At 67.7% G+C, this 40,718-nt stretch carries 44 protein-coding genes; 17 read left to right on the top strand and 27 right to left on the bottom strand.

The features are described 5' to 3' along the window. On the top strand, nucleotides 1-336 hold a 336-nt coding region (locus tag BM199_RS31015), incomplete at its 5' end, for a transposase (RefSeq protein WP_143101967.1). An 89-nt stretch (nucleotides 337-425) separates the two neighbouring features. Here the strand turns inward: BM199_RS31015 and BM199_RS33550 are convergent. Together BM199_RS33550 and BM199_RS34070 are read right to left on the bottom strand one after the other, a co-directional pair. Then, nucleotides 426-611 (bottom strand): hypothetical protein, encoded by a 186-nt coding sequence (locus BM199_RS33550; RefSeq protein ID WP_143101968.1) that lies wholly within the window; start codon nucleotides 609-611, stop codon nucleotides 426-428. Between the two features lie 90 nt (nucleotides 612-701). Continuing rightward, the gene (locus BM199_RS34070; RefSeq protein ID WP_177242872.1) at nucleotides 702-875 is read right to left on the bottom strand and encodes a hypothetical protein; all 174 of its coding nucleotides are present in this window, start codon (nucleotides 873-875) and stop codon (nucleotides 702-704) included. Nucleotides 876-1,546: 671 nt separating this feature from the next. On the opposite strand from BM199_RS34070, the gene BM199_RS33555 reads away from it, so the two are divergent. Then, nucleotides 1,547-1,780, top strand: coding sequence for a hypothetical protein (locus BM199_RS33555; RefSeq protein WP_143101969.1), 234 nt, complete (start codon nucleotides 1,547-1,549; stop codon nucleotides 1,778-1,780). 23 nt (nucleotides 1,781-1,803) lie between these two features. Here BM199_RS33555 and BM199_RS35055 read toward each other — a convergent pair whose 3' ends face one another. Further along, on the bottom strand, nucleotides 1,804-4,824 hold the full coding sequence (locus tag BM199_RS35055; protein ID WP_091679319.1) for a BTAD domain-containing putative transcriptional regulator: 3,021 nt from the start codon (nucleotides 4,822-4,824) through the stop codon (nucleotides 1,804-1,806). After that, complete coding sequence (locus BM199_RS31025; protein ID WP_091679322.1) at nucleotides 4,821-5,258, bottom strand: hypothetical protein; 438 nt, start codon at nucleotides 5,256-5,258, stop codon at nucleotides 4,821-4,823. Before BM199_RS31025 ends, BM199_RS35055 begins: the two co-directional genes overlap by 4 nt. Nucleotides 5,259-5,773: 515 nt before the next feature. Here BM199_RS31025 and BM199_RS31030 point away from each other — a divergent pair. The 5 genes from BM199_RS31030 (at nucleotide 5,774) to BM199_RS31050 (ending at nucleotide 10,390) form a co-directional block, all read left to right on the top strand. Beyond that, nucleotides 5,774-6,538: a tyrosine-type recombinase/integrase gene (locus BM199_RS31030; RefSeq protein WP_245788951.1), complete on the top strand. Its 765-nt coding sequence runs from the start codon at nucleotides 5,774-5,776 to the stop codon at nucleotides 6,536-6,538. Between the two features lie 13 nt (nucleotides 6,539-6,551). Next, the gene (locus BM199_RS31035; RefSeq protein WP_043829901.1) at nucleotides 6,552-6,866 is read left to right on the top strand and encodes a helix-turn-helix domain-containing protein; all 315 of its coding nucleotides are present in this window, start codon (nucleotides 6,552-6,554) and stop codon (nucleotides 6,864-6,866) included. A gap of 98 nt (nucleotides 6,867-6,964) precedes the next feature. Next, the gene (locus BM199_RS31040; RefSeq protein ID WP_143101970.1) at nucleotides 6,965-9,163 is read left to right on the top strand and encodes a hypothetical protein; all 2,199 of its coding nucleotides are present in this window, start codon (nucleotides 6,965-6,967) and stop codon (nucleotides 9,161-9,163) included. 69 nt (nucleotides 9,164-9,232) lie between these two features. Then, nucleotides 9,233-10,006, top strand: coding sequence for a MerR family transcriptional regulator (locus tag BM199_RS31045; protein ID WP_091679329.1), 774 nt, complete (start codon nucleotides 9,233-9,235; stop codon nucleotides 10,004-10,006). A gap of 51 nt (nucleotides 10,007-10,057) precedes the next feature. Next, the gene (locus BM199_RS31050) at nucleotides 10,058-10,390 is read left to right on the top strand and encodes a YnfA family protein (RefSeq protein WP_043829872.1); all 333 of its coding nucleotides are present in this window, start codon (nucleotides 10,058-10,060) and stop codon (nucleotides 10,388-10,390) included. Between the two features lie 104 nt (nucleotides 10,391-10,494). Here BM199_RS31050 and BM199_RS31055 read toward each other — a convergent pair whose 3' ends face one another. The 12 genes from BM199_RS31055 to BM199_RS31110 all read right to left on the bottom strand — a co-directional run bounded on the left by BM199_RS31055 (nucleotide 10,495) and on the right by BM199_RS31110 (nucleotide 19,733). Next, on the bottom strand, nucleotides 10,495-11,001 hold the full coding sequence (locus BM199_RS31055) for a hypothetical protein (RefSeq protein WP_342741749.1): 507 nt from the start codon (nucleotides 10,999-11,001) through the stop codon (nucleotides 10,495-10,497). Further along, complete coding sequence (locus BM199_RS31060) at nucleotides 10,998-11,468, bottom strand: TadE/TadG family type IV pilus assembly protein (protein WP_091679332.1); 471 nt, start codon at nucleotides 11,466-11,468, stop codon at nucleotides 10,998-11,000. The genes BM199_RS31055 and BM199_RS31060 overlap by 4 nt, the downstream gene beginning before the upstream one ends. Then, nucleotides 11,465-12,418: a hypothetical protein gene (locus BM199_RS31065; RefSeq protein WP_091679334.1), complete on the bottom strand. Its 954-nt coding sequence runs from the start codon at nucleotides 12,416-12,418 to the stop codon at nucleotides 11,465-11,467. Before BM199_RS31065 ends, BM199_RS31060 begins: the two co-directional genes overlap by 4 nt. A gap of 49 nt (nucleotides 12,419-12,467) precedes the next feature. Continuing rightward, the gene (locus BM199_RS31070; protein ID WP_091679337.1) at nucleotides 12,468-12,908 is read right to left on the bottom strand and encodes a TadE/TadG family type IV pilus assembly protein; all 441 of its coding nucleotides are present in this window, start codon (nucleotides 12,906-12,908) and stop codon (nucleotides 12,468-12,470) included. 3 nt (nucleotides 12,909-12,911) lie between these two features. Then, nucleotides 12,912-13,112 carry a hypothetical protein gene (locus tag BM199_RS31075; RefSeq protein ID WP_091679339.1) on the bottom strand — a complete coding sequence of 67 codons (201 nt, stop codon included), beginning with the start codon at nucleotides 13,110-13,112 and terminating at the stop codon, nucleotides 12,912-12,914. A 63-nt stretch (nucleotides 13,113-13,175) separates the two neighbouring features. After that, nucleotides 13,176-14,069, bottom strand: a complete 894-nt coding sequence (locus BM199_RS31080) for a type II secretion system F family protein (RefSeq protein WP_091679342.1) — start codon at nucleotides 14,067-14,069, stop codon at nucleotides 13,176-13,178. Continuing rightward, a complete protein-coding gene (locus BM199_RS31085; RefSeq protein WP_091679400.1) occupies nucleotides 14,066-14,998 on the bottom strand; it encodes a type II secretion system F family protein in 933 nt (310 codons plus the stop codon). Before BM199_RS31085 ends, BM199_RS31080 begins: the two co-directional genes overlap by 4 nt. Beyond that, nucleotides 14,995-16,377 carry a TadA family conjugal transfer-associated ATPase gene (locus BM199_RS31090; RefSeq protein ID WP_091679345.1) on the bottom strand — a complete coding sequence of 461 codons (1,383 nt, stop codon included), beginning with the start codon at nucleotides 16,375-16,377 and terminating at the stop codon, nucleotides 14,995-14,997. Before BM199_RS31090 ends, BM199_RS31085 begins: the two co-directional genes overlap by 4 nt. Then, the gene (locus BM199_RS31095; protein WP_091679347.1) at nucleotides 16,374-17,309 is read right to left on the bottom strand and encodes a CpaE/TadZ family protein; all 936 of its coding nucleotides are present in this window, start codon (nucleotides 17,307-17,309) and stop codon (nucleotides 16,374-16,376) included. Before BM199_RS31095 ends, BM199_RS31090 begins: the two co-directional genes overlap by 4 nt. Continuing rightward, a complete protein-coding gene (locus BM199_RS31100) occupies nucleotides 17,309-18,025 on the bottom strand; it encodes an SAF domain-containing protein (protein WP_245788953.1) in 717 nt (238 codons plus the stop codon). Before BM199_RS31100 ends, BM199_RS31095 begins: the two co-directional genes overlap by 1 nt. A 119-nt stretch (nucleotides 18,026-18,144) precedes the next feature. Continuing rightward, nucleotides 18,145-18,690 carry a hypothetical protein gene (locus BM199_RS34800; RefSeq protein WP_245788955.1) on the bottom strand — a complete coding sequence of 182 codons (546 nt, stop codon included), beginning with the start codon at nucleotides 18,688-18,690 and terminating at the stop codon, nucleotides 18,145-18,147. 467 nt (nucleotides 18,691-19,157) lie between these two features. Continuing rightward, complete coding sequence (locus BM199_RS31110; RefSeq protein WP_245788957.1) at nucleotides 19,158-19,733, bottom strand: hypothetical protein; 576 nt, start codon at nucleotides 19,731-19,733, stop codon at nucleotides 19,158-19,160. Nucleotides 19,734-19,952: 219 nt separating this feature from the next. On the opposite strand from BM199_RS31110, the gene BM199_RS31115 reads away from it, so the two are divergent. Both BM199_RS31115 and BM199_RS31130 read left to right on the top strand, forming a co-directional pair. Continuing rightward, a complete protein-coding gene (locus BM199_RS31115; RefSeq protein ID WP_091679349.1) occupies nucleotides 19,953-20,600 on the top strand; it encodes a prepilin peptidase in 648 nt (215 codons plus the stop codon). 1,331 nt (nucleotides 20,601-21,931) lie between these two features. Beyond that, complete coding sequence (locus tag BM199_RS31130; RefSeq protein WP_143101971.1) at nucleotides 21,932-22,396, top strand: DUF6228 family protein; 465 nt, start codon at nucleotides 21,932-21,934, stop codon at nucleotides 22,394-22,396. Between the two features lie 18 nt (nucleotides 22,397-22,414). On the opposite strand, the gene BM199_RS34320 is transcribed toward BM199_RS31130, so the two are convergent. Further along, the gene (locus tag BM199_RS34320) at nucleotides 22,415-22,846 is read right to left on the bottom strand and encodes a hypothetical protein (protein WP_218160480.1); all 432 of its coding nucleotides are present in this window, start codon (nucleotides 22,844-22,846) and stop codon (nucleotides 22,415-22,417) included. Nucleotides 22,847-22,962: 116 nt separating this feature from the next. Next, a complete protein-coding gene (locus BM199_RS31145) occupies nucleotides 22,963-23,481 on the bottom strand; it encodes a GNAT family N-acetyltransferase (protein ID WP_245788959.1) in 519 nt (172 codons plus the stop codon). Nucleotides 23,482-24,304: 823 nt separating this feature from the next. Between BM199_RS31145 and BM199_RS31150 the strand changes: the two genes are divergently transcribed. Further along, a complete protein-coding gene (locus BM199_RS31150; protein ID WP_091679358.1) occupies nucleotides 24,305-26,566 on the top strand; it encodes a tetratricopeptide repeat protein in 2,262 nt (753 codons plus the stop codon). A gap of 29 nt (nucleotides 26,567-26,595) precedes the next feature. On the opposite strand, the gene BM199_RS31155 is transcribed toward BM199_RS31150, so the two are convergent. The 8 genes from BM199_RS31155 to BM199_RS31180 form a co-directional block, all read right to left on the bottom strand. Then, nucleotides 26,596-27,207 carry a hypothetical protein gene (locus BM199_RS31155; protein WP_091679360.1) on the bottom strand — a complete coding sequence of 204 codons (612 nt, stop codon included), beginning with the start codon at nucleotides 27,205-27,207 and terminating at the stop codon, nucleotides 26,596-26,598. Then, a complete protein-coding gene (locus BM199_RS31160) occupies nucleotides 27,204-28,490 on the bottom strand; it encodes a hypothetical protein (RefSeq protein WP_091679363.1) in 1,287 nt (428 codons plus the stop codon). Before BM199_RS31160 ends, BM199_RS31155 begins: the two co-directional genes overlap by 4 nt. After that, a complete protein-coding gene (locus BM199_RS31165) occupies nucleotides 28,487-29,194 on the bottom strand; it encodes an ATP-binding cassette domain-containing protein (protein WP_245788961.1) in 708 nt (235 codons plus the stop codon). The genes BM199_RS31160 and BM199_RS31165 overlap by 4 nt, the downstream gene beginning before the upstream one ends. 1,319 nt (nucleotides 29,195-30,513) lie before the next feature. Beyond that, the gene (locus tag BM199_RS31170) at nucleotides 30,514-30,933 is read right to left on the bottom strand and encodes an Imm1 family immunity protein (protein WP_091679367.1); all 420 of its coding nucleotides are present in this window, start codon (nucleotides 30,931-30,933) and stop codon (nucleotides 30,514-30,516) included. Nucleotides 30,934-31,036: 103 nt separating this feature from the next. Then, nucleotides 31,037-31,285, bottom strand: coding sequence for a hypothetical protein (locus tag BM199_RS33560; protein ID WP_143101972.1), 249 nt, complete (start codon nucleotides 31,283-31,285; stop codon nucleotides 31,037-31,039). Between the two features lie 334 nt (nucleotides 31,286-31,619). Next, nucleotides 31,620-31,853: a hypothetical protein gene (locus tag BM199_RS33565; protein WP_143101973.1), complete on the bottom strand. Its 234-nt coding sequence runs from the start codon at nucleotides 31,851-31,853 to the stop codon at nucleotides 31,620-31,622. Continuing rightward, on the bottom strand, nucleotides 31,850-32,401 hold the full coding sequence (locus BM199_RS31175; RefSeq protein WP_091679370.1) for a DUF6624 domain-containing protein: 552 nt from the start codon (nucleotides 32,399-32,401) through the stop codon (nucleotides 31,850-31,852). Before BM199_RS31175 ends, BM199_RS33565 begins: the two co-directional genes overlap by 4 nt. Continuing rightward, entirely contained in the window at nucleotides 32,398-32,886 is a 489-nt protein-coding gene (locus BM199_RS31180) for a hypothetical protein (RefSeq protein ID WP_091679373.1), read from the bottom strand. Before BM199_RS31180 ends, BM199_RS31175 begins: the two co-directional genes overlap by 4 nt. Nucleotides 32,887-33,080: 194 nt before the next feature. Here BM199_RS31180 and BM199_RS31185 point away from each other — a divergent pair, with 194 nt between their 5' ends. Next, nucleotides 33,081-33,344, top strand: coding sequence for a hypothetical protein (locus tag BM199_RS31185; RefSeq protein WP_091679376.1), 264 nt, complete (start codon nucleotides 33,081-33,083; stop codon nucleotides 33,342-33,344). A gap of 816 nt (nucleotides 33,345-34,160) precedes the next feature. Here the strand turns inward: BM199_RS31185 and BM199_RS33570 are convergent. Then, nucleotides 34,161-34,610 (bottom strand): hypothetical protein, encoded by a 450-nt coding sequence (locus BM199_RS33570; RefSeq protein ID WP_143101974.1) that lies wholly within the window; start codon nucleotides 34,608-34,610, stop codon nucleotides 34,161-34,163. A gap of 185 nt (nucleotides 34,611-34,795) precedes the next feature. On the opposite strand from BM199_RS33570, the gene BM199_RS31195 reads away from it, so the two are divergent. The 6 genes from BM199_RS31195 (at nucleotide 34,796) to istB (ending at nucleotide 40,643) form a co-directional block, all read left to right on the top strand. Next, on the top strand, nucleotides 34,796-35,719 hold the full coding sequence (locus BM199_RS31195; RefSeq protein WP_245788963.1) for a helix-turn-helix domain-containing protein: 924 nt from the start codon (nucleotides 34,796-34,798) through the stop codon (nucleotides 35,717-35,719). Beyond that, nucleotides 35,716-36,084, top strand: coding sequence for a DUF397 domain-containing protein (locus BM199_RS31200; protein WP_091679382.1), 369 nt, complete (start codon nucleotides 35,716-35,718; stop codon nucleotides 36,082-36,084). Before BM199_RS31195 ends, BM199_RS31200 begins: the two co-directional genes overlap by 4 nt. 211 nt (nucleotides 36,085-36,295) lie before the next feature. Next, nucleotides 36,296-37,675, top strand: a complete 1,380-nt coding sequence (locus BM199_RS35335) for an NsdA family TPR-like regulatory protein (protein WP_143101975.1) — start codon at nucleotides 36,296-36,298, stop codon at nucleotides 37,673-37,675. 1 nt (nucleotide 37,676) lies between these two features. Then, nucleotides 37,677-38,384: an SDR family NAD(P)-dependent oxidoreductase gene (locus tag BM199_RS31210; protein ID WP_091679387.1), complete on the top strand. Its 708-nt coding sequence runs from the start codon at nucleotides 37,677-37,679 to the stop codon at nucleotides 38,382-38,384. Between the two features lie 193 nt (nucleotides 38,385-38,577). Continuing rightward, on the top strand, nucleotides 38,578-39,846 hold the full coding sequence (gene istA / locus BM199_RS31215; RefSeq protein ID WP_091679389.1) for an IS21 family transposase: 1,269 nt from the start codon (nucleotides 38,578-38,580) through the stop codon (nucleotides 39,844-39,846). Continuing rightward, nucleotides 39,846-40,643, top strand: a complete 798-nt coding sequence (gene istB / locus BM199_RS31220) for an IS21-like element helper ATPase IstB (RefSeq protein WP_091679392.1) — start codon at nucleotides 39,846-39,848, stop codon at nucleotides 40,641-40,643. Before istA ends, istB begins: the two co-directional genes overlap by 1 nt. Nucleotides 40,644-40,718 lie beyond the last annotated feature (75 nt).

A 40,718-nucleotide genomic window follows, 5' to 3' on the forward strand; every position in this document is an offset into this window, starting at 1 on the left:
TCCGCCCGTTACATCAGCGCCAAGGCCCGCAAGAACTACGCCGGAACGTCCCCGATCACCCGCGCGTCGGGCAGGAAGAAGGTCGCTCTGGCCCGGTTCGTGCATAACGACCGGCTGATCGACGCGCTGATGACCCAGGCGTTCGCCGCGCTGAAAGCCTCGCCCGGAGCACGGGCCTACTACGACCGGCAGCGCGCCCGCGGGGCCGGGCACAACGCCGCCCTGCGTCAGTTGGCGAACCGGCTGGTGGGCATCCTGCACGGCTGCCTCAAAACCGGCACCCTCTACGACGAGACGACCGCCTGGTCGCATCACGCCGAGAACGTTGCGGCTTGACATTTCAGCTCCTGGGATGTCTTTCACGAAAACGGGTAGACGTTCGGCGGGTACGTTGAGTGCGGTGTCGATGGTTCGGCGTGGGGGTTTCAGAGCCCGCGCGCTCGCTGGTTGATCAGCTCACAGCTAGCGCTGAACGCTTCGGCGCCCAGTGATCGGGCAAGCCCGCCCAGCGTGAACGGATCAACGCGGACCGGGTTGTCGTGGACTTTTCCGCACCATTCGCATGATTCGTTGGGGGCGGCGGTCGGTTGCGGGGTGTCGGTGTCGTTCACGTCGGCCCTTTCCTCACGGGTTGTTTTCTTGGTGGTGCACGGTGTGCCCGTTAGTGGCGCGCGGTCGGCGTTTGTCCCGCTCCGGTGCGGTCAGTGGTGGGCGTATTCGCGTTCGGCGTCGTCGGTGGCCCGTTGGTGGGATTCGGCGGCGGTGTCGGCGGCGGCGGGGGTGGCGTACGTGTTTTGCCACCCGCAATAACAAGACGCGTCGGCGGTTCCGTCGGGGTTGGTGGCGGTGTCGGCGTAGCACATAGCGGTCCCCATTCCTGAATTGGTGGTTTTCCGGCTTCCCGGGGTAGTGTTCCGATTCCGGGGCGGGTGTTCGTTGTGTTTTCCGGTTGTCCCGGTGACACAACAAACGTAACTCGACCCCAACCGCCGCGCAATAGTTTTCCCGGGTCAATTTCGGGGAATTTCCATCACTTTTCGACGTGAATCGCACGCATTTTCCGGACACGTTTGCGCAGGTCACGCCATTCCGGGTAGGTTCGGAATGGGTACGCCGGCCATGAATAAGACCGCGGATAAATACGGATTCCTTCAAGAAACAAGGAAAGGGAAATGAGGGGCGGATACGGTGAGCGAAATGCACTGGCGAGCACGGGCGCAGGATGACGAGGTTGCGGGACACCGCCGCCGGGCCTGATGTGCTTTCCTGCTTGGTGTCAAGCGAGTCTGGGACACCGGTGGATCCCCCTGCAAGGCGCGTGAGCTGCGAGAACGCCTGACACGGGGGGATCCACCTTAGCCGGATACCGGAGAACGAGGCTGATAGGCCGGGTCGGCGGCCCCCCGGTTGGCGATCACCCTCCGCGTCGCCCCTGTCCATGACGGTGGCAGCAGGTAGCCGCAAGCGGGCATGACGTCCGGCGCGAGAGGGGCTGACGTCTCGCTGAACGTCGCAGCCATAAATGTTACGCAGGGACGTCTTCACGGTGCGCGACAGCGGCACACGACACTCGATAACCAATGGTGTCAGTGATGGTGCGGAATACAAGCGCGTGCCCACGGGATTCTTTATCTTCGCCCTCGACGGTTGTGCTAGTGCGGTCGACGCTAGCATCGGCGCCGACGGGATTGGGACGGGAAAACGAGGTATTTCGCTGTTCCGCACAATTGCCTTTACCGCTCCGGATTCACGTCTCGGTTGCCATCTCGTCGAGGCGTGATCGAGAACGGTCGACGAGTACATTTATGGCGCCGCGGAGGGGGCGGCGTCGTCGTTGACGGGGATTCCGGTGTGGTGGGCGCGGAGCCGCGCGGCGAGGTCCACGGTGTCGGTGGTGGGGGTGGTGTCGAGTTCGGCGAGGCGGGTGCGCAGGAGGGTCAGGGTGCGCGAGATGGCCTCGTGCCGGCCGAGTGCGTGCTGCAGGCGCATGATGTCGCGGTAGAGCAGTTCGTTGTGCGGATCGAATGCCCGTGCGGTCTCCAGCAGATCCAGGGTGTAGTCCGGGTCGGTGTCCACTCGGGCGCGGGCGAGCGCGGCCACCGCGTCGAGCGCGGGGCGGCGGGTGGATTCCCGCGCGGCGACCAGCCATTCCCCGTCCACGCCCTCGGCCAACAGCCCGCCGTAGTGCGCCACGATTACCTCGCACGCGTCGATACGCCGTGCCGGTGTGGTGGCGGTGCGGCGGGCGGTGACCGCGTCGGCGAAGCCCCAGTAGTCCACCTCCACCACGGCCGGATCGAGCCGGTACTGGCCGTGCTCGACCAGGACCAGCTCGCCGATCGTGCCGCGGGTGGCGGTGTCGAGGGCGCGGCGGATCCGGGAGAGCACGGTGCGCAGCACACTGGCGGGGTTGCGGGGCGGCGCATCGGGCCACAGGGCATCGACGATTCCGTTTCGGGAGACCCCGGCGGGATGCACGGCGAGATACACCAGCAGCTCCACCAGTCGGCTGCTCAACTCGCCCGACAGGTCGCGGGGCTCGGCCTTGGGACGTGCGGAATCGGGCCGCCAGTACAGCGCCGGGGCACCGAACACCGTCAGCACCAGCGGCGTGACCGTCTCCTCGGCCGTCCCCGCCGATGACGGCGCAAGCGGACGCGGTTCACCGCCGCGCTCACCGGCCTCGACAACAGATGCCTCCGGGACGGTCGGGCCCGAGGTGATCTCCAGGCGATCAGGTCCACCTCTGGCGTCCTCCGGGTGGGAGGGTTGCGCCTGCGGTGCCGACCCCGCCTGCCGAGGGGCACCGGCGGTCGTCGCCGCGTCGCCGGAAGGTACAGGCTCATGTTCACCACTGGCGCCCTTGGCAGGCTGGGTGGTACGCAGGAAGGCCAGCAGGTCTCGGGTGGCGGTCTCGGGCAGGGTGAAGGCGCGGGTGCCGCGCAGGGGCTCGCCGAGGCCGGGGTCGGTCGCGGAGATGATCCCGCCAGCGGTGACATAGGCGGTCACACCGGCGCGCCATTGCCCCAGCAGCAGCGCGGTGACACCGACGCGGCTGTGGTTGTCGAGCAGCTGCTGCAGCTGGGCCTGCCGATCCGGTTCTCCGGGCGGCGTCGTGATCAGGACGGCGGACCGGTGTGGCGCCGGGTTCTGCGGGTCGAGGGAGGCCAGTGCGGTGTCCAGATCGGCCACGACGGTGACCATGTCCGGTAGGTCTGCGGCGGGGATCGGGACGCCGAGCAGGCGGGCCAGGTCCGCGGCGGGCACAAGCACCCTCGGCGCGGATCCGCCTTCGGCCCCGGCGGTGAGCACGGTGAGCATCAATGCTCGCGCCGCGGCGTATCCACCAGGCCCGACCAGGCCGAGTCCGTGGACGCGGGCCAAGTCAAGAGCGACGTGCACTCCCCCGCCCACGGCGGTGGTCGTCCTCTCGCCGCCAGCGCCATCGGTGTTGGTATCGAGGGCGACGTCCACTATGGACGGCGGACACTCCGGCCTGGTTCCGGTGGTGGCGGGGGCGCCGATCACTCGGCGGGCACGCGGCGCGAGAACCCGCACCTGCCCCTCAGTCCCGAACTCCGCGTGCCCCGGGGCGCCGGTGGTCGATCCCGGTGGCGCGTCGGACTGGAGGTCGGGTCGCTGCGGTGGGGTCGGTGCGTCGGTGCCCTGTTCGCTCGCGGCGTCCAGGTCGGTGTCTTCGTCGTGGTGCTGGGTGCGTAGGTGGGCCAGGCGCAGCTGGTACACCACCGGCGCGACCGGCAGGTCGTCGTCGCGCCGGCCACTGCCGGGCCGGTAACGCGCCATGTGCCGGCGCCGCGCGAGCATCAGCAGAGCACTGATCGCCGCGACCAGCCCCAGGCTGACGAACACCGCGCCGCTGCCCCAGGTCACCGCTCCCCCGGCACGTTCGTCCGCATCTGTGTCGATGGCGCGCTCGGCGCGTGTGGTGGACGGGGCGGGCACCGACGGCGGTGATGTGGCCGTGCTCGGCACCGGGGCCGCCTGCTCGGGGATGGGCTCCGGGAGCGCGTGTTCCGACGCTGGTGGCGGCGGACCAGGTGGGGTGGGAGTGTGGCTGGTTTCGGGGAGCCGGAGCGTGTCGCCGGGGTGGATCAGGTTCGGGTTGGTCAGCACGCGCCCGCTGGTTTGGGTGCGGCCCTTGTTGAGGGCCCAGATTTCCGGCCAGCGCGCGCCGTCGCCCAGGCGGCGCTGCGCGATCCGCCACAGCGAGTCGTGCACCCCGTTCTCCGGTGCCCGGACCCGTTCGGTTCCGGGCTCAGCCGAGGGCTGAGACCGGGGCAACGGGATGTCGGGGTGGGTGGGTTCGCCGGCGAGCGGCGTGGGCCAGGCGGGGGCGGTCGCGGCCACCGGGGCATGTCCGGCGGGCCGCGCGGCGTCGGCGGGGGCGACGGGTGCGGCGGTGGCGGTGCGGCCCAGCACGGCGATCAGCAGGGCGCCGACGAGCACGGCCGCGACGCGCCGCACCGGCCCGCTCTGGGTTCGCAGGTGCGGCCACCGAGCGCCCCGGGCGACGTCGAGGGCGCACGCGGCGACATCGCAGACGAATACCAGCCACAGCAGCCAGGTCAGGCACGCGAGCGTGTCGAGCAGGACGCTGCTCGACATCGGCGCCATGAGCACAGAGCCGATCTCGTCCAAGGTGGGCGGATGGTCCGGCAACGGCCACCCCACGCCGTAGACCAGCGCGACCGGCAACCCGGCGACCAGCGCGGCCAGCAGGATGGCCGCGAACAGCCCGCGGACCGCCCGGCCCAGCAGCCGCGCGGTACGCACGATCCGGGTGCCGCCCGACGACGTGGTCATTCGCTGCTCGCCGACACTTCCGCGACCCCGCCGGCGCCGACGGACTCCGATGCGACCGGTGGTGCTGGTGTCACCGAACGGGCGGCACGCGGTGCGGTGGCCGCCTGCGTGTCTGTGCTGTTGGTGTCGTTGTTCCTCGCGCGGGGGCGGGTGCGCTTACTGCGGCGGGCGGGCTTGCTCGCCTGGTCGCGCCAGCGGGTGAGGTCGGCGGCGGGGATGTCGGTGACCTGGGCCAGCTCGGGCACGTCGATGACGTCGCCGGCCGCGGTCAGGACCTCGCCGAGCTCGCGTTCGAGCTCAGCGAGCCGCCCGGCAAGCTCGGTGTGCCGACGGGCCAGCTCGCCCACGGTGGTGGCCGCCTGGGCGCGGCGTGCACTGCGCACGAAGTCTCGTTCCTCGAGGCGACGGGCGATCTCCTCTTCCGATGTGACCATGTCGGCTTTCCTTTCCGTGACGGTGGTCAGGGGTCGATTGCCTGAACTGCCGTGGGTTCGTTGGGGACCATTAGCGCCAGGTCGGGCGCTTGTCCTGGTGGGAGTGGGTTCACTCGTTGGTGTGGAGAATCCGATTGATGGTCGAGATTCTCGACGAGATGCCGATGTTGTTGACACATTCGTTCTCCGATTGAACAGGGGTGTCCGTGGCGTTGGCTGAGGTGCGGTCGTTGGGGGCCGCGCGGCGATTGCGCACTGCCGCAGAGTTCGAGGACTTTGAGCAGGAGTTGGTGGATCAGTTCGCGCTGGCTCAGCTCGGCGCCGGTGTGACGGACGGTGTAGTGGGGTCGTATCGGTCGGTGGTGTTCGAGTTCGTGCGCTTCACTGGCCGACCGGTGTGGACAACGCGCGCTGAGGATGTCGATCGGTTCTTGGCTGACCAGCGCAGGCGTGGCCGCGCGGCGTCCACGGTGTACAGCAGAGCGGGGACGCTGACGGCGTTCTTCGAGTTCCTCGTGGCGCGCTACCAGGGAGACATCCACGCGCTGACCGGTCATGTTCTCGAGCAGCCGGTGGATGAGTTCAACCGTCCGTCCAAGCCGGACTACGTCGCTGTGCGGGTGCCACCTGCGCAGCAGGAGGTCGAGACATTGTTCGGCGCGTGGCGTGAGGCGTTGCCACATGCCCGCAAGTTCCTGCCGGCGGCGCGTGACTACATGGCGGCCTCGCTGTGGCGCCGGGCGGGTTTGCGGATCACGGAGTCGCTGATGCTTGACATTCGCGACTGGCGGCCCGATCTGGGTGAACGGGGCAAGCTGCATGTCCGGTTCGGCAAGGGCAGCCGAGGACGCGGGCACAAACCTCGTCTGGTACCCGCGATCAATGAAATCGACGCTTTGATGGACTGGTGGCTGACCGATGTGCGCCACCAGTTCGGTCCGGACTGGTCTGATCCGGATGCCCCACTGCTGCCGAGTGAGCGCCGCGACCGAGACACCGGGCGATGTGTGCGGATCGGCGATGACGCATTGCGTTCCAGCCTGGCGGATGCTGTCGACCGGTGGCTTCCAGCGTGGGTGGGTCGGTTGACACCGCACGGTTTGCGACACTTCTGCGCCTCGTCGCTGTACGAACGAGGCATGGATCTCAAAGCGATACAAGAGATTCTGGGTCACGAATGGCTGTCGACGACGACGCGCTACATCCATGTCCACGCCAACCACATCGAACATGCCTGGGAGACGGCCAACCAGCGGGTGGCCTCCCGGCTCATGCAGTAGCGGAGGTGCGCTGATGCGGTGGAATCTGCGGATGAAAGCAGCTGAGGCGGGTATCTGGAAGTCCACCGAGATGCGCCGCCGGTTGGCCGAGGCCGGGTTGGAGATCAGTGCGGGCAAGATGTCAGCCTTGTGGACCGGCACGCCGACCACGATCCGGCTGGACGACCTCGACGTGATCTGCGCGGTGCTGGAGTGTGAACCGACCGAGCTACTGATCCGGGAACCGGACAAGGTGGCCGCCCGCAGGCCGCAGAAGACGGCCGAGGCCACGGGAGGAGCAGTGGTCACGCCCCGGTTCGGTCGGCACCGCTCTGTGCCACCGGCGTGAGTGGCCGACCATGGCCGCGCTTGTGCAGCGTATGCCGGACCCGCCCGGTCAAGCACCGCCATGTCGACTACTGCTGCACCTGCCAGCCCGGCGGGCCCGTGACGCCCCCGCCGTGTCAGCGCTGCGGAGCGACCGAGAATTACTACAGCGCGGGCCTGTGCGCCCGCTGCCACCGGTTCTCCCCGCTGACCATCGACTCGTGCGAGGACTGCTACGCCTGGGGCGCGACCCGCACTCGTAAATGGCTGTGCCAGGGCTGCCACGCGTGGCGACAGCGCCGCCCGCTCGGTGACTGTGTCGCCTGCGGGCGGCGCGTGGCCCTCGACCCGAATTGGGGCGCGTGTCGACTGTGCTGGCGACAAGCCGACCTGGTCGGCACCGACGATCTCGCCGCCGCGATCCGCCATGGGCACCAGCTGTTCTTCGCCGATCTGTTCCGCAGCCGGGCGGGACGGGCGACTCGGCCTGGCCCGCCGGGACTGCGGCCCGGGCCGACCGCGCGGTTCGCCGCCACCGGCGCACCGCCACGGAAAGTGCTGCAGTGGACCATCTTCGACGCGATGCGCACGAACACCACGACCACGCCACGGCCGTGCACCCGCTGCGGGCAACGCCCGGTCAAGACGGCCCAGTCGGACTTCTGTTACCCCTGCCAGCCCGGCGGCCCGGGGATTGCGCCACCGTGCCGGAAGTGCGGCTCGACCAGCGACTACTACACCGCCGGGTTGTGTGTGCGCTGTCACCGGTTCCCGCCGTTGACGGTGGATTCGTGTCCGGACTGCCACGCGTGGGGCACCCGACGCGGCAACGCCTGGCTGTGCGAAGGATGCCGCGGCTGGCGACGCCACCACCCCAGCCGTGCCGACTGCGTCATCTGCGCACGGATGAGCCACGTCAACGCCAACGGCCTGTGCCGGCTGTGCCGTAAACAGGCACTCTGGCTGCCGAGCAGCACCCATGCCGACCAGGCCGAGCACATTTGGCGCTGGGGGCACCAGCTGTACTTCGCCGACATGTTCACCGGGCTCGGTGTCCGCGCCGCTCGCGCCGCTGCGGCCGACCAACGCCGGCGGCAGAGACCACGGCCGCTGCCCGCCCGTTGTCCGATACGCCATCAGCAACTGGTTGCCTTCATCCTGCCCCGCGATTTGCATGCCGGGAATGCACGCGGCTTTCCGGCCCCGTCCGATCCAGGACTTGCGGCCTACCTCGACGAGTGCGTCACCGAACACGCCGCCCGGCATGGCTGGGACTCCAAGGTCGCAACCCGCACCCGGACGGGCCTGCACATCCTGCTGGGGCTGCAGGACACTCCCGGCGCGGCCATCAACGCCAGCGATGTCGCCACCCTGTCCGTCATCGATGGTCCGGTCCGCCCCATCCTCGACGTCCTGGCCGCCCACGGATTCCTCCACGACGACCGCGTCCCGACCATCGAACGCTGGTTCACCGCCAAAACCATCGGCCTGCCCGACGAGATGGTGACCGACCTGCGGTGGTGGTTCGACGTGATGCGCCACGGCCACACCAGCCCACCCCGCAGCATTCCCCGCGCGGCCCGCACGATTCAGGCAAAACTGCGATGGGCCCTGCCCGCACTGCAAACCTGGGCGGTGCGCGGGCACGAACATCTCCGAGAGATCACCCGTGATGACGTTCTCGCGATCCTGCCCACCTCCGGCACACCCCGCCACACCATGCTCCAAGGGCTGCGCTCGATCTTCCGGCTGCTCAAAGTCCACAAGCGCGTATTCGTCAACCCGACCGCGCGTATCCCGCTCGGTCGAGGACCAGGCCGAGTCCCCCTGCCCACCCCGGTCGACGACATCCGCGAGGCGCTGTACAGCGAGGACACCACCCGGGCGGCGATCGCCGCGCTGGTGGCCTTCCACGCCCTGTCTTCCCAGCAACTGCGCAACCTGCAGCTCACCGACGTCCACGACGGCCACCTGCAGGCCGGAGATCGCACCATCCCGCTCGCCAGCCCGGTACGCCAGCGGCTGAGCGCCTACCTCGACTACCGCTCTGCCCGCTGGCCCGCCACCGCCAACCCGCACCTGTTCATCCACTACCGCAGCGCCAACCACACCCGCCCCGTCCAGATCGAGTGGCTGGCCCACCGCCTGGGCTTGTCCACCCAGGCCCTGCGCGAAGACCGCATCCTGCACGAAGTTCACGCCACCAGAGGCGATATCCGCCGCCTGTGCGACCTGTTCGGCCTGTCCGTCGGTGGCGCCGAGCGCTACACGGTCGTCCTCGACCCTCCCGATCTGCCGACCAGCGATCGACACGCCTAGCTCGACGGCCTGTGTGCTCAGCGGCAACAGCTTGACCTTCGAGTCGACTCGAAGGTTTACCGTCGGAGTGTGACGACCTATCGGATCTCTCAACTGGCCGAGCGGGCCGGGGTGCGCCCGACCACGCTGCGGTTCTACGAACAAGCCGGACTGCTGCCCGCCCAGCGCTCCGAGTCGGGCTACCGACTCTACGGCGACGACGCCATCGAACGGCTGGGCTTCATCACCTCCGGCAAACGACTCGGCCTGCCCCTGGAGGAGATCCGCGACCTGCTGCAGGTCTGGGAAGACGGCCTGTGCACCGACGTCCGACACCGGCTGCGCCCCATGCTCGCGACCCGCATCGCCGAGGCCGAACAACGCGCCACCGAACTCGACGCCTTCACCGAGCGGCTGCGCCAGGCCCTGACCGAGATCGACGGTCCGCCCCGACCCGGCCGCTGCGACCCCGGCTGCGGGTTCCTGCACCACCAACACGACCCACAACCCACGCCCATCAAACTGAGCCCACCGCGCCCCACCACCGACAACACCGGCGACAACGGGACCACACCCGCACCGATCGCCTGCACGCTCAACGGCAGCGATCAAGCCGAACGAGCCCAGCAGTGGCACGAACTGCTGGACCACGCCCAGCGCCGAGACCCCATCGACGGCGGCCTGCGCTTCCACCTGCCCGCGCACACCGCAGGCGAAGTCGCCGCCCTCGCTGCAGCCGAACAGCAATGCTGCGCCTTCTTCACCTTCACGCTGCACCTGTCCGCAGGCGAGCTGCAGTTCGACGTGCACGCCCCCGACGACGCCGCCCCCCTGCTGGCCGACCTCTTCGGCACTCCCAACTGAACCGCCACCCCACCACGCCGCGCCACCACGCAACATTCGGAAAGGTTGCTCGTGCTCGTCCTGAAGTCGATCGCGCTGTTCGTGCTGGCCGCGCTCGCCGAAATCGGCGGCGCCTGGCTCGTCTGGCAAGGCGTCCGCGAACACCGCGGCTGGATCTGGATCGGCGCCGGGGTCATCGCCCTCGGCCTCTACGGCTTCGTCGCCACCCTGCAACCCGACGCACACTTCGGCCGCATCCTCGCCGCCTACGGCGGCATCTTCGTCGCGGGCTCGCTGGCCTGGGGCATGGCCCTCGACGGCTACCGCCCCGACCGCTACGACATCACCGGCGCCCTGCTCTGCCTCATCGGTGTCGCCGTCATCATGTACGCACCCCGAGGCTGACACCACAGCAAACAGGCCGCAACGCCGACAACACGCGCCTGAGTACCAGAACCGACCAACGCTTCCGCCATCGGTTCGTGAACCCAAGCATCCCAGTACCCTCATTACCGGCCACCACCACTTGAGTTCCCATCACTGTCCACTTCAGAATTCGCGAACCCCAGGGAAACGCCGGTGACCCCATGCTGGGGATGGGCGGCGCCGCTGCCGTGGGTGCGGATGGCCTCGACGCCGACCAGCGACAGCAGCTGGGTTCGGTAGGTGGCGGTGACGTCGACAGTCACGGTGTTGCCGGCGACCGCGACGGTGCCGGTGGCGCCGATGCTCGCCAGATACCGCTGCGCCAGCTCACGCGCGCGTGCCGGGTCGAGCCGGACCGTGCCGGTGGCGCGATAGGCGGCGAGGTCGAGAGCTTGGGCGCCCGCGCGGGCGGCGGACTCGGCCTGACCGCTGGAACGGACCTTGCTCGCGAGCGCGAGCCCGCCGTCCAGGCTCAGGCCGGCCAGGGCGAGCAGCCCGGTCAGCAGGGCGAGTACGAAGGCGGTCACCCGGCCGTCGTCGGCGCGCCACCAGACACCCCACCCGCCGACGTTCAGGGCGCGGGGGGTCATGGTGTCGCTCCGGTACCGGGCTGGGATCGGTGGGTATCGACCACCTCGCTGGCGGTTGATTCGAGGGTCGTCTCGCCGGGCACGCCGAGCAGTAGGGCCTGTCCGAAGTCGACGGTGCAGCGCACCCGCACGGTCACCACGGCGCCGGGATCCGGTGTGCCGGTCAGGGTGGTGGCGACGTCGCGGCACACCAGCCCGGCCTGGGCGAGGGCGGCGCCGGCGGTGTCGCGGGCGGCGGTGGCCGCGGCCGGGGTGCTGCGGTGCAGGGTGGCGGCGCGCGCGGCCTGGTGGGCGGCGTCGTCGAGCCGCAGCCGGGCGTCGACGCCGCGATGGACCACCACGGCCACGAACACCAGCAGCATGACCAGCAGCGGCGTGATGAGCACGGCCTCGGCGGTCACCGAGCCGCCCCCTGCCGCCCACCACCGCCGCAGCCACCCTCGTGCCGTTCGACTGTGGCGGGTCACGACAGGCCCTCGTCCGATCGCGCTCCCCGCAGCGACGTACCGCCGTGGTGGAGCAGGGCGTGTCGACCTTGCGGCCACGAGGAGGGTGGTTGTTCCCAGGGGAACGCTCCGGCGCCGGTGACGTCGCGGGCGGCGGTGATATGGGCGAATATGGCCCGCGGTAACGCTTCCGCAGCCTCGGCTACCCGCCGGGTCTGGGCGTGTCCGGGCAGGACGGCGAGGGTGCGATCGGTTAGGGCGGCCAGCTCGCGCTGCCGCAGTTTCGCCTCCCAGGCCCGGGTCAGCACGAGGCAGGCGTCCACGTGCCGCACCACCTCACCGAGGCTGTCGTCGATCACGTCGACCGCCTGGCGTGCCGCGGCGGCCAGCTCGCCGGCCTCGGAATCGGGATCGGCGGCGAGGTCGTCGGCGAGACTGCGCGCGGGGCGAGTGCGATCCAGACAACAAAACGTCTCCCACACCACCCGATGCACTTCCCGCAGTAGCGCGGGGTCGATCCAGGCGCGGGCCGGGCTGCGGTGCAGTTCGTCCACACCGGCGATCAAGGTCCGCGCTGCCGCGGTGCCGGCCTCGGCGAGGTCGCGGCTGCGGAGAAAGAACTCGCCCCGCACGCGATCGAGCCGACACGGACTTCCCGGACCATGGCGGTGGTCGGTGAGAACGCGGGTGGCGTTGCGCCAGCCGGCGAACGCACTCGCGCCGACCGCGAGGGTTCCGGCGCCCAGCGCGAATACCGCGGCGAAACCGGTAGTCGAGGAGGCGGAGAGAACCGCGAGGACGACGCCGGTGAGTCCAGCGAGGACGATCCGCGGACGCAGCCCGGCCCGGACACGCTCGCCGCGCCACCGCGACTCGGAGATATCCGGGTTCAGCAACAGCAAATCCGGCCCGTCCGGGAACAGCGCGACCCGCACCGGCGACGCCGGTCCAGTCGATACGTGTTGTGTCATCGGGGTTTTCCTTTCGCCCCCGGCACCGGGATCGCCGCGGGGGGGGGACTTAGGGCGCGGTGTCGGGTATGAAGCGTTCGACCTCACCGATGGCTTCGGCGTGCACGTGCAGGTGCACACCGGGCAGGACTGCGGCGGCCTCGCCGCGGATACTCACCGACACCGTGCTCGCGGTGCGGAACACGGTGAGGTCGGGATTGCGCAACGGCCCGGCGGCGAGGTCGGCGAGCAGGCGCTGGCCCGCGGCGTGTCCGGCGCTGGTGGTGCCGTCCTGGGTTCGTGCCGCGGCCAGGGCGTGGGAGGCGGCGGCCTGGGCGACGTGGGTGGCGTGGGACCACACGGCGAACTGGATGATCGCCAGCAACGCCAGCAACACCAGCGGTGTGGCGATGACCAGCTCGACCGTGGCCTCGCCCCGGTCTCCGCGCAGGGCGCCCCGCAGGCGTCCGGCCAGCCCGTGGGCTCGAGTTGCGGTGGATTGGGCGGGCATGGGTCAGCCGCCGAGGCCGAGGTCGATGGAGTTCGCCTTCTGCGTCAGTTTCGCCACGATGATCGCGATGATCGCGATCGCGGCGATGGCCATCAGCGCGGTGACGATGACGGTGGTGGTGATCTCCCCGCGCTCCGGGTCTGAGCGCAGCAGGGTGATGCGCGCCCACGTCAGGTCCCGCAGTGTGCGGATGTGGTGCAACATGGTGGTGCCTTCTTTCCCTTGTCGTGCAACGCCTTTCCTGTGGGGACGGGCATACGGGGCGGGCTAGAGTCCGTTGAGGACTTGGACGACGGCCGGGTAGGCGATAAAGCCGAGGAACCCGACGAACAGCACCGTCACGGGCAGTGCCATGCGTTCGGTGGCGGCCTGGGCGTCGGCTTCGGCAGCGGTGATCTGGTGGGTCCGCAGGGCCTGAGCTTTCGCGGCCAGCGACGCGCGGACACGGGCGCCTTCGGTGCCGGCCAGGGAGATCGACGCGGCGAGTTCGGACAGTTCGGTGATGTCGAGTTCCTCCCCGAGGCGGCGCAGGGTGTTCCACGGGGTGGTGCGGGTCAGCTGCGCGGTGTCCAGGGCGCGCCGGATCTTGTCGAATGCCGGGCCCGCTCCGACGGCGGCGGCATCGCCGAGGGCAGCCTCAACGCCGGCCCCGCCGGCGAGGGTGATCCACACCAGATCCAGGAACGCCGAGAGCGCGTCGCGAAATTCTCGCCGCGCCCGGGAAGCCTTGGCGCGGACGTCGAGATCGGGGGTCAGGAAGCCGAGTGCAGCGAGCATGAGCCCGGCCAGCAGCGGCACCTCCACACTCAAGGACAGCCCACCGAGGGCCAGTAGTGCTTGCAGGAGCCAGGGGGCGAGCAGCCCGGCCACGGCCAGCAGCGCTTGGGAGGCGAGGTGGGTGTCGATGCCGCGGCCGATGACCCGCAGATCGGCGTGGATCGTCGCGCCGGGCAGGCCGAGCTTGCGCAGGCCAGGGACGAACATTCGACCCCAGGTGGTGACCCAGGCGGCGTCGGCCGCGAGGACGATCGGTGTGGCCGGTGGCCGTGTGTCGATCTTGGCGAGGCGGTCGCTCAGTGCCGGGGCCGGTGGTAGGGCCCAGGTCAGCAGCAGCCACAGGCCGAGACCCGCACCCGTGCCGAAAGCGAGTGCGGGAATCACGAGTACTCACCTCCGATGGTCGTTGCCGCGCTCCCAGCGGGTGCTGTGGGCGGGTCGGTGGTGTCGAGGGCGAGGACCCGGGGTTGGGCTCCGCTGGTGGCGATCCGGGCGAGCCAGACGAACCCGCCGGCGAACAGGCCGCCGAGGAGCAGCAGGACGACCTGGCCAGTGGGGGTGTTGTAGACGTCGAGGTAGGCGCGGTTGAACACCACGACCCCGGCGGCGAAAGCCAGGGTGGTGACGACGATGACGCGCACCGAGGTTCGGGTCCGTGCTCGTCCGGTTTCCACGCGCATCCGCATGGCGGCTTGCTCGCGGGCGGTGGTTGCGAGCGAGCCGAGCAGGTCGCCGAGTTGGCGGGCCTGGTGCTCGGCGGCCAGTACCAGGGCGGCGAGGACGAGGTCCGCGGTGGGGTCGTCCAGCTCGCGCGCCAGGGCTCGCAGCGCCGCCGCCAGGCGCTGTCCGCTTTCCAGCCTCGCGGCGAGGGCGGCGATCTCGCCGCGGATGGCCGCGGGTGCGAGCTTGGCGGTGGCGAGGATGGCTTGCTCGAGCCCGGCCGCGGCGGAGAGGACGTCGCGCAGCATCTCCGTCCAGGAGGCGATCGCCTCGATCCGCGCGACCCGGCGGGTGTGGGCGCGATCGGGGCCGACCAGGCGGGGCAGGAACCACACCGCCGCGGTGGCCAGCACGGCGCCGACGATCCACCCGGTCACGGCTCCGGTCAGCACGCCCGCACCGACGGCCACGGTCAGGCGCAGCAGCGCCCCCCGGTCGCCAGCCCGGCCGCGTGCCGCGCGAATCAGACCAATGCGCCGTGAGTGCGGCGACGCCGCCGCGGGCTGGCGCCAGGCGGCCACGACCAGGAACACGCCGAGGGCGGTGCCCACGCCGAGCATGGCGGCGAGAATGGTGCTGGTGTCGATGCTCATGGCGTCCACCACCCCTCCGGGCGGCTCAACAGGTCCGGGTCGAACCCGGCCGCGACCAGGTCGTCGAGGGTGTCCGCGCGCAGCGCCCCGGCCACCGGCACGGCTCGGCGATCCGGGCCCCGCCGGTACACCTCGTTGGAGATCACCGAACCGGCCTCGGCGTCGACCACCTCACGGACCGAGGCGATCACCCGCGTCCTCCGGTCCGCGGCCCGGTCGAGGTGCACCACGAAATGCACCGCGCTCGCCACCAGCAGGGCCGTGGCCTCCAGAGGCAGCCGTTCCGGGCCTTGCGCGGCATACGACGCGAGGCGGGTGAAGGCGATTTTCGAGCTGGAGGCGTGCAGGGTGGCCATGGAGCCGTCGTTGCCCTGCGACATCGCATTGCACATCGGGATGACTTCGGCGCCGCGGATCTCCCCGACGATCACGCGGTCCGGGGACATCCGCAGGCCCCAGCGGACCAGTTCCGCCTGGTCGATCGCACCCGCACCCTCGACGTTGGGTTCGCGGGCCTGCAGGGCGGTGACGTCGGCGTGCAGCCCGGGATCAATGCCGAGGCCGAGTTCGAAGGCGTCCTCGACAGTGACGACGCGTTCCAGGGGATCCATCTCCGAGGCCAGTCCCCGCAGCAGTGTGGTTTTCCCGGCCCCGGTGCCGCCGGTGATGAGTACGTTCTTGCGTGCCCGCACCAGTGCGCGCAGGAACCGCTCCAGCCCGATGTCGAGGGTGCCGCGGCGGCGCAGCTGCGCGAGGGTGGCGGTGAGGTAGCCGTGCCGGCGGATCGTGCACGCCGTCACCCCACCCGCGGTCAGCCCCAGCACCGCGAAGAGCCGTTCCCCGCCGGGCAGCTGGAGGTTCAGCGCGGGCGAGCCGCGGTCGAACCGGCGCTCTTCGGAAGAGGCGCGCGCCGCGAGGGTGCGGATCAGGTCGGTGAGTTCCTCATTGGACTCCGCCACCGGGGCCACCTGGGCTCGGCGGCCGTCGTTGTACTGGACGAACACCCGGTCGAAACGGTTGACCGCGATCGTCTCCACCGACGGATCGGCCAGCAGCGGTTGCAGCCCGCCGAGGCCGAACAGCTCGTCCAGCACCTGTTCGACGAGCCGCTGCTCGCAGACCGAGTCCACCAACACACGCCCGGCCAGCAGCTCCGTCTCACTGTGCGCGGCGATCGCGGTGTCGAGGACCTCCCGGCCGATCTCCCGGCGCCGGGCCAGGCTCATTCCCGCACCGTGGGTGTCGGTGGCGGCCTCGACCCGGCCGGGCAGATCCGTGGTCAGCGCCCGGCGAAGCCGGGTGCGCAACCGCTGCTCCGCCTCCCCCACATCCACCGGCAGGATGGGAGGAGGTGCTGCGGTGTGGTCGGTCTGGGTCACGAGAGCGGCTCCTTCCCGAGTGTGCTGGGCTGATGGCCGTTGCGAGCCAGGCCGTTGCCCTGCGACGGGGCAGGCATCAGAGGCGGCACGTGGCTGAGCGGGGTGCTCACCGCACCGCCCGGCTGGTGACGCACCTGCTGGGCGGGCACGCCCGGCACCATCCCCACCGCATGCGCCGACGGCGGGGCGGCGACGGAGGGCGTTGCCGTGGGGGTGGCCAGGGCGCGGGCGAGCGCGGCCGTCTGGCGGGCGAGTCCGCCACTGCCACGGCGGCGAGCCGGTGCTGTCCGGTGCCCGCTGATGAGGGCGGCGGCGGCCGGGTCGTGGGGGAGGCGGCCGATCGCCGGCACGCCCAGCTCCCGCTCGACGTCCACGGTCGGGTAGCCCTCCCCGGTGAGCAGGAGCCCCGGGCGCGGCGTCCAGCCGGCCAGCTCCCCCAAGCGCGCTGCGGTGTGGGCGAGGTCGTCGCCCTGGGTTCCGGACACCAGGACGAGCGCGTCCGCGCGGCGCGCGATCGCCTCGGCCGGTGACCCCGGATCCACCCGCCCGCAGTCCGCCAGCACCACCACCCCCACCCCGTCGGCGACCGCGTGCAGCAACGAGGGCCCGTCTGGGGTGGCGGTTAGTGTGGACAGCGCGGCGCGGGCATGTCCGCCGCCGGGTGGGGCCACCAACACCCGAGCACCGCCGGGCAGGGCCTGGGTGTGCTCCCACACCACCCCGGGCCCGCCGGTGCGGCGAGCGGCGGCGGCGAGGCTGACCAGCCCCGGGGTGGTCGACAGTCCGAACCGCATCGCCAGATCACCCCCGGCCGGGTCGACCTCGGCGATCAGACGACGGGTGCTCTCGGCCTGCGGCCACTGCGCGGCCAGCGCGACCGTCAGTGTGGTCACCCCCGGCGACCCCTTCACCGAACACACGGCGATGAGCATCAGCGCCCACCACCTGCGGGCTGCATCACCAGCGCGAGCTGCCCGGCCGGGACCTGCGCCAGCTGCGACGCCCCGGCCGTGTCGAGTTCCAGCGACACCACCGTGGTCTGATCCGTGCCCGCAGCTGCGACACCGACGACCGTCGCAGTCCACGACGTCCCCGGACCATCCCCCTGCGCACTACCGGTCGACGCTCCCGTCGCACCGGCGGTGACGACGACGGTCACCGGAGTGCCGGTGGCGATGTCGGGGGGAAACTGGCCCGGCTTCACCCCGACCGCGACCACCGCCCGACCCGCCGACGGGAGCACCGCAGCGCCCACCGCGTCCGGGGTCAGCAACGCCCCCGCCCCCAGACTCATCGCCATCGGACGGCCCACCACACTGCCCGCCTGCTCCGCCGGAATCAACGCCACACCCGGCGCCGCGGACACCGCGATGCTTTGCACGTCCGCCTGGGTCAGCACATGCCCGACCGTGACCGGCCTCGCCAACACCAGCATCGGCGTCCGATCCTGAGTGCTGCTGGTCCACCACACCACGCCCCCGACACACACCACCACCAGCAACATCCCCGCCACCAGATGCGGCAACCGGCGCCGGCGCCCCCGCCGCGGCCCTGACGTCGAGGCCGAACCCGAAGGGTCCAGCCAGGACACCGGGCGGGTGTCACCGGCCGCAGTGCGGCCAGGGGCGGAAGTGTCGGTGCTGGTCACGATCAGACCTCCAGGCATAGATCACCCGCACCACGCATTCACCCAGCGATCTCAACTGCCGCTAATGCGTGGTCAGGAAAGGAACAAAAAGGGATTCAGTTGGAATAGGGGTGTCTCGTCTATCCGGTGCCCAGGGCCTGGGCTTCGGCGACCCGGAACGAGGCCGAGGCGCTGGTGGTCAGGTCCGGGAACGTGCCCGAAGCCCCACCGCCGGACCAGGTGATCCGCCACGACACCGTCGCCGTGGCCTCGAACCGCTCCCCCGCGGCAGCCGCCGAGGACCGTTGATAGGTGTGACCGCAATCCGGCGACGTCGACCGCGGATCACCACCGCCCGGGAACGGGGTGCCGGGCCCTGTGCAGGTCACGGTGCGCCCGTCGCCCATCGACCAGGACACCGACGTCGGTGTCGCCGTCGCGGTCACCGACACCGCCGGCACCGCCGCCGTCGCGGACTGCGGTTGCCACACGGCGCGGTCCAGCCACAGCCACGTCGGCAACCGCACCAACTGCGTCCCAGCCGGGCTCGAGGCGATCACCGGACTCGGCAACCGCAGCTGCGCCCGAGCCTGTTCCGCCAATTGCTCCGGCGACGGCACAGCCGCACCGTCCGGCGCTTCATCATCGGCAATCCACACCGGCGCCCGAAACAGCGCATCACGCATGCCCTCGCCGGAACACCGGTAGACATACCACGCGCCCCCCTGGCCTGGAGCCTGTGCCAACACCACCCCATGAGGGCGCGAGCGAGTCAGCGACACGAACTGCATCCCACCCCAACCCGAGGACCGTGGCCGGTAGCTGGCCGTCTGCACCCCATTGACCGGCGGCTGATAAGTGCTACGCACATAGGAACAATCCGCCAAATTGGGGTCAACACCGACGACGCTGTCGCCCTGCGGAGGGGCAGCTGCGTCCGGGCTCCCAGCTTGCGTTTTCGGCTCGCCAGCGCCCGGCCCCGGTCGCGGTGCGGGCGTTCCGCGCCCACGTTGTCCCGCCCCAAGCTCACATCCCGGGTAGGAACTCTGGCCACAGTCGATGTCTCCGTACCAGTCACCAGCCAGAGCGGGCGCGACGCTCGCCAGCATCATGGCCGAAGTCAACGCGGTCACGGTGCCCCATCGCCTGGTGGTCAACATGATCCGGTTCCTTCCACAGCGAACCGGGTCACCCGCCACGAGCCATCGACCGCCAGCTTCACCTCGGCGTTGATCAAGTGCGTGCCGCCAGGCTCGTTGTCGGCCAGTTGCCCGTTGTCCGCGCGGTACTTCAGCCAATTACTCGCGTCCGAGCAGTCACGAATCATCACGGTCTTGGGGGCGTCCTGAGGCTCGACGGACTGCACGACGGGCTTGTGGACGGGTTCTCCCTTGGTGATCAAGCCGTTGTAGTGATCGGCGTACATCTGGCGCGAGAGTACCGATAGCGCGTCGCCGGTCGCGTGGTCAGCCAGTCGGGGCGACTTCCAGTCCGAGGTGTTCGCCAAAGCGGCGACGTCCTCCCACATGCCCAGGTAAGCGGCAGTGGCTTTCTCCCGGGCGATGTCTACCGGCGACGCAGCCGTCGTGGTCGGCGCGGGTGGCGGAACCGGGTCTGAGGTGGCAGGGGCTGCACCGGTGTCTGGGCTGCAGGCGCTGAGGCTCAATCCGAGTCCGGTCGCGGTCGTGAGCGCGGCCAGAGTGAGGCGGATGCTGCGGTGGTGGGTCATCACGGTCCCCCAGTTCGTCGACGATCGCAGGTCAGTGCGGGCAGGCCAGTCGGTGATACGTCCCGATGGCGGGCTCGCCTCTAGACCGACTGTCGTGGCAACGCTGTTGCGAGCGGCCGCTCTTCCGTGAAGTTCACTCGTTGGGTTGAGTGCGGGCGGGACCGGGGAGCGGGCGGGCAGGATGGCGTAGCGGGTGATCATCCGACGGGTGGAGGGATCGTGCAGGTCACAGCGAGCGGCTTCTGGACGGTAGGGGTCGCCGCGGGCGGGTTGGTCCTTGGCACGGTCGCGAGCGGATTCACGCGCCGGTTTCTGCGACGGGAGCGCGTGCTGGCCGGCTCGTGGTGGCTCGGTGCCGTGCTCACCGCCGCTGTCCTGGGTTTGCTGGCGTGGCGCGTCGGAGCCCGTGGCGAACTCGTCGTCTACGGGTTCGTGGCGGTGCTGGCTGTTCCCCTGGCGGTGATCGACTGGTGCGAGCACCGGCTGCCCCGGGCGCTGGTGTACCCGCAGTTGGCCAGCGCCTGTGTCGGCTTCACAGTGCTGAGCGTCGTCCGGAGTGAAGCTGCGCCCAGCGTGCGTGCCCTGGGGGCGCTGGTGGCGGCGGGAGCGCTGTTCCTGGTCTTGGCGGTGGTCAGCGGCGGAGGCGTGGGCGCCGGGGATCTGAGCGTGGCGGCCGTGGTCGGGGTGGTGGCTGGATGGTCCGGGTGGCCGGAGGTCGCCGGGGCATTGTTGATGGCCTCGGTGCTGGCGTTGATACTGCTCGCCGTTCCGAGTGCCCGCCGTCGCGACGAGCACGGTGGCCTGGCAGTGCCATTCGGCCCGTGTCTGTTCCTCGGGGCGCTCATCATGCTGACACTCAGTGGATAGCGCATATCCCAGGCCCGGCCTCGGGTGGCCGATGTATGCGGCGGTCATCGCACGTACTCCTCCGACTGCGAGGATCTGCGGTGCCGTCCGACGGTCGGTGGCACGACTGCATCCAAGCCAGGGGACGATTCGAGGTTGGCCGTTCCCGAAGACTGTCCGGCACGGGGCCCTGGGACCTCCATGCACGTCTGCGCGGCGTTCACCTCGTCGTCGACCCTAGGTCCGTTCTCGCCGCCGCCATCGGCGGTCGACACCGCGACGGTGACGAGTTCCGAGACGGGCTGCCAGATAGCGCATGCGTCGCACCAGACGAACCGAGGAATGGACTCAGGATTGTCGACGAGTTCGCCGACTTCGGCGTCGTCGGTTTCGTCCAGGGATCGCGTGTGAAAGCAACGGAGGAGGAAGTGGGCCATTGTGCGCTCCTGCCGGGCCATCGGGGTTGATGCAATGTGGCGGTGCGGCGGACGCGTAGGCCGAGTTCCTGGCAACCGCCGCACCGCACAAGCCGGAAGCAACTGGTGCTCCGGCAGACCATGTCCCCCGTTTGGCGTCCTAGAGTTGTCAATCTCTCGGGCTGGAGCGTCGCCTTGAGCTTCCGCTGCTTTCAGCAAGTGGATGTCGGCGACGCCTGGGACGGTGTTCCCTGCTACCGGGCCGACCGGGAACACCGTTCCCCGGCTAACGCGGAATTCCTGGTATCGATCGGCTCGCATGAGTCCACGGTGACGCATCGTTCGCCGCGTAGGCAGCGTCCGCATGAGGACAGTCCTGTCCAGGTCTTGTGCTCACCAGTCAAGACTCAAGCGATTGAACTATCGCTGGGACTCTGCATGTACTGGTGTCAATGGTCATTTTTTTCTGGCTCTGGCTCAAAGTCCGTGAGGAGTGGCGCCCGCTGACAGGCGGGTCGGTGATGTAGTCGATCACGTCGGTGATGCGACGATCGTAGTCTGAAGACGTTGTTTCCCCATCTCGCTCCACTGGTTATCGACCAGGTCAGACAGTTTCGATAGCCGACGTCGCCAGAGGCTGCCTTCGGCGAGGACGTCGTCCGCCATTACGTCGCCTTCTTCGACCACTGCCGCAAGCTCCGACCGATCAAGGAGTACCGGGAGGCCACCAGCTAGGAGTGGGCCGAGTTCGACGACGAAGCGCAAAGTCGGCTCGGCTCCTGCGGGCGCCCCTACGGCACGCCCTGCGAGCACGAGCACGCCCGCTCATCCGAAATGATCTTGATGTTGATCACTGTCCCGGTCGGCGGGTCTTCGTTATGCAGCGTGACAGAGAATCTTGAGGGCAGCGTGAGGCTTGGGCGTATCGCGGCTCCCATGCACGATGAACGGATGCCGTCGGTTGGGATCGTTTGCGATGATGATCCGGTGAGCCAGGTGGTGGTTGGCCGAGATGAGCACGCCCTCATCCTGCGCGACGTCGCCCGTGGAAGCGGAGGGGAGATCTGGTCCGTGGACGTCGAGGTCATCGACTCCGGACTGCGCGGCGGATTGACCGTGGCGTCTCACTATGCCGTGGGCTTCGACGATCTTGTTGAGTTTTTCGTGGGAATGGCGGAAAACTGGCGCGGGTGGGACGGTGACCGGGTTTACGAGTCTCTTGAGCGTGACCTCCGGATTGTGGGACAGCATGTCGGGATTCGAGTCCGCATAGGTGTCGAACTGACCCAGGCGTCCGAACCCGACGGCTGGCGCGTCCAAGCGGCCTTCACGGTGGACGCAGGTGAACAACTTAGTACCGCCGCCCGTGACCTCACGGCACTCCTTGGACCCCATCCCTGAACACCGTCAACGCACCGGTCAGTTGCGTGGGCTGAATCGTCCGAGAGCAGAGCGGAAGGCGGGCATGCCCAGATGGATCGACATCTCGGTGGTCGTCATCGCGCGCATGGCTTCGAGTTTTCGGACAGCGGTGGCCATGGTGGTCTCGATCGCGGGAACTTCGCCCAGCCAGCCCTGCTGTTTCGCCTCCTCAAGGCGGTCAACGAGGTTGGCATGGATCTCCTCCACCCGCGGTATCTGAGCTGGATCGACCCGGAGCAGTGGGCACCTGACGCAGGCATTCCGCTGCCCGATACTGCACGTCGACTCCAGATGCTTCTCCGGTTCGACGAACTCGAAGCCGACCTGCTCGACCGCCGTATTCGCGCCGGGACCGAAGGTCGGGTCGGCGAGATCGAGGGCATCGACGTGACCCTGACCTTCCTGCGAGCCAAGCGCGACGACACCCAACGTCGGCTCCCGACCCGCCGTCAACCTCGGGGACGCCAGCCCTCACACGAACCGCCGACCAGCAGGAGAAGCCAAGATGGCACGCCCAAGCGACGTTCTTGACCGTCGGAAGCTGCCTACCGTGAAGTCAGGCCTTCGGCTCGACAGTCGTGATCCAGTAACGACAGACGGGACCGTGTTTTGGTGTTCCGGACCTCCTCGAAGACGCCACCGACACGCTCGATCGTCTTCGCCGAGGCGACGTTGTTGGCTGCGCAGACAACCAGCACTCGGTTCATGCCGCGAACCTGCGCTTCGTCAAGCATCCGGCCCAGGGCCCAGGAGGCGAGCCCGCGCCGTCGCGCGGACGGCCGGATGCCGAAGCCGATGTGGCCTGCCCACCGCACGTAGTCATTGAACTCGTGGCGCAGCGCGATCCCGCCAAGCACCTGGTCGTCCTCGACAATCCACCGGCACGTGGCCTGCTCCGACTCATCGGCCAGCCGTGCAATCCACGCCGCGAACCCGGTCGGCGAGTCAACTTCATCCGTGGGTGCCAGCCCGAAGCCGTCCTCGTGGAGGCCAGGTCCCCACTCGGCATGCGCATCGAGCCAAGCGTTGTGCAGCCGCGTGGTGGGGGTGATCAGGTCGAGCATGTCCCGACCTTAGCGACCCCATTCGCACACGAGCTTGGCAGCAAAAAGTCCGCCGTCCTCGACGTTCCCACTCCGCGATAAGCACTGGCCAGCAAGAAAAGCTGAAAAGCACCCCCGAACGTCCAACCGTCGAAACGTGCAGACAAGAACGAGGAATCGGAAGAGGACCATCCAGCCGGCGCCGGGCTTTCCCTCACCGGTTTCGTGCAGCTCTGGTGGAGATCGTCGAGACCAGAAAGTGCCGTCACGGGCCGCCTCACTCCCGACTTGTCACGTCAGTCCATTGTGGGTGGCCAGTAGGGCCACACGGCAGGTGCTACCTCACTTGGGGAAACTCCCTACCTCCAGCTTGGTAGTTTTTGGTGGCACCGAGAGTGTTTCTACTTACCGCCGTTCACTCGTATGGGTCTAGTTCGTCTGGGTTGCTTGCGGTGCCCGCGAGGCACGGGATACGAACCTCGTAGTGCCGTTTCGCCAGTTCAGGGGAGGGACGTCCCGATCTGTATCGGGTGGCGACCACGGCCGCAAGGGGAGGAGTCGTGATGACGAAACGCTGTCTGCCGATACGAGCGGTAGGCCGTTCGGGGTGCCCTTGGTTCAGTCGTCTCGGTCGAAGTCGTCCTCGCCTGCGAGTCGTCGCTCGATCGCTGGCCAGTGATACGCCGCAACAGTGGACGCGGTGACCCTTCGCCTTTTGCTTCTCGAACTTCAGGTCCCCGCCTAACCAGTTCGTCGCGTCGAACCGTGCTTGGTGCTGTTGTTGCACGTGATTTCACGTGATTTCACGTGATTTCACGTGATCACTTGATTGTTGGGGAGAACTATGGCCGGGATAACCCGATTCGGGATGGAAGTGCAGCGTTGGCGGCGTCAGCGGGGTATGTCGCTCGCTGTGTTATCCGAGAAGACGAGCTTCAGTGAAAGCTATCTGTCGAAGGTGCTGCATGGGCATCGGCCGTTGCCGCTGTCCTTGGCGGCCGAGATCGACGCTGTTCTCGGGGCGAAGGGTGCGTTGCTGCGGGTGGCGGAGCGGGAGGAAGGTCTGACGCGGTGGGACGCGATGCGCCCGTCGCAGCTCCCGCCGGCGCTGGCTGGCTTCGTCGGGCGAACGGAGTACCTGCGCACGCTCGATGCGTCGCTGCGTGTCGCTACCGCGCCGGGGGCGGCGACGACGGTCATTGAGGGGGCGTCGGGCATTGGGAAGACCGCGCTCGCGTTGCACTGGGCCGCGTCGCTCGTCGAGCGGTTCCCCGCGGGGTGTCTCTATGCCGATCTGCAGGGGTTCGATGTCGGACAGCCTCGTCAGCCGGACGCGGTGCTGGACGAGTTCTTGGGGGCTCTGGGGGTTGCGCGGGCTGCGGAGGACAGCCTGTCGCAACGGACAGCGCGCCTCCGGTCGGTGTTGGCGTCGAGGCCGATGCTGGTCGTGCTGGACAACGCCGCCTCCTATGAACAAGTCCGTCCCTTGCTGCCCGGGGCCGGCAGCGTTGTGATCATTACCAGTCGGGTTCATCTGTCGGGCCTGGCGTTGCATGCCGGTGCTACCCATGTGCGGTTGAGTCCCTTGCGGTTGCAGGAGGGGGTGCAGCTTCTCGGAGAGCTTGCCGGCCGTGCCCGTGTCGCCGCGGAAACAGCCAGTGCGGAACTCATCGTGCGCCACTGCGGGGGTCTGCCTCTGGCTGTGCGTATCGCGGGAGAGCACCTGGCGACACAGCCGCATCTCACCCTGCGGGAGATGGCACACCAGCTCGGGCCACAGAGCAGCCGACTGGACTTTCTTGCTTCCGCGGACGAGACGACGAACGTCCGTGGTGTGATCGACCTGTCCTACCGGGCGTTGAAACCAGCGGAAGCGGCGATGTTCCGGCTCCTCGGGCTACATGCGCAGACGCCGATCAGCGTGGGTGCGGCGGCGGCACTGGCGGGAACCGACATCGCGTGTGGAACTCAGTCGTTGTCGGCCTTAGCCAACAGTCATCTGGTGGAGTCATCGGCGGGGCAGCGTGTGAAGATGCACCACCTCGTCCAGCTGTATGCCACAGAACGGGCGCAGGCGGAAGAGACTCCGGCACAACGCGACGGCGCAGTCGACCGTCTCCTGCGGTGGTACTGCGCCTCGGCCGCCAACGCCACCAACGTGCTCGCGCCGGACTGGGCTGGACGCGCAATCGCTGTGGACACGGCCGGAATCAGCGCTCAGCAGTTCACGTTCGACGATCACGCCGGGGCGATAGCCTGGTGTGAAACCGAGCTGGACGCCATCACGAGCGTGACGCACCTGGCCGCGACTCGGGGCATTAGCTCCGCGTGGATACTGCCCAGCACGCTGCAGCCCTTCTTCTATCTCACCAAGAAATGGAGCGCATGGATCGACAGCGCCAGCCAAGCGCTGCACTGCGCGAAGGCAGCAGCCGATGACCTCGGAATAGCGCGCTGTCAACAAAACCTCGCCGCTGTCCTCAGTGAACTGGGCAAGACCGACGACGCGCTGACGCTCTTGCAGGACGCGACTCGGCGTCACCACAATCGGGGCGATGACGAGGGACAGGGGTGGACCGCCGTCACCCTCGGGTTGACCTACACCCGCATCGATCGTCCTGACGATGCCATCGCGACGTTCACCGAGGCGGCGAAGTTGTTCGAGCGCGGTGGGCTCGAGCTCAGCGTCGCGGTCGTCCACGCGATGCTCGGAACCGTGTACGGGCGGGTTGACCGTCTCGACGACGGCATCGACTGTCTACACGAGGCGATTCGCATAGCCCAGCGGCACGACTCTCCCCTAGCGGAGAGCCTGACTCGTCATCATCTGGGTGCCCTGTACCTGCACAGCGAGCAACCGCAACGCGCACTACCTCAGCTCGACCGGGCCCTGGCCATTCGACGCATCCAGGGTGAACGCTGGGGTTACGCCGACACACTCGTGGTACGTGCCGAGACGTTGAAAGCCATGGGCGAGCACGAGTTGAGCGTGGAATGTCTCCGGGAAGCCATTGCCGTGTTCGATGATCTGAAAGACCCGCGCGGCCTGGAGCTGCACGCCACACTCGCCACCACCACCCCCAGCTTCCTCGACACGGAGCCGTGAACAACGCGACGACCCGCGAGCCGGTGTCGCTATGCGTTGCGGCTGAGTCCCTGGGCCCAGCGGGTCGTGCCGTGGCTGTAGGCGTGGACGCCCACGGCAGCGAGCACGCTGATGGTGGCGAGTGACCAGTTGGCGTTCACCCCGGGATAGCTGGCGAGGACACCGGGATCGTGTCCGCTCGCCGTGAGCACCACATTCGCCAGATAAGCCGTCGCTATCACGGCGGCGGCCAGCGCGGGTGAGAGCAGCGCAGACAGGGTGAACGTGGTCCCGCTCAGGATGATCACGTTGGGCAGGAGCCACACCCAGGCCACCCCCTCGGGCAGGCGCGTGACGCCGGCGAGCAGGGGGGCCAGCGTCAGCAGGATGGCGATGGCGGGTACGGCAGCGGCGGCCAGTCTGGTCCGCAGGCCCCCGAAGCGCTCCCAGTGCCAGAAGCGCGGGCGGGCCAGGGCTGCCAGCACGACCGTGGTGACGAGGCAGATCAGCTCGACCGTCGGTACTTTGTGTGGCGGTGTCAGCGGATCGAGGTCGATGTTGATCGCGCTCACCCCGAACGCCCAGGCGAGAGCGCTCGTCGCGGCGGCGGTGGCCGCCATGTATCCGATGCGGTGGGCACGCAGCAGGTGCGTGACGATCACGGGAGCTGGGCCGTGGTCAGCTGACAGGCATGGATCGTTTCTCGGTGATGGCGCATCCAGTCCCGCAGCTGCGTCACGGTGATCTCGTCGAATCGGCCGCTGGGCTCACCGGGGGTAAGGCCGTATCCTGCGTCACGCACCAGCCGGTCGCCGAGTTCGGCGGCGAGGGAGAACTGCTCGGACACTTCGCCCGTGTCCCCGATATCGCAGTTGTCGAGGCCGCTGAGGGAGTACGCGACCGCCGAGGCGGCGTAGTAGGCGGAGTCGTTGATTGGGAAGGTCGGTATCCATCCCGTCGTCGCCTCCGGCCGACGCGGGTCCTCGGTTGGGGTGGCCAGAGCGGTGTCCCGGAGTCTGCGCAGCTCCCACGTCTCGTCGCCGGTGACCTGACGGATGCGGGTGACCGCGTTCGCGATCTCGGGAAGCTGCGAGCGGTGTCCGGCGTGGACACACACCTCGATCCCCGACACGTCGCGGCAGAGGCGGGGATGAGCCGGTTCGGCGGTCACCAATCTCGGAGTGGTGGCGAGGGGAATCGCCACGGCGAGTGCCGTGAGGGCCGCCGCCGCGGTGGTCGTCGGTGACGGCACCTTCCACCGGTGCTGCCGTGCCAACGCCCGCGCGGCAACCGCGGCGGCGACCACGGTGATCAGGGTGAAGAGCCCGAGGCGGTACCACGTCAGCGGAACCGATTCGGTTTCCCCGAGCGCAGCCGGAACATGGGTCACGGGAGTGACGGCCGACAGTGCGGCCTCGATGTGCGGGGATTGCATGAGGACGAAGGTGACGACCAGGGTGATCGGGGCCAGCCACGCGGTGCCGGCGAGAACGCCGATCAGATACCCGACAGTGATCGCCGCGATCAGCCCCGCCACACCGGTGAGCATGATCAACACGTGGGGTCCGCCGAAGTCCGCACTGGCGACGGTGACGGCCACGAGGGGCAGCAGCCCCAGCAGGTAGCTGATCGTGAACGCGATGGTCAGCGTGCGCAGATGCCGGAGCACGATCGGCATTCCCGCACGGGGAGCCCAGGGCTGGCTGGCGATTCTGTCCGGGGCGGCATGCCGCCCTGCGTAGTACGTTCCGGCTGCGGCGGCGATGGGCGCGGCGAGGAGCAGCTGCTCGTGGAACTGCTGGGACGTCTGGATCCACTCCTGCCACGGCCACGCAAGACGAGGCCAGGTTTGGGCCAACACGACCGCGATGATCACCAGGCTGGGTTGCAGGACCGCGAGACGACCCAACGGCCAGCCGCTCACCGACCGCAGCAGCGTCCTCATGTCTCCCCCAGCTTCGCGATCAGCGCGTCGTAGGCACGCTCAAACCGGGACCCCGGCGCGGCCTCGAGCTCGGCGGCGCCATCAATGAGGCCACTGAGTTCGGCCACCGTGCCGTCGAACACCACAGCGCCGCCAGCCAGCACACCCACGCGGTCACACAGATGCTCGATGTCTTCCAACAAGTGACTGGCAAGCAGCACAGTGCGCCGCTGTCCGATCACCTTGACGCGCTCCCGCAGCCGGAGACGTTGCCCGGGGTCCAACCCCACGGTCGGTTCGTCCAGGACCACCACGGCGGGATCATGGGCCAGCGCCGCCGCCAGGCCCAGACGCTGTCGCTGACCACCGGACAACGCACGAACAGGATCGGCGCGCCGATCGATCAGTCCGACTTCCTCCAACGCCCGCACAGCCGCCTGCGGACAGTCCCGTTCCGCCACCCCATGAACCCAGGCGGAATAGGTCACGGTGTCGCCGACCCGCATCTCCGGGGCAAGGGAGAATCGCTGGGGCACGAACCCGAGCAGCCGCCGCGCCTGCCGCCGCCCCGCCCCAGTCGACAGATCGTGGTCCCCGACATGCACCCGGCCAGAATCCGCTCTCAATAACGTCACCACCAGCGACAGCAACGTCGTCTTACCGGCACCGTTCGAACCGAGCAACCCCGTCACGCCGCCGCCGAAGCCCCACGTGACATCACGCAAAGCGCGCCGACCTCGGTAAGCAAAGGACACCTCGTCAAAACGAACCCGCACGAAACCCCCTCGTTCGCCGAACCTCGGTACACCCACTCACCCCCGCAGGGTGTGGCGACCACGACGGCGATCGCCACACCCCACGTCATACACCGTGATCAGTGGCACAGCGATTTGTGACTACCCTCGGACACTCCACCGGTGGAACTTCTCGTTTCGATGTAATACGGACCCGGGATGCTGGTACACCCCGCACTGACCGTCAGATGCACGTTGCGGATCCCGTGACGACTCGCCGACGACAACCGCCGGTCCGGCCACCACGCAATCTCCTCGTACACACCCACGTTGACATCCGCGTGCGTGAAGCACCCGGACCTGCCACCACTGCCCGACAACACACGCCCGGTCTGCTTAATCGACCCCGCGTAAAGCCCGCACGCCTGTGTCTCGACCTCACCTGCCGAAGTGTCACCTCCCGCCCACGCGGGCGACGACACCACCATCCCCGCACTCAATGCCGCTCCCATGAGAACCAGGGGCGCGACCAACCTTCGAACATTCACAAAAACCCTCCCCTATTCGATGTCCGACTCCGGAATTCGCTGAAAGACACGACCACGGCAGATTGCTCCCAGTGATTCGTCGCCTCCCCCGGAACCGTGAGATCACGCTTGCACAGTCTCAAATGAACAGTCAAGACCCAAAACAGACTTCCCGAAAAGCGCAGAATCCCGGCAGTCATCCCGGCACAGGTTCGCTACACCTCAAACCCGCAGCTCGATGCAAGCTTTGGTAGGCGGGAACCATGGGACACTTGTGGATCGTGGCTGCACACAAAAACGCAGTCCGGCACAAAAGAGCACACAATCCGCACAGAGCAGTGATGCTACGTCGTACTTCCCGGGCGCGTTCAGAATGCATAGTAGGCATGTGTTCGCCGAGGTGTTCTCAATGCGCAATCGAATTGCATGAGTCCCGACACCGCTTGTTTCAGGGTTCGTGCACGATCGGCGATGCGCGAGCGGCACAGGACTGCGGACCCTGAAGAAGTCAACACGGTAAGTCCCGGGAGCAGTTTCCCACCATCGCCCTGCTTCAGTCAGCTCCAGGTGCGCCCACACCTCGGAGCCGGGGTGACGGGCACCCAGTACACCCCCAACTGACGGTGCCCGTCACACCCACTTCAGGAGCGCCCTCTTCTGCACTGGCGAAACGCACTCACGTGTTCTGGTGCTCGACGACCGCGCCATCAGTCCGCAGCCACCAACCCGACGACCGGCCTATACCGGTACTCCTATAGGGCAGCAGCGAGCGAGACGAAGTCGTTAACTTGCAACATCGCTCTCCACGACACTCGGTCGCTCCCCCGTCGCCAGGAACTCGTGCAGCCCTCGGCGCACGGTAGCCAGGGGAACTTCCACGCTCGCTGGCACTTCGCTGTGATTGCCCATGTAGATGCAGGAAACGACCGCGTTGGGGTCGCCATCCCCGATGGTCCAGCCACCTTCAGTACGGGAGGTATACCCGATGAAGCCCTTCTCCTTGCCGAGGCCGACCTCTAGGGCAGGCGAGCGCTTCACCCCGCTGAGGACAACCTGGATCATGGGTGGCGCGTCGTGCTCGGCTGTCTCACCGAGGATGCGGTTGACCAGCTCGTCGAGTTCGGCAGCAGTGCTCACACGAATGACGACGTTGCCCTCGTCATCCTTCGTCGTCTGGTCGTACCAGATGGCGAGCGCTACCACTGCTAGCCTCCTTCAAATGCCACCCTCTCAAGCAAGATCGCTCGAGAAGTATGGAAGCAGGGTTCTGCGCGAGGGCCAGCAAAAGCCAGCGCGAGCAATAACCTCAGCTAAACAACCTATCCACCTCCTCCACTGCGTGATAGAGGTTAATACTGAGAACCATTGCCTGGCGGGCGAGTTCTGCCAACTCTTGAAGTTGGACACCTGTCTGCCCAACTTGCGGATGATGACTGGCATGCGGGGCGACACGTGCGAACGTTTGCACTGCGGCCTCGGCATCTTTGCAGAACGTTGAAGCCGCGGGAGCTGCAGCTTCAACGAACTGTTGTGTTGCGGCGATATCAGACTTCATTACGTGAAAGGAACTCAAGAACCTGACTTTCTCGCAGTTGCGGTTGAGCCTAGAAATTGGGTGCGCCCCCTACCGCATGCGGGAAGGTAGGGGCGCCGGACTCCGACAAGGAGAATGCCCAGAGACTGGAGGACTGCAAGTTTTCCAAGCCGTCTCGAACTCGTCGGAGAAGATCAATATCTGGCGGTGTGTTCCGGTGGTCGCCGGCCTGCGGCGTTGGGACTCGGTGCCGACGGGTTCGCAGCGGGGTCATTGAGGATGCCGATCAATGTCACAGTCATCTTCAGTACGCATCAGGCCCGGCCTGATGCCGGCAGGATGACTTGGAGGCCAATCATGCGGCGTGAGTGCGCGGTCGCGGTGTCGGGATTGGGTTCAACAGCGCGAGGCTCTCCACAGCGCATTCCGGGCAAATTCGTAGGTTCACGGGTCGGCGCGGGCCCAGGGAGTCGAGCACGAGTTGGCCGTCGTGCAGGTGGCGGGTACAGACGGAGACGTCGGTGCCGGGCAGGGCAGTGTGTGCGCGCTCGCGGTGGTAGGGGCTGATGCCCCAGTGCAGCGTGGTCATCGGGACCCTCCGTGGGTTGCGGCGGTGATCTCGTCGTAGTTGAGGTAGGCGGCCTCGATGTCGGAATCGGGGATCGGGTCGAGCCCCATGTCGGCGCGCGAGAGATTGACTTCGGCCGGGCGGTGCAGCGGATAGAGACGGCCGGGCGCACTGCCGATTCGCAGCCACTGGGTGCCGTAGTGCTGTGGTCGCCTCTGGTCGGTGGCGACCCGATCGGACAGGTAGGCGAGGTCGCGCGGTGCGGCGTCCTGGTTGGCTACGGCGGCGCGCAACTGGGGTAGCCACCACGCTCGGTACGGGGCGGGTGCGTGCTGGGCCAGCAGCCAGGCGGCGTGGGCTCCATCCACTCCGACGGCGCGGTGACCGGGCCAGCCGTGCACCGCCACGATGGGCGCGAGCCAGCGCACGTTGTCCTTGTCGACCTGATGAACGTGTTCCCACTGTTGTGGTGTGGGAGCGACCGGGTCGAGCTGTGCGCGGGCGCGCTGATCGCTAGCGGCACGATCGATCAGTTCGTCGCGCAGCGCGGTTGCGATCGAGGGCGTCATGGCTTCTCCTGTCGGGTGTGCGGCACCGAGGCGGCCAGTGCGCAGGTGGTGGCCAACAGTGGGGCTTGCGCGGGCAGATCGGCCCGGGTGGGCCAGTCGATCCAGCGCCATAGGCCGAGCGTCTCGGTCTCTGGCGAGGGCAGGACCACCAGCGCGTTGTCGCCAATCACGCTGATACCCATCGGCACCAGCGCCGCCACGTGTTCCAGGGCCGCGCTGCCCGGGCCGCTGAGGAACGTCCACCGCTCTCCGCCTGGGTGCACGATCGCCGGGGCTGGCATGGCCCGCACCCGCAAGCTGGGAGCGACCTTGCGGCCCAGCGCGGCGGGCATCGTGACCCCGCCGAGCAGGCCTCCGAGGCGCAGCACGATCCGGTTGCCGTTGACGAGCTGGGCGGGCAATCCGCACACCACACGGTAGTACTCGCACCGCAGCCATGCGGAGTCTCCAGCGGCGGCCGGGGGTGCAACGACCTGGACAGACATTCCCCTCAGTCCCTTCGCCTGTCGGCGTGCAGCGCGGCCCACGCGGTGGCGTGATCGGGCAATCGCCAGTCGGTCGCTTCCGGTGCGATTCGCCAGCGGGAGATCCTCGATGGCGCCTGGCTCGGTGGCAACAGCAGGCACCCCTGTCGCGTCGATCGCGGAGGGTGCATCGCTCGTGAATCGTGGTGAGGGGTGTGTTCGACGATGAGATGCCAGCACGGGCCTGGCCCGACCAGGATCGGCCCGAGACACCCTGCGTCCCGCAGGGCCGCATCGGTCCGGCGATCACCGGCGCCGAGATCGATCGCCCCGACCGCGCCAGGGCACAGGAGAATGGGCCAGGGCTGGTCCGTCCACGCCTGAAACGCCTCGTCCTGAGACAGGGGCCCGCCACGGCACGCCAGACCGGCCTCCTCGGGCCGCGACTGGGGGTCGAGGGTTCCCGCGCCAGGATGTGAAGCCGGGATACCAGGGCAGATCGGCCAGCCATGTGCGGCGTAGTCGGTCGCAGCACAGCGCATCTCCGTCAGCTCGCCCGCCGGATACGGATGTGTTCTCAACACTGAGCATCACCCGCCTCTGACTCTGGCCGGAGCACCTCGTCCGCGGACGCACCTTGGTCGCTCGCCACCGCGGGGGTGAACCAGTCATGGAATTCCGCCACCGTGCGGCACGGTTGATCCGTGTTCAGCCGATACAGCCCGTCAAGCACCTGCTCGTACAACACAGCGCGCTCCGACACCGCATCGTTCGAAGGCGCGGGAGTGGGTGCGGTCGACGAGACCGGACTGGGCAGGAGCTCGGGCACGTGGGTTTCGTCGAGGGCGCGCCGATTCACGATGTCGGCCTTGCCTGCGCGACCCGCTGCAGCAACGCAATCACCACGCTGAATGGCGGCAGCAGTGGGTTTCGATCAGGAGGCACCATCCAGCCGCAGTCCCCCGAGCCCGTTGTCGCTCCTCCGGGGTTGGAGGGCAGCGCGAACGACGTCCCCTCCGGGTACAGGCGCACCCTGGCCCGTATCAAGGATTCCGGCAATGCGAAATTGGCTCGGCGGCGCGTCGCGGTCAACACCGTCCACCGCCGGGGCGCGTGCCGCAGGACAGGACCGCGCAGGCAACCCGCCCAGAGTTCAGCTACCACTGGCCGCGCCAATTCCACCGGTACGTCGATGGCATCGACGGCCTGCCTCATCAGGGTCGTTGCACGGCCCCCTGCGCCGTGCAACGACCCTCGGTGGTGCTGACGACTGATCATTTCGCAGGCTCCAGTCATCACGCAGCCTCCGACACGACAGCAGCTGACCGCAGCGCATGACGGCCACTGAGCTCGCCATCACCATCGTCACCGAAATCCACTCGAACCCGTCCGGCCGCCGCCTCCACGTGCGAACCAGCCGGATGCTCACCATGCGGCGTCGGCGCAGCACCGGGATGGCTTCGAGGCGCGGGCACTCCCTCTCGCGCAGCCCCATCGAGCCGTGCATACAGCTCGATGGCCTCCTTCAGCGCGGCACGCAACCGGCCCGCCGCCAGAGGATCGAACACCGCGACGCTGGAGCCGTCGATCGTGAGCTGGGGCCCGTGTTCAGCGATCGAAACCTGCGCATACGTGCGGTGGCTATCGCAATCACGGCACGGCACCGTCCATGCGTTACGCCGGGGCTTCCAGCCCGCTCTGACCAGCATGGTCAGGAGCCTGTGTCGATTACGTGTCTTGCTCATGCTCGTCACCCACCTTCCGCGCCAGCGACGGCTTTGGGTGCGTCGCAGCGCCTCATCGGGCCGTTGACCTTTGAGAATGCATTCCCAGCGACGGGAATGACTGGGGCAGTTGGTAGATTATCCAGATAATTATCTAGCACATATAGCCCAGATGGGTGTTCTTATCGAGAGGAGGAGGTATGTTCATGGAACATGTCCCGCGAGACATCAAGCAGCAGGAAGGACCGACGTTGACGAAGCGAGGCCCCTCAAGCACGTTGCGAGCTTGGGAGTTGGGTATGCGGCTGCGTCGCGCTCGCGGCGATCTGGGCCTCACGGCCGCTGCGGTCGCGAAGCGAGTCGGGATCGCGCCCAGCAACTTCTCGGCGATCGAGGCAGGGAAACGCCGCGTCACCGCGAGCAACCTGGCTCAGCTCACCGACGTGTACGAACTCGATGATGCTGAGCGCGAGATGCTCGAAAGCTTGCGCGTGGACGCCGAGCAGCGGAACTGGTGGCACGACTACGCCGAGCTGTACAGCGAGGAGTTTCTCCGCTTCCTCGGCCTGGAGGCCGGCGCCAGCACTGTGCGGGAGTGGGCACCGATCTACGTCGCGGGTCTGCTGCAGACCAACGAGTACGCTCGCGCGACGATCCGCGCTGGTAGCCCGTACATCAAGGCCGTCGATGTCGGTCCTCGGCTGGAAACCAGGTTGGCTCGCCAGACGCTCCTCGAAGAGGAGCCTCGGCTGAACATGGAGGTCAATCTCAGCGAGTTCGCGTTGCGTCAGCAGGTTGGAGGGCCAGCCGCGATATGCCGGCAACTCGATCAGCTCACCGAGGTGATCACCCGGGACAACAGCACGGTCAAGGTGCGGGTGGTGAAGTACACCGCGGGTGCGCACGCGCTGACCGGCGGGCCGTTGAGCCTGTTGAGCTTTGACAACGTGCTGCTGCCCGATCTCATTTGGCAGGAGACCGCGATCACCGGCAATCTCATAGACAGAGTGCAGGTCATCCGCGAGTTCAAGGCCAGCTTCGAGAACGTCTTCGAATCGGTCGCGCTCGACGACGAAGACTCACTCGCCCTGATTCAGCAGATCCGTCACGAGATGGAGGCCGCAGCGTGACTACCGATCCTCGTCCCCATGCCCCCTCGCGCACCGGTTGGTTCAAGTCCAGCTTCAGCCCCTCTCAAGGCGGCTGTGTCGAAGTGCGGTTCGAAGCCGCCGCCGTCCTGGTCCGCGATACCAAAGACCGGGGCGAGGGCCCTACGCTCACCATCGACATCGCTGCGTGGCCCGGCTTCCTCGATGAAGTCACCGGCATAGCACCTGCGGGCAGCAACCACGCCCTGCACATCGAACCTCAGGACGAGGGTGACGTGCGCCTGCGGGCCTTCGACGGCACCACACTCACCTACACAGCGACTGAGTGGTCCGCGTTCACCAACGGCGTCGCCGCTGGCCAGTTCACGCTTCACCCCGTCGCGTAGCTGCTCAGGGGGTGGTGATTCACCGCGTTGGCAATCCTCTGCGCGTCACCTCCGTTCTGTCCACGGTCGGATGAAGGCACTCGTCAGTACACCCGGTGAGGCGCGATAGCGAAAGACCGACGCTGTAGGCCAGCTGTAGGACTCAAATGCTGACGAGGGCAAGGAGCACGCCCCGCCGTGCCGCCACATTGGAATCCGGAAGGACGCCACGATGACCGCCGCAGGAGAGGATCATCCTCATCCTCTTGATGTCGTCCTGCGCGAACGGGGGCTGTCGCTAGCGGGGTTGGCCTCTGCTTACCGTGGAGAACTTGCCCGCCATGGGCTGCGATCAGCAGCAGACCGGCAGCTCGTATGGAAGTGGAAGTCGGGTAAGCGCACGCCCAGTTTTGACTCGCAGCGCGCCTTGGCCACAGTGCTCGGCGTCCCGCACACTCTTGTCATAGATCGCGGATGGCCGTCCTGGCTGTGGTGCGCCACCGACACCCACGGGCGGTTAGTCGAGCCGGCATGGTCGATTACCGGGACAATGACAGTGCTTCGCTGGATGACGGGAGATCGAGTGGATCGTCGCGGCTTTCTGACCGTCACCGGTGCCAGTCTGCTTGGGGTCGCCACCGAATGGGCCTCGAGTATGGCGAGTGCGAAAGCAGCGACAGTCGGTGTGCCCGCACTGCGAGGTGAGCACCTTAGCCGGGACGTACTCGGCCGTTTAGGAAGCCGCCTTGCCGAACTACGTCGCTTGGACGATGTCTTCGGTGGTACTGACCTTCGGCACTTGGCCCGCGCCGAGCTTCGCTGGCTGTCCACGCTCGCGGACACGGCTACCTACGACGACGCAACGGGCAGGGCCCTGTTCGCCCACATCACCGAAGCAGCTCGCCTCTGCGGCTGGCTCCACTTCGACGTGGCCCAACACGCCGCCGCCCAAGAACACTATGTCACCGCGCTGCGGTCCTCAGTCACGGCGAACGCTCCCGAAGCCGGCGCGCACATCCTCGCGTGCATGAGCTTCCAGGTGATGCTCAACGGACACCCGCACGATGCCCTCTCCCTGCTCGAGACGGCATCGGACTACCTCGGCCGCGGCGGCAACTCCCAACTCAAAGCCATGATCGCCAGTCGCAAAGCACGAGCGCACGCCATTGCGCACGAGGCCAGGGAATGCGGCCACCAACTCAACCTCGCCGAACGCTACCTCGATGCGGCCGACACCGATGTCGACGGCGCCCCGGACTGGATCTACTACTTCGACCAAGCCGAACTGGACGCCCAAGCCGGTGCGTGCTGGGTGAGTCTGGCTCGGCCCGAGCGCGCCAGGCCCCTGATCGACTCCGCATTGAGCACCATGAGCCCGGACTACGTCCGCGACCGGACGATCTATCACGTGCGCAGCGCCCAGGCGCACGCCGACGCGGGTGAACTCGATATGGCCTGCCGAGACCTCACCGCCGCGATAGATCTGGCAACCCAAACGCACTCGGTCCGCTCCATCGACACGATCCGTGCAGGGCGAGCACGACTCAGTCCCTACCAGCGTGATCCGCGGGTTCACGCCCTCGACCAACAGCTCCAACGAATCGCGTCCTGAGATGTCTGCACCGCAAGGTCAGGTGGCCCTCGTCAGCGGCGCGAGCAGAGGCATTGGCCGGGAAATCGCCCGCCAGCTGGCACAGCAAGGGGTATCGGTGTACGCGGGTGTCCGTAAACAAAAACCGACAGCCTTCTCACCCGATCGCTCAAGCACCGTGAGTTCGTACCGCGAGATCGAACTAGACGTCACTCAGGCGGGATCCGTAGATGCAGCCACTAGCCGAATTTTAGAGGGCAGTGGTCGGATCGACATCCTGGTGAACAACGCCGGTGTGTCCGACGGCGACCATGACGCCCTACAGCTTGATCCAGACAAGTTCCGCGAAGTGATGGACGTGAATGTGCTGGGCGCTTGGCGACTGTCGGAGGCTGTGGTTCCGGCGATGATTCGCAACAATTATGGCCGCATCGTCAATGTTTCCAGCACTCTCGGGTCTCTGCATCACCTGAACCGCCCGAGCGAACCCGCCTATCGGATCAGCAAGGCCGCTGTGAACGCCTTGACCCGCGTTTTTGCCACGCGACTGGACGGTACGGGCATCCTCGTCAACGCAGCATCGCCCGGCTGGGTCAGGACAGACCTCGGAGGACCGAACGCTCCGCGCTCAGTCCAACAAGGAGCTGACACCCCCGTCTGGCTTGCCACGCTACCGCCCGACGGACCGTCGGGCGGTTTCTTCTACGATCGCGCTCCCCTCGAATGGTGACCCCTCAGCAACGCCGCGCAAAGTAGAGATGCCGTGTCGCTCGACGCAGCGAGCACCTCCGTACACACGATGGGTCACCCCGCATCCGAAGTTGCTCCCACGGGGCGCGGCACGGCACCATCGATGTCGCCACCGGGTGAAAACTGACCCCGTCTGACCGGCGGAAATCTGACCACCTCCTCATGATCAGGAGGTGTTGACCATGGAGGACTGGGCGGAGATCCGCCGGCTGTCTCGGGCGGAGGGCATGGCGATCAAGGCCATCGCCCGCCGGTTGGGCATCGCGAGGAACACGGTGAAGCGCGCGTTGGCCGCGCATGAGCCCCCTCGCTACGAACGGGCGAGGAAGGGGTCGATCGTGGACGCGGTCGAGCCGCAGGTCAGGGCGTTGCTCCGGGAGTTCCCGGACATGCCTTCGACGGTGATCATGGAACGGATCGGGTGGACACGCGGCAAGACCGTGCTATTCGACCGGATCCAGCAGCTACGACCGTTGTTCACCCCACCCGATCCGGCGTCCCGGACGGAGTACCAGCCCGGCGAGTTGGCGCAGTGTGACCTGTGGTTCCCGCCGGTGGACGTGCCGTTGGGGTTCGGGCAACTCGGCCGACCACCGGTGCTGGTCATGGTATGCGGTTACTCGCGGGTGATGACCGCGAGGATGATTCCGTCTCGCCAAGCCCCGGACCTGTTGGCCGGGCACTGGAGCGTGATCTCCGGAATGGGTCGTGTTCCCCGGAAATTGGTATGGGACAACGAGTCCGCCGTTGGCCAGTGGCGGGGCGGCAAACCGGTACTGACCGAGGCGATGAACGCCTTCCGCGGAACGTTGGGGATCACGGTCATCCAGTGCCGCCCGGCCGATCCCGAGGCGAAAGGCTTGGTGGAACGGGCAAACGGCTATCTGGAGACCTCGTTCTTGCCCGGACGTCGCTTCGGGTCACCGGCGGAGTTCAACCTCCAGTTGGATGAGTGGCTGGTGCGGGCCAACACCCGCCAGCACCGCCGGCTGGGGTGCCGCCCGATCGACCGGTGGGAGGCTGACCGGGCCGCGATGGTGGTCCTGCCGCCGGTCGCTCCAGCGGCCGGGTGGCGGTTGGCGACCCGCCTACCCCGGGATCACTACATACGTCTGGACTCGAATGACTATTCCGTGCACCCGGCCGCGGTCGGCCGTCGGGTCGAGGTGATCGCCGATCTCGACCTGGTGCGGGTCAGCTGCGCCGGTCAGGTGGTGGCCGACCATCCGCGATGTTGGGCTGATCACCAGACCATCACCGACCCCGGTCACGCCCAGGCCGCCGCCATGATGCGGCGAGCACGCCACCTGGCCGAGCACCGGTCGGCGGACACACCGGTCGAGCATCGCGACCTGGCCGACTATGACCGCCTTCTCGATCTGGATGCCCCCGCCTCGTTTGGCGAGAACACCGACAACACCGACCGTAAGGGGGTGGCGTGATGGCCGCCAAGACCGCGAACACCAACGGGCGCAATGTTTCTAGCGAGATCGCCTATCTTGCTCGCGCGTTGAAGGCGCCATCGCTGGCCGGCGCGGTGGAACGCCTGGCCGAGCGGGCACGGGCCGAGTCATGGTCGCACGAAGAGTTCCTGGCCGCGTGTCTGCAACGCGAGGTCGCCGCCCGGGAGTCCCACGGCGGCGAGGGTCGTATCCGAGCGGCTCGGTTCCCTGCCCGCAAGTCGTTGGAGGAGTTCGATTTCGACCACCAACGCTCCCTCAAGCGCGAGACCATCACCCATCTCGGGACGCTGGATTTCGTTGCCGGGAAAGAGAATGTGGTGTTTCTTGGTCCGCCTGGAACCGGTAAGACCCACCTGTCGATCGGTTTGGGTATCCGGGCGTGCCAGGCCGGGCACCGGGTCGCGTTCGCCACGGCCGCCGAGTGGGTCGCGCGTCTGGCCGATGCCCATCACGCCGGCCGGCTTCAGCAGGAACTAGTCAAGCTCGGCCGAGTCCCGTTGATCATTGTCGACGAGGTGGGCTACATCCCGTTCGAGGCCGAGGCGGCGAACCTGTTCTTCCAGCTCGTCTCGTCCCGCTACGAGCGGGCCTCGTTGATCGTGACCAGCAACAAGCCCTTCGGCCGATGGGGCGAGGTGTTCGGCGACGACGTCGTGGCCGCCGCCATGATCGACCGCCTCGTGCATCACGCCGAGGTCGTCTCGATGAAGGGAGACAGCTACCGGCTGAAAGACCGCGACCTGGGCCGCGTCCCAGCAGCCAAAACCAGCGACTAACCAAGATCCATCAACCACGGGAGGTGGTCAGTTTTCACCCGGAACAGGGTGGTCAGTTTTCGAGCGGCGTTGACA

It is taken from the genome of Amycolatopsis marina (assembly GCF_900111885.1).
GTDB classification, from domain to species: domain Bacteria; phylum Actinomycetota; class Actinomycetes; order Mycobacteriales; family Pseudonocardiaceae; genus Amycolatopsis; species Amycolatopsis marina.

Bases quoted from the DNA above. Each gene is read 5' to 3' on its own strand.
- BM199_RS31180 (WP_091679373.1), bottom strand. From the start codon at position 32,886: ATGTCTGTCCAGGTCGTTGCACCCCCGGCCGCCGCTGGAGACTCCGCA.
- BM199_RS31085 (WP_091679400.1), bottom strand. From the start codon at position 14,998: ATGAGCATCGACACCAGCACCATTCTCGCCGCCATGCTCGGCGTGGGC.
- BM199_RS35055 (WP_091679319.1), bottom strand. From the start codon at position 4,824: ATGACCACGTCGTCGGGCGGCACCCGGATCGTGCGTACCGCGCGGCTG.
- BM199_RS31070 (WP_091679337.1), bottom strand. From the start codon at position 12,908: ATGCCCGCCCAATCCACCGCAACTCGAGCCCACGGGCTGGCCGGACGC.
- BM199_RS35335 (WP_143101975.1), top strand. From the start codon at position 36,296: ATGACCGCCGCAGGAGAGGATCATCCTCATCCTCTTGATGTCGTCCTG.
- istB (WP_091679392.1), top strand. From the start codon at position 39,846: ATGGCCGCCAAGACCGCGAACACCAACGGGCGCAATGTTTCTAGCGAG.
- BM199_RS31160 (WP_091679363.1), bottom strand. From the start codon at position 28,490: ATGAGGACGCTGCTGCGGTCGGTGAGCGGCTGGCCGTTGGGTCGTCTC.
- BM199_RS31175 (WP_091679370.1), bottom strand. From the start codon at position 32,401: ATGACGCCCTCGATCGCAACCGCGCTGCGCGACGAACTGATCGATCGT.
- BM199_RS31065 (WP_091679334.1), bottom strand. From the start codon at position 12,418: ATGACACAACACGTATCGACTGGACCGGCGTCGCCGGTGCGGGTCGCG.
- BM199_RS31110 (WP_245788957.1), bottom strand. From the start codon at position 19,733: ATGACCCACCACCGCAGCATCCGCCTCACTCTGGCCGCGCTCACGACC.
- BM199_RS31130 (WP_143101971.1), top strand. From the start codon at position 21,932: ATGCACGATGAACGGATGCCGTCGGTTGGGATCGTTTGCGATGATGAT.
- BM199_RS31035 (WP_043829901.1), top strand. From the start codon at position 6,552: ATGCGGTGGAATCTGCGGATGAAAGCAGCTGAGGCGGGTATCTGGAAG.
- BM199_RS31145 (WP_245788959.1), bottom strand. From the start codon at position 23,481: ATGCTCGACCTGATCACCCCCACCACGCGGCTGCACAACGCTTGGCTC.
- BM199_RS34070 (WP_177242872.1), bottom strand. From the start codon at position 875: ATGGGGACCGCTATGTGCTACGCCGACACCGCCACCAACCCCGACGGA.
- BM199_RS31075 (WP_091679339.1), bottom strand. From the start codon at position 13,112: ATGTTGCACCACATCCGCACACTGCGGGACCTGACGTGGGCGCGCATC.
- BM199_RS31095 (WP_091679347.1), bottom strand. From the start codon at position 17,309: ATGCTCATCGCCGTGTGTTCGGTGAAGGGGTCGCCGGGGGTGACCACA.
- BM199_RS33560 (WP_143101972.1), bottom strand. From the start codon at position 31,285: ATGAAGTCTGATATCGCCGCAACACAACAGTTCGTTGAAGCTGCAGCT.
- BM199_RS33570 (WP_143101974.1), bottom strand. From the start codon at position 34,610: ATGAGCAAGACACGTAATCGACACAGGCTCCTGACCATGCTGGTCAGA.
- BM199_RS31195 (WP_245788963.1), top strand. From the start codon at position 34,796: ATGGAACATGTCCCGCGAGACATCAAGCAGCAGGAAGGACCGACGTTG.
- BM199_RS31150 (WP_091679358.1), top strand. From the start codon at position 24,305: ATGGCCGGGATAACCCGATTCGGGATGGAAGTGCAGCGTTGGCGGCGT.
- BM199_RS31210 (WP_091679387.1), top strand. From the start codon at position 37,677: ATGTCTGCACCGCAAGGTCAGGTGGCCCTCGTCAGCGGCGCGAGCAGA.
- BM199_RS31025 (WP_091679322.1), bottom strand. From the start codon at position 5,258: ATGGTCACATCGGAAGAGGAGATCGCCCGTCGCCTCGAGGAACGAGAC.
- BM199_RS34800 (WP_245788955.1), bottom strand. From the start codon at position 18,690: ATGCGTGATGCGCTGTTTCGGGCGCCGGTGTGGATTGCCGATGATGAA.
- BM199_RS33565 (WP_143101973.1), bottom strand. From the start codon at position 31,853: ATGACCACGCTGCACTGGGGCATCAGCCCCTACCACCGCGAGCGCGCA.
- BM199_RS31055 (WP_342741749.1), bottom strand. From the start codon at position 11,001: ATGACCCCCCGCGCCCTGAACGTCGGCGGGTGGGGTGTCTGGTGGCGC.